This is a genomic window from Nocardioides psychrotolerans, from assembly GCF_900113685.1.
GTDB lineage: Bacteria > Actinomycetota > Actinomycetes > Propionibacteriales > Nocardioidaceae > Nocardioides > Nocardioides psychrotolerans.
In genome coordinates, this window is sequence record NZ_FOQG01000021.1 from 1 (window position 1) to 55967 (window position 55967).

Below are 55967 nucleotides of genomic sequence, written 5' to 3' on the forward strand. Positions count from 1 at the left end.
AGACCCGGGTGGTGCCCAGGTCGAGCCCACGCCAGCGCCGCCGGTCCTCGCCCCGGTCGTACCAGCTCGCCCGGACCCCACAGACCCCGCAACGACCCTGCCGGGCCCGCCGCGGGCGGACATGAACGACGAGGACACCCGCTCCTTGATCAGCGTCCTGATCGAACTCGACACCCTCGATGACCACACTCGTATCGACGCCCACCAAAGCGCGCCATAGGCTGGCGTTCCGCACGCCGTTCTCCTGCTCTGCAGTTCCTGACTCTTGACAAGCCAGAAACCTAGACAGGGAACGGCGTTCGGCCTTTCAGCCGCGCTCACCGACCCACGGATAAGTCACAAGAGCCGCAATGTCGCACGGGCTGTGACGTGGAACGGGCGCCTGCAGGTATCCCCGGCCGGTCGGGGAAGTTGGCGCTTGTCCGCCATTTCTGCCGGGCAGTTCGGCGCGTACGTCGGTCCCGTCACGCTCAGCGGTGGGCCGGGCGCGGCGAGCTGCCGACGTTGCGGGAGTGACCGAGACGGGCAGACGAGCCGTGCCGGCCCCGCGCGGGCTGCGACATTGCGCCGACTCGGCGTCCGTCATTCAGCCGCGGAGAACGCCCGCTCCAGCCACGCGATCAGCGGCTTGAGCGCCCGCCAGTCGGCGCGCACGTGGTCGAGCAGCCCGGCTGAGTGGATGAAGGACTCGAAGCCGTAGGGCTTGCCCACGACGAGCTGCTTGTGGCGCAGCAACCCGATCCGCGGATGGTCGGCGGGGTAGCCGCGCGGTGAGGTCTTGAGCTGCTCGCCGCCGATCTCGAAGCCGGCCTTCTCGAGCGAGGCGAGCAGCCGCTTCAAGGCCGGGCCGGTCACGTCGTCGGCGATCGCGTCGCGCACGGCCGCCAGTCGGGTCCCGGACGCCTCGTAGAAGCCGCCTCCCACCCGCATGCCGCGCGGTGCGATCTCGACGTACCAGCCCATCGACTGGCCGGCGGCCACGAACGCACCCTGGTGGGTCTTGTAGGGAGTCTTGTCCTTGGCGAAGCGCACGTCGCGGTGGGGGCGGAAGATCTTCGGTGTCCCGAACTCCTGCTCGAGCGCCGCGGCCAGCGCCGTCATCGGCTGCTTGACCGCTTCGTCGTAGAGGCCCTTGTGGGCCTCCCAGAACGACTTGGTGTTGTCGACCTCGAGGTCGTCGTAGAAGTCGAAGGCGGCGACGGGGAAACCGGTGAACTCCACCCGGTCAGCCTAGGCCGCGACGGGGCGATGGCGGTGGTTCTGCCGCTGCCCGCCATCACCCCGTCCTGTGAGCCGGGCGGAGAGGAGACCGCCCGACCCAGGTCCAACGCTGGACCAGACCAGAGGTCACGGGCCCGAAAGGGTGAAGTGGGGGTGGCGCCCGGGGGCGAGGGTGGAGCGGACGACGAGACTCGAACTCGCGACATCGACCTTGGGAAGGTCGCGCTCTACCAACTGAGCTACGTCCGCACGGCCCGGTCACCCGGGTCGGCGCCCAGACTATATCGACGGCCCTTCGGCCGGGGCGGCACCCGGCCCGGAGCCGGGCGCTGTCAGGCGCGTGAAGGCGGGGTGGCGCGGCGAGATCGCGTCGCCCGAGGAGCGACCAGTGATCCGCCGGTGGACCCAGGGCGCGGCCGACGTGCGCACCCAGTCGGCGTGCTCGCGCATCGCCTCGCGGCGCCCCAGGACCGGCAGGTCGCGCAACGGCAGCGCGGCGAGGTCGTGGTCGACCCCGAGGACGTCGAGCACCTCGATCGCCATCCGCTGGTGACCGGCCGGCCCCATGTGCATGCGGTCATCGTCCCAGAGCCGCCAGTCGCGATATTCACGCAGCCGCCAGAAGTCGACGATGTCGGCCCCGTGCCGGTCGGCACTCTCCCGCACCAGCTCGTTGTAGAGCGCGAAGCGGCCGCGCAGCATCTTGTACGTCGCAGAGCCGCCCGGGTCGAACGCCGTCCACACCAGCAGTCGTGCGCCGGTGGCGGCCAGTCGCCCCAGCGCCTCGTCGTACCTCGCGATGAGCGCGTCGAGGTCGACCTTGGGGCGCAGGATGTCGTTGGCGCCGGCGTAGATCGTCACGAGGTCGGGCTCGAGCGCGAGCGCAGGCTCCAGCTGCTCGGCGATGATCCCGTCGAGCTTGCGCCCACGGATCGCGAGGTTGGCGTAGCCGACCGTGTCGCCGTGCGACGCCAGCACCTCCGCCACCCGGTCGGCCCACCCGCGCAGCCCGTTGGGACGGTGGGGGTCGGGGTCTCCGTAGCCCTCCGAGAAGGAGTCCCCGAGGGCGACGTAGCGGTGGAACGGCATGACCCCATCTTGCCTGGGGCGCCCTCACCGGCTGATCGCACCCGTCTCAGGAAGAGCTGCGGAAGGCGTTTCCGGCGCGGTCGACCTCGTGGCGCAGCTGGGAGGCTGCGAGCACGAGGTCGAGCTCGGCCCCGGACCGCAGGGTGTCCTCGATCGTGGTGCACAGCGTGGAGACCGCGAGCGCTCCCAGGCTCGCGCTGGCCGATCGTAGGCTGTGGGCCACCTGCTCGACGACGTCGCGGTCGCCGTCAGCGGCGCCGGCATCTACCTGCTCCAGCTGACGGCGCGACTCGCGCAGCCAGGCCGAGACCAGGGAGACGCGCAGGTCGGCGCCTGCCTCGCCCATGTGGGCGACCAGGGTGTCCAGGGTGCCGGGGTCCACAGCGGGCAGTCCGGCAGCTGCGGCCGGCGGGTGCGGCGACGGCGGCCTCGTGCTGGTGAGGGTGTCCACCCGGCGCAACGCCCTGCTCAGGTCCTCGGACCGCACGGGCTTGGCCAGGTGGTCGTCCATCCCGGCCGCCAGGCAGGCCTCGCGATCCTCGACCAGAGCGTTGGCCGTCATGGCCACGATGCGCGGCTGGTGCTGGGCATCAAGCTCCGATCGGATCATGCGGGTCGCCTCCAGGCCGTCCATCACGGGCATCTGCACGTCCATCAGGACCAGGTCGAAGGCGTGTGCGCGCACGGCGTCGAAGGCCTCACGTCCGTTGGCGACGACGACAGGTCTCTGCCCGAGCTGCTGGAGCATCAGGGTCGCGACCTTCTGGTTCACCGAGTTGTCCTCCGCCAGCAGGATCCGCAGGGGACGGATGCTGCCCTCGTCAGCTGGGAAGGTCGGTAGGAGGTCACGTGCGCCGAGCGCCCGAGCCACGGTGGCGCGGAGGGCGGCTGCCTTGACGGGCTTGGTGAGGCGCACCAGCCCGACCACGCTCGTCTCAACGGGCTCCCCCAGCGAGGTCAGGAGCACGAGCGGGACGTTGTGCCAGTCGGGCAGGGCGCGCAAGCGGGCCGCCAGCTCGGTGCCCTCCAGGCCCGGCATGTGCATGTCGAGGATCGCGACGTCGTACGTCGTGCCCTCCGCGGCCACGTCGGCGAGCGCGGCGAGCGGGTCCTCCTCGTCGCGCACGCTCATGCCCCATGCCTCCAGCTGGCCGCGCAGGATCCGTCGGTTGGTGGCGTTGTCGTCGACCACGAGGGCCGACCGACCGGGGAGCTCGGGCGGCGCGACCCGGATCTGGTCCTCGGCACCCTGCCCCTCCTCGAAGTGGGCGCGGAGGCTGAAGGTCGAGCCCCGACCGACCTCGCTGGTGACGCCGAGCTCGCCTCCCATGGCCTCAGCCAGTCGCCTGCTGATGGCCAGGCCCAGACCCGTGCCGCCGTGGGTGCGGGTGGTGCTGCTGTCGACCTGGCTGAAGCTGCGGAAGAGCCGGTCCTGTCGGTCCTGCGGGATGCCGATGCCGGTGTCGCGGACCGAGAGGCTCAAGGGTCGGCGGCCGCGCTCGTCGGGCTCGCCCTCGCAGGCGACCCGGAGCAGCACCTCGCCGACCTCGGTGAACTTCACCGCGTTGCTCAGCAGGTTGACCAGCACCTGACGCAGGCGGGTCACGTCGCCGACCAGCACCGGCGGCACGTCGGGCTCGATCTGGCCCACGAGGTCGAGACCCCGGGCGGTGGCCTGCGCGGCGACGAGGTCCAGCGCGGTCTCCACGCAGTCCCGCACGACGAAGGGCAGGTGCTCCAGCGCCAGCTCCCCGGCCTCGATCTTCGAGAAGTCCAAGACGTCGTTGATGATCGTCAGGAGCGCGTCACCGCTGTGGCGCACCGTCTCGGTGAACTCGCGCTGGTCGGTGGTCATGGAGGTGTCCAGGAGCAGTCCGGTCATGCCGATCACGGCGTTGAGCGGCGTGCGGATCTCGTGGGACATGGTGGCCAGGAAGGCCGACTTGGCGGCGTTGGCGGCGTCGGCCTCCCGGCGCGCCTGAAGCAGCTCCTGGCTGCGGTGCTCGGTCTCGCGTCGTTGCTCCTCCAGGGTCGCCGCCATCGTGCGCAGGCCCTCACCGATCGAGCGCAGCTCCCGGGGCCCACCCGACGTGGTGCGCGCAGTCAGGTCGCCCTCACCCAGGCGTCCGATCGTCGCGAGCAGGTCGTCGACGGGCTCGACCACGGCCCTGCGCAGGGCCTGTGACTGGCGCCGGAGAAGCAGGATCCCGATGAGGAAGAGCAGCACCTCGAGCGCGACGGCCACGAGCACGCCGCGGGTCTGCAGGGCCTCGGCCTGCTCGCGCCGGTCGTCGGCTGCGCCCTGGATCGAGGAGTAGGTCGCGCGATAGACGTCGAAGAGTGTCGTGCCCCGCGCGACGAAGGCCCGCTGCTCGGCGCCCCCGGCAGTCGCTGCGAAGCCCGCGCCCTGGGCGAGGGCGGCGTCCGCCCAGCCCGTCTCCCAGTCGTCCAGGGCGTCTGCGTAGGCGCTGAACATCTCTTGCGTGTCGGGGTCCTCCGCGAGCGTCCTCCCGGCCTCTGCCAACCGGTCGACGGCCTCGGAGCGACCCCGGTAGTAGGGCGCGAGCGAGTACTCCTCGCCGGTGATCAGGAACGCGCGCAGGCCGGTCTCCTGGTCGAGCATGGCCAGGTGCGTCAGTCGCACCTCTCGCGCGGTGTCCGCGGCACGCGTGGTCGAGGCATCCACGACGACGGCGAGGTAGGCGAGCAGGGCGACGTTGAGCAGGGCGGCCAGGGCAACCACGACCAGGCCGGTCAGGGTGACGCGCCCGACCTGTCGGGAGAGGGAGACCACGATCCCGGAGTCTACGGGGCCGACATCCTCACCCCCGGACGGCCGATCCGGGCCGTGACGCGTCCGCCCGGTAGGTTATCGCCCGTGCTGCTGTCAGACCGCGACATCCTGGCCGAGATCGATCACGGCCGCATCGGCCTGGACCCCTGGGACCCGACGATGGTCCAGCCGTCGTCCGTCGACGTGCGCCTCGACCGGTTCTTCCGGGTCTTCGAGAACCACCGCTACCCCCACATCGACCCCGCGGCAGACCAGTCGGACCTGACGCGCGAGGTCGAGCCGGAGGGCGACGAGCCGTTCATCCTGCACCCGGGCGAATTCGTCCTGGGCTCGACGTACGAGGTCGTGAGCCTGCCCGCCGACATCGCCGCCCGTGTGGAGGGCAAGTCGTCGTTGGGGCGGCTCGGGCTGCTGACCCACGCCACCGCCGGGTTCGTCGACCCCGGCTTCTCCGGGCACGTGACCCTCGAGCTGGCCAACGTGGCGACGCTGCCGATCAAGCTCTATCCGGGCATGAAGATCGGACAGTTCTGCTTCTTCCGGCTGACGTCGCCCTCCGAGCACCCTTACGGCTCGGAGAAATACGGCTCGCGCTACCAGGGCCAGCGCGGCCCCACCCCGTCGCGCTCGTTCCAGAACTTCCACCGCACGGAGATCTGAGCGTCGGTCGGTCGCCGTCGTCGGTCGCTCCGGCCGTGAAGTAAGGTTAACCTAACTAAGGCTGCCCTCACTTCGAGAGACGATCATGACCACCACTGCTTCCCCCGCGCTGCCCTTCCTGCTCGCCGACGTCGAGGTCGCGAGCGTCGACCGGCTCTCGCCGAGCTTCGTGCGCCTCGAGCTCGCCTCGCCCGCGCTGGCCGACCTCGGCCTCGACGGGCCGATCCTGGACCAGCGGATCAAGCTCGTCTTCCCCCACGCTGACGGCCTGCTGCCGAGCATCGAGGGTGCCGACGAATCCTGGACCGCCACCTGGATGGAGCGACCGGTCGAGGAGCGCGGCCACATGCGCACCTACACCGTGCGCGACGTACGCGGCACCGGTGTCGAGACGCGCCTGGTCCTCGACGTCGTGCTGCACGAGGGTGACGGCCTACAGGGGCCGGGCGCCGCGTGGGCCGCCAACGCGAAGGTCGGCGACCGGGTGATCGTCCTCGCGCCCCGGCGTGGGCACGGGTTCGGCGGCGTCGAGTTCGTCCCCGGCACGGCACGCGAATTGCTGCTGGTCGGCGACGAGACCGCGGTCCCGGCCGTCGCCGGCATCCTGCGCGACCTGCCGGCCACGGCCCGCGGTGCGGCCTTCCTCGAGGTGCCCCGCAGCGGGGACGTCCAGACGATCCAGCACCCCGAGGGGGTCTCGGTCACGTGGCTGCCGCGTGACGGGGCGGAGCGCGGGACCGCGCTGCACCAGGCCGTGCTCGACCACCTGGGTGCGTCGGCCGTGCCGAACGAGGACCACGAGGTCGACGACGACCTGTGGGAGACCCCGACGTACTCCTCCTCCGGCGAGCCGGTCCAGGAGACGGTCAGCGTCGTCGGGCACGACCTGGCCGGCCTCTACGCCTGGATCGCCGGCGAGGCCAAGGTCGTGACCGGCCTGCGGCGCGCCCTCGTGCGCGACCTGGGCGTCGACCGACACCAGGTGGCGTTCATGGGCTACTGGCGCTCCGGCGTCGCGATGCGGTCCTGAGGGAGGTCCTGAGGCGGCACCAGGGGTGGGTCGCCCGGGATGGCCCGCCCGAGGCCCGCGACGGCGAGCAGGATCAATGCAGTGCCGGCGATGCCGGGGGCGCCGAGCCGCTCGTCGAGGAGGAGCGCAGCCATCACCGCCGCCGTCACCGGCTCGAGCAGGGTCGCGATGACCGCGGCGCTGCCCGTGGTCGTGCGCAGCCCGGCGTAGAGCAGCCCGTAGGCCAGCGCCATCGTCATCACGCCGAGGTAGAGCAGGAGCGCGAGCACCCCGGGATCGCTGCTGACCAGGGGTGAGCCACCCAGCCCGTCGAGCCCGCTGAGCAGCCCCAGCGGCACCAGGGCCACCGCCCCCACCGCGGTCGTCGTGGTCGTGAGGGCCAGCGGGCTGGTGGTCTGCGCGAGGGGTCGTCCCATGGTCGTGGTCAGTGCGTAGGCGGTGCCCGAGCCGATCGCGGCCAGCACGCCGAGCACCGGGTGGGGTCCGGTGCTGCCGAGGCCGGCGGTCGAGCTGACCAGCAGCAGCCCGCTCAGGGCGGCGACCAGGACCAGGAGCCGCGCGGTGTCCGGGCGGCGTCGTGCGTGCACCGCCTCGCCGACGGTCAGCAGGACGGGCGCCAGCCCGAGGCTCACGACCGTCGCGACCGTGACCCCGACCGCGACGACGGAGGCGAAGTAGAGCGCCTGGTAGGTCGCGGTGGCCAGCCCCACGGCGACCGCGAGGCCGGGGCGCTCCCGCAGCAGCCGTCGTACGTCGGGCAGCCGGCGCAGTGCCACGGCCGCGGCGAGCAGCACCACGGCCGCGATCAGCATCCGGTAGGCGCTGATCGTGAGGACCGACATCGGGGTGGTCTCGCGGACCAGCTGGACCACCAGGCCGCCGGTGCCCCACAGGACGCCCGCAACCGAGATCTGCAGCAGCCCGATCCGGGCCGCCCGGGGCTGCTGGGTCACCCGGCCAGTCTGGCCGAGTCGGCGCGATGTGACACCGGGTTTGTCCGCGGGTCAGGACTCCAGGCGGTCCGCGAGCGTGCGCAGGCGCCGGGCCATGCGGGTGGCGCCGCGGGACGGCAGTCGTGGGGCGGACGCCTTCGCGAGGCGCTCGGCGATGCGGTGGCGGGCCTCGGTCTCGATCAAGGGGTGCAGGTCGTTCATGGCGGTGCTCCTCTGGCGGGGTGGGGTGCGGGAGATCAGGCGGGCACGAGGGTGACGTCGCCGCTGACCGTGGTGGCACGGACCTCGAGGTGGTCGGCACCGTCCTCGGGCTGGCCGGCGCCGGTGATGCCCGAGTGCAGGCGGCCGGTGAGCGAGGTGATGTCGGTCCAGACGGGCAGCCCCGCGGGCACGCCGATGTGGACGTCGCTGGACGCCCCCTTGACGGTGACCCGGCCGCGCCGCGCCACGCCGATCCTGAGGTCGCCGCTCCCGGTCGAGAGCGACACGTCGTCGCTGGACTCGATGACGCTGACGTCCCCGCTGCCGGTCTTGACGACCGTGGGGCCATGGCTGGAGCCGATCTCGATGTCGCCCGAGCCGGTGGAGACGGAGAGAGCCGCCATGGCTCGAGTGATCACCACGTCGCCGGAGCCGCTCTTGACGCGCACCGCCTGCTCGGCGTGGGCGACCCGGACGTCGCCGGACCCGGTCTCGAGGGTGGCTGCGCCGATGGCGTCGATCGCGACGTCGCCGGATCCGCACCGGACCTGGCAGGTGTCGTAGCGGCCGTGGCCGCGCACGTCGGCGCTGCCGCTCTTGACCGCGAGGTTGCTGCCGGTGGGCACGGTGATGACGAAGTCCAGGGAGGAGTCGCCGCCGCTCAGGAAGCCGGTGCGCTGCCGCGGGGCGACGACGACGAGGTCGTCGCCGTCCTGCTCGACGCGGACGCCGTCGGCGTCACGGCCCGTGACCTCCACGCGGGACTCGGTGGTGTCGGCGGCGTGGATGGTCACGGAGCCCTTGCCGATCTCGGCGTAGAGGCTCACGGGGTGGAGCGTCGCGAAGTGGTGCTCGGTCATGGCGGGTGTCCCTGTCCTGACGATGGTGTGAGTGGTGTGAGGGTGTGCTCGGCCGCGGGACCAGCGAGTGCGCTGGACCCGGGTGCTCGTGCGGGTGCTCGTGCGGGTGCTCGTGCGGGTGGTGGGAGGGGCTGGAGGCTAGAGCCAGCCGGTCATGCGGCGGTTGCCCTTGCCACGCAGGGGATCGGAGCCACCGAGGAACGGGATGCTGGACAGGTCGATGTCGACGTTGACGACGCCGTGGTGCGTGGCGTTGCGGACGACGGTGACCAGCCAGGTGTTGAGCGACTGCCCGGCCTGCGCGGCGGCGTCCTCGGCGCGGGTCTTGACCGACTCCGGCAGTCGGAGCGTGATGCGGGCGACGCCGCCGTCCTCGTCGGTCTCGCCGGGAGGTGACGGTGGTGCGGGTGGGGCCGGGGGAGCCGGCGGCGTCAGGTCGGCCTGCGAAGGGGAGTGGACGACGAAGTCGAGCTCGCGGCCCTGAAGCCGTACGTCGACCCCGCCCGCGGGCATCTCGGCCGTGATCTCCGCGGCCGCCTGCGAAATGGCCTCCATCAGGGCGAGCCGGGCCGCCGGGTCGAGGGCGAACCCGAGCCGCTCCGCGACCTGGCGGGCCTCGGGGCCAGCGCCCTCCGCGGCGGCCAGGAGGTCGCGTCGCAGGCTCTCGACGTAGGGGGTGATGTCCATAGACATCATATTGACACCATCGTGACGTCATGTCAAGCGCCTTTTGACGTCATGATGGTGTCGCACTGCCATCATCTGTGTCGAGGTCGTTTGTCCCCGCGAGCTCTGGGCGCAGGAACCGAGGTTTCTGCGGGTGCCTCGTCGCCGACCCCGAGACCGACAAGACCGGCGGCGTCAACTCCAACCTCTGGGCCGGCCTGGCCCTGCTGGTCGTCGGCGTCGGCGTCGGCTTCCTGCTCTGGGCGCGGTTGCGGCCGGTGGTCGTGCCGGAGACGACGGACTAGTCGACGGGCGGGAGCCCGCCGCAGACGGGTTCCCGGTTGTGGTTGACCTCGATCGACACGCTCTCCCCTGCCGGCTGCTGCGTGCCGGGAAGGGGACGCTGCGCGAGGACCATGCCGTCGGGCTGGCAACCCTCGCGGTCGTTGTCGTAGGCGGCCGGCTCGAAGCCCGCCGCGACGAGGGCGAGTCGGGCCTCGTGCTCGGCGAGGCCACGGACGTCGGGGACCTCGGCGGCAGGTGTCCCCGGCTCGATCGGGTGCGGCTCGACGGAGTAGGCCGCCACCGCGCTGATGAGACCGTCGATCTCGTAGAGGTCCACGCCGGCCGGGCAGTCGTCGGTCGTGTAGACCACGACGTCGAGCGACCAGGTGCTGCGACCGGCGAGCTCGCCTGGCAGGCGGCCCCGCCGACACAGGTCGAGCGGGTCGCCGACGCGCGTGGAGAGGACCGGAGACCGGTAGTCGCCGCTCTCGTAGGAAGAGGATCCCAGCCACGGCACCACGGTCTGGCGTGCGGTCTCGAGGATCTCCAGGGGCGAGCCCGAACCCCAGGCCGCCGGGTCCGACGCCTCCGCCGCGGTGAGGGTGCCCGTCGGCTCGCCGTCCACGAAGACCCGGACCTCGTCGGCGAAGGCCGGCGCCGGTCCCCGTGACCCGGCGAAGTCGAGGAACGCGTAGGACTCCGGGCGTCGAGGCGGCGCGATGCAGTAGGCGTCGCCCATGGAGAGGCCGCTCGGGACGACGACGACGGGGTCGCCCGGGGAGAACGTCCTGCCCAGCGGGGGCTCGGTGCTCCAGGCACGACCCGGAGGCTCGTCGCACTCCGCCGCGACGTCGTCGGGGTAGGGGCTGCTCGTCACGTCCAACCCGAGCCCGGCGAGCATCTCCTCGGCGTCCTCCACCGTCAGCCCGAAGACCGAGGGGATCTGGTCGGGGCCGAGGACGGAGTCGATGACCGGCGCCTCCGAGGCGGGTGCCCCAGCCGGGGGCTCGGCGTCCGGGCGTTGGCCGACCACGAGTGCGGTGGTGGCGAGGACGAGGACGACCGCGGCCGCAGCGGCGAGAACGTGCCAGCGACGGCGGGCCTCAGTGACGATCGGGCCGCCCCGGGCGACGTCGATGGTCCCGGCAGCGTCGTGCAGCAGGCCGCGGGCCCAGTCGTCAGTGGGGTCCTGGTGCTGCTCGTGGTCGAGGTCGTGTCCGGTGGGCATCAGCTGCTCCTAACGTTCTGGTCGGCGGCGAGCACGGCCAGTGCTCGGGCCGTGCGGCTCTTGACCGTGCCGGGCGGGACCCGCAGCACGTCGGCGGTCTGGCGCTCGGAGAGGTCGGCGTAGTAGCGGAGCACGAGCACCTCGCGGTGATCGCGGCTCATGGCGCCCAGGGCGCGTCGTACGGCGAGACCTGAGGTCGCGTCCTCGGCAACGGCTGCGTGGTCGGGGAGCGTCTCGGTGGGGAGCTCGCCGTTCCACCGGCGGCTGCGCGCGTCGTGGAGGGTGTTGACGAGCACGCGGTAGACGTAGGCGTCCGGCTCGTCAGCCCGTTGGACCCGGCGCCAGGAGCGGAAGCACCGGAGCAACGCGGTCTGCACGACGTCCTCGGCGTCGGGCTGGGGGCAACCCAGGAGGACCGCGGCGCGGACGAGCGTGGTGCGCCGCGCGGCGACGTAGTCGCTGAAGTCCATGCCCACCCTCCTCCGGTCAACCCTAGGACCGGCGAGGGCTGCCGATCGGTTCCCTCACGTGTGCCGGCAGTCGGCACACCGGGTCGGCTGCCCGGCCCAGCCGCGCCGCTGAAGCACAGCGCCAACGGCGGCAGCGGTGGCGCACGCGTCGCGGAACACCTGTCCGTAGCCGATGCGCAGCGTCTCGACACCGTCCACCGCGGCACCCAGGTCGCGGCCCAGGTCGAGGTCGCGGGCGTGCGTCGAGTCGTGGAAGAGCAGGCCGTCGAGCTCGACGACCAGCCCGTCGTGCTCGACGTCGCTGTAGGTCGTCGTGCCACCGTGGGTCCGGCGCACCTGGCGCAGCCCCTCGGGCAGGCCGTGGGGACGCAGGACCCGGTCGAGGTAGCCGTGCTCGAGCACCGAGCAGGTGCCCTCCGCGACGTCCTCGAGCACGCCGATCAGCCACGTGCGGTCGGTGAGTCGGCTGCGTGAGCGGGCGGTGCGGAGGAGTCGCTGTGCCGTCGTACGACGTCCGCCGCAGGCGTCGGCCAGCACCGCGACGGTGTCGAGGCGGGTCGGTGCGTCGAGCGCGACGTCGAGCACCGCGTCGTCGTAGCGGACTCGCGGCGGGCTGAGGTTGGTCAGCGCGCGGTCGGTGACGCCGCGCAGGCGGTGGACGCGCACGCCGTCGGCCGGTGCGACCCGCCGGTCGGCATCGACGGCCACCTCGATGTCGCGGTCGTCGGCGTGCCTGCGTCCGGGGCCCTCGGCGATCCGGATGGCCGAGGTGTGGCTCAGTGCGGCGCCGGGTCCCGCGTGGAGCACCGCCGCCCACGCGCGCTGCTTCCACGTGAGCGGTCCCGTGTGCTCGACGTAGACGCCCGGGTGGACCGTGGCCAGCTCGCGTCGGCGCAGCATGCGCTCGAGGTCGTGCTGCTTGAGGCCGAGCCCGAGCGCCTGCCGGCGGGCCACGACTCCGTCCTGGTCACGCAGAAGTTCCGAGAGCTTGTCCATGTCGAGCAGGCTGCGGCGCCGCGATCGTGATGGGAAGCCGTTGCTCGTCGACCTGTGGACATGAGTGCGGTGGATCGCACGTACCAGGTACGTGCGATCCACCGCAGTGATCGAGCGGGCTCGATCAGAGGTCGAAGAGCGAACCCGAGTCGGAGATCTCGACGTCCGTCTTCGGCTGGTGCGCCTCGCCGGAGCTGACCGGCTGGGGCTTCTCGTCGGCCTTCGGCTCCTTAGCGGGTACGTCGGCCTCGGCCTCCACCGCGGCCTCGGGCTGGGTCTCCGGCTCGGCCGGGGTCTCGTCCGCCTCAGCTGCCGCCTCGGGTTCGGCCGTCGCGGCGGGCTTGGGCTCCTCGGTGCTGGCGACCGCGGTGGCGGCCGCGCTCAGGGCAGCCCCCGGCGAGAGGTCCGTCGCAGGCTCGGCTGCCTCGGTCGGCTCGGGCTCCGGCTCGTCCTTGGCCTCGGGCTCGGCAGCCGGCTCCGGCTCGGACTTCGCTTCCGGCTCAGCCGGCTCAGCCGGCTCAGCCGGCTCAGCCGGCTCAGCCGGCTCAGCCGGCTTCGCGGGCGCCGGCGCGGGCTCGGCGGCGACGATGTCGAAGAGCGAGCCGCCCACGGGGATCTCCGTCGACGGCTGGGCAGCCGGGGCTGCGGGCTCGGCCTTGGCGGCCGGTGCCTCCTCGACAGGCGTGTCTTCGACCGGCGCCTCCGACTCGGTCTCCTCGGCCGGCTCAGCCGCGGCTTCGGGCTCGGGCTCAGGCGTCGGCTCGGCCTTGGCAGCCGGCGCAGGAGCAGCCGACTCGGGCGACGCGATGTCGAAGAGTGACCCGCCCGACCCCAGGTCGGCCACGGGCTTGGCGGCCGGCTTCGGAGCAGCCTTGGCAGCGGGCTTCTCCTCCGCGACGGGCTCCGCGGCCGGCTCGGGCTCGGCAGCCTCGGGCTCGGTGGCCTGGGGCTCCGCCTTGGCGGCGGGAGCAGCAGGAGCGGCCGGCTCGTCGGCGCTGAGGTCGAACAGCGAGCCTCCGAAGCCGAGATCGGCGGTGGGCTTGGCAGCGGGCTCAGGCTCGACCTTGGCGGGGGCGGCCGCCTCGGGCTCGGCCTTCGCCTCGGGCTCCGCCTTCGCCTCGGGCTCCGCCTTCGCGGCGGGCTCCGTCTTCGGCGGAGCAGCCGGGGTCTCGTCGCCACCCAGGTCGAAGAGCGAGCCACCGGAGGCGAGGTCGTCGGCAGGCTCGGCCTTGGCGGGGGCAGCCGCAGCGGGCTCGGACGTCTTCGGCTCCGCGGCCTTCTCCGGTGCCTTCTCGGCTGGCGCAGCCTTGGCAGCCGGCTCGTCGTCGCCGCCCAGGTCGAAGAGCGACCCACCGGAGGCGGCGGCAGGCTTCGGTGCAGCCTCCGCCTCCTCGGCGACCGAGGACTCGGGGTCGGCCGTGGCGGCCGGTGCCTTCGCCTCGGGGGTGTCGAAGAGCGAGGAGCCGCCGCTGGCCTTGGCCAGCGGGCCCGCGTCGGCGGTCTCGGTGACGGTGTCCTCGGTGATGGTCTCGTCGCCGGCCTCGGGCTCGGCCTTGGTGGCGACGTCCTGCTCGGGCGCGGACTCGGCAGGTGCAGCCTCAGGCGGAGCAGCCTTGGCGGCGGGAGCGGCAGCAGCCGCAGCAGAGCCCGGCTTGACCTTCGTGGCGACCTGGCCCTTGACCGACGCCAGCAGCATCTGCGCGATGTCGAGCACCTCGACCTCCTCGCGAGCCTCGCCCTTGGACTGCTGCATCGTGAGTCCGTCGGAGAGCATCACGCGGCAGAAGGGGCAGCCGACCGCGATCTGGTCGGCGCCGGTGCCAACGGCCTCGACGGTGCGGTTGATGTTGATCCGCTCGCCGATGTTCTCCTCCATCCACATACGAGCGCCACCGGCGCCGCAGCAGAAGGACCGCTCGGAGTTGCGCTCCATCTCGACGAACTCCGCGCCCGGGAGCACCTGGAGCAACTCGCGCGGAGGCGTGTAGACGCCGTTGTGGCGACCGATGTAGCAGGGGTCGTGGTAGGTGATCGAGCGCTTGTGGGCGCCCTCGCCGTCCTTGACCGGGGTCAGCTTGCCCTCGCGCACGAGGCGGTTGAGGAGCTGGGTGTGGTGCACGACCTCGAGCTCGATGCCGAAGTCCTTGTACTCGTTCTTGAGGGTGTTGAAGCAGTGGGCGCAGGTCGAGACGACCTTCTTGGCCTTCGCCTCGGTCAGGACCTCGACGTTCTGCTGGGCCAGGCCCTGGAAGACGAACTCGTTGCCGGCCCGGCGGGCCGGGTCGCCGGTGCAGGTCTCGCCGTTGCCGAGCACGCCGAAGGAGACCCCGGCCATGTCGAGCAGCTCGGCGACCGCACGGGTCGTCTTCTTGGCGCGGTCCTCGTAGGCGCCGGCACAGCCGACCCAGAACAGCCACTCGACCTCGTCGAGCGACTCGATGCCACCGAGCTCAGGGTCAGCGCCGACGACCTTGACCTCGAAGTCGAGGCCCTTGGCCCAGTCCAGGCGCGCCGAGGGCGACATGTTCCACGGGTTGCCCTTGTTCTCGAGCCCCTTGAAGAGGCCGTTGAGCTCGGCGGGGAAGTTGGATTCGACCAGCACGGCGTAGCGACGCATGTCGATGATGTGGTCGACGTGCTCGATGTCGACGGGGCACTGCTGCACGCAGGCGCCGCAGGAGGTGCAGTTCCACAGCACGTCGGGGTCGATGACGGCCGCGCCGCTCTCGGGGTTGTAGAACCAGTCGTCGCCGGTGTCGCCGACGAGCGGACGGTCGACTTCCTTCTGCAGGGTGTCGTTGCCCTCGAGCAGGGCTGCGCGGTCACCCTCGGCTGCCTGGAGGTAGGGAGCCTTGGCGTAGGCGTGGTCGCGCAGCGCGGTGATCAGCAGCTTGGGCGAGAGTGGCTTCTCGGTGTTCCACGCGGGGCACTGCGACTGGCAGCGGCCGCACTCGGTGCAGGTCGTGAAGTCGAGGATGCCCTTCCACGAGAAGTCCTCGATGGCGCCGACGCCGAGCTTGGAGTCCTCGTCCAGGTCGTCGACGTCGTCGAGGGTGATGGCCTTGCCGTCGGAGGTGAGTGGCTTGACCGCGCCGAGCGCCGTACGGCCGGAGGACTCACGCTTGAACCAGATGTTGGGCCACGCGGTGAAGCGGTGCCAGGCGACGCCCATGGTCAGGTTGGCCGAGATGACGATCAGCCAGATCATCGCGAGCAGGATCTTGAACATCGCGATCGCGATGATGATGTTCTCGAGCGTGCCGATCGAGTCCTCACCGGTGGGATAGAGGTTGCCGAAGAGCTGGCTGATCGGGAAGTGGAAGCCGCTGTACTTGTCGGTCTCGCCGTGGGCCTGGCCGAGGTTGTGCTCGGCGCCGCGGATGAACAGGATCGCGCCGCCCTCGAGCAGCACCATGGCCTCGACGAAGTAGGCCTGCCACATCGTGGAGCCGAAGAAACGGCTCTTGCGACCGAGCGAGCGCGGGTGGTTCTTCTGGCGGTAGTAGATCAGGAAGAGGATGCCGACCGTGCTCAGCAGGCCGATGACCTCGGAGACCCACTCGAAGAGGAAGAAGTGGCCGATGACCGGCAGAGCGAACTCGGGATCGAAGAGCTGGAAGTAGCCGGTGAAGACGGCCGAGGAGAGGATGAGGAAGGCCAGGTAGACGAACCAGTGCATGATCCCGACGACGGTCCACTGGAGCATCCGCGTGTGGAGGAACGTCTCCTTGAACATCGTCACCGTGCGGGCCACCGGCTGGTCGGTGCGACCCACCGCCGGCTGCCCGATCTTCATGGTGGCGACCATGGACCGCACGGCGCGCGTGGTCAGGACCACGGCGACGGCGGTGAAGGCCAGCGAGATGACGATGGCGACGGTCTGCATGCGCGAGGACTCCTCGTGGATCGGGTGCCGACGAGAGCGACCGGCGGAGTGAGCCTATGGGGCCACGCCTCGCCCGTCAGTCCCTCGCGGGGGTGAGAAGAATCCTACCGACTGGTAACTTGCCGGACCTTCCCGGCCTCGGTGAAGGTCACGCCCATCATCACCTTCGGGTCGGTCGCGCTCCGCGCGCAGAAGGCGTACGACGTGCCCAGACGCTGGTAGGGCTGGCCGACCGCCTGCATCACGGCGCGCGTGGTCATGCCGCGGCGCACGAGCCGCTCGACCGTGGCGACCGGCTTGCGCAGGCCGGGGTTGCGGCACGAGTCGGCGGCGATCCCCTCGGTGCGCTCCCACATCTGCAGGTAGGCCTCGGCGCCCCGCGTCATGTCGTCCACGATCGCCGCACCCTGACCACCGGCGACCTTGCGCAGGTCCTCGATCCAGTCGGGGTAGAGGCCGTACTGCGCGACCCCGTCGCGGTTGATGTCATAGACCCGCTGGCCGGCGCGCTGGCGCTTGATCGTGATCCCGTTGAGGCCCCGGAAGGGGTACGTCACCTTGTTGGCGACGTTCGTCCCGCGGGGGGATCCCTGGGCGCCGAGGCCGTTGATGTCGGCACCGAAGCCCATGCCGTAGTAGAAGCGCTTGTCCGCCCAGCCGAGGTGGCGGCGCCACTTCTCGACGAACCCGGTCGAGTCGCCGGCGTAGGGCGTGATGAAACCGCCGAGCTTGTAGATCCGGGGATAGGTGTCAGGAGTCGACCAGGAGTGGCTGGAGATGATGCCGGGGTAGTTCATCCGGGCGATCTGGTCGACCGCGGCCTTGCGGGCCATCACGCTGAGGTGGTCGGGGTCGAAGATCATCTTGCGCTTCACCAGTCCGGTGATGGTCTTCTCGCCGAGCGTGGTGAGGCCGCGCGCATTGCAGTGCGCGGGCGGGCCGTAGAGCGGGATGGCGGGGAGGACCGGTCCGAACAGCTGACCGACCGCACCGAAGAGCGCGTCCTGCTGCTGAGGGTCGATCTCGGGCACGGCCAGCTGGGGCCGGTCGGTGCTCTCCCCGTCTGCCGGGTCGCAGCTCTTCATGTCCCAGAAGGTGCCGGTCTCCAGGAAGTTGGCGCCGTTGATGACCACGCCGGTCTCACCGGCATCGCCGGCGACCCCGGCGAGCGCGTTGTCGAACTTGTTGACCAGCTCCATCTGCCGCACGCCCATGGCGTAGACCTCGTCGAGCTGGCGGTCGATCTCGGCGGCGTCGCACGCCGGCACCTCGGTCGGCCCGACGCGCTTGAACGTGCAGCCGAAAGGCACGCTGGTCTCGATGCCCATGATGACGGCCATCTTCCCCTGGTTGATGACCTTGCGGGCCTGGAAGGGGTTGGTGACGATCCGGTAGAAGCCCTTGCCGGGGCCACCGAACTGCGCGTCGATGTAGTCCTGGAAGTTGTGCATCTGCCGGGCCTGCAGGCGCACGGAGTCCATGTCGTCGCACGAGTTGCGCTTGAGGGGGTAGACCTCGCACAGCTTGTTGTTCTCCACGAGCAGGTTGACGAAGAGTCGCTGGCCGCCGCGCCAGGCGCGCTCCATCCAGCGGTAGTAGGTGCCCTCGTGGGTCAGTGACTCCGGGGCCGGCCAGTCCTTGAAGGTCGGCCAGCCCACCGGGTCGTGACTGGGCTCCCCGGACAGGAACGTCTCCAGCGCGGCTCCGTTGCCGCCTGTGAGCGTGTGGTCCTCGCAGTCGACCAGGGCGTAGGGCGCGCCGTACCTGTCCCAGGGCTTGCCACAGTGGGCCTCGCCGCCGAGGAACTCGAAGGCCATCCCGTGGGTGTGGGTGTCGACGTAGCCGCGCACCTCCTGGAAGGAGGAGACACCGCCGTGCGGGTTGCCGGCGATGTCGATCTGCGACTCGGGGTAGGCGGTGCAGCCGCGGGTGAGCTCCAGGCGGAACGCGGTGGGGCTGCTCCCGGTGGTCAACGTCGTCCCCGCCGCGCGCAGGTCGCGGCCCCCGCTGAGGGTGAAGGTGAAGCCCCGGCCGCTCTGGCGCACCGTCCAGTCCGAGTCGGGGCTCGGCTCGGTGTCGAGCCCGCCGGCCGCGAGGAAGTCGCGCTTCGTGCCGAACACGAGGTAGCTGCCGAGGTCGGTGGCCTTGAAGTAGAACGGTGCTGCCTGGGCCCGCGAGATGCCGGCGAGCGCGACACCGTCGCCAGAGCCGGCCCGGCGGACGTAGCGGCCACCGGGGGCGCGCAGGGCGTAGCAGCCGCCGGCCATCGCGTAGCGGGTCGCCGGGACCGCGGTGCGCTTCGAGAGCAGCGAGAGGCGCCGCAGCTGCGGGTCGGGGAGCGTGCGCTGGCTCGCGACGTACGCCGCGGCGGCCCGGCGCTGGGCGGCCGAGGTCGGGTCCTGGGCGTCGGCGCCGACCTCGCCGGCTCGCGAGATCGCGTTCTTGGTGGTGGAGTCAGCGTGATCGTGCCCGTCTCCGTGGGCCCCGGGGGCGTCCACGTGGGGGCGCGACTCGAGGGCCGCGGCGCTGCCGCTGCCGGCGTCGTAGGAGTCCCAGAGGCTGGTCGAGCGCTGCCCGAAGGTCGGGACCGCCTGGAGGGCCACGACGAGGATCGTGCCCGCGGCCACGGCCGTCCACGCGAGCTGTCGTCGGGGTCGGTGGTCGGGTGCGCGCATGTGCTCTCCTGGCTCGGGTCACGACAGGATCACCCACGACGAGGACGCTGTCGAGGGTTGCAACGCGCCAGGGTGGTCCCGGTTACGCGCGCCCGCTGATCCGCCGGGTCAGGACGGCCGCCGTCTGCTGGATCTCGTCGACCAGCATCGGTGCCGGATCGCCCTCGAAGGTGACGGCGACGGCAGCCACCGGGTGTCCGTTGTGGTCGAGCACGGCCGCGGCGATGCTCGCGAAACCCGGGGTGACCTCGCTGTCCTCGACGGCGTGGCCCCGCCGTCGTACGTCGGTCAGCAGCGAGCGCAGGGCGCTCAGGCTCCGCGGCCCCCTGCCGGTCCGGTCGACGAACGCGCCGGGGAAGGGGTAGAGCGCGCGGACCTGCGCTGTGGGCAGGCCGGCCAGGAGGGCCCGCCCGCTGGCGGTCAGGTGTGCCGGAAGGCGTACGCCGATGTCGGTGACCAGCGGAGGGCGGCTGGGAGCGCGCTCCTCGACCACGTAGAGGACATCGCGGCCGTGCAGCACCGCGAGGTGTGCGGACTCACCGATGCGGTCCACGAGGGAGGCCAGCTGGTGGCGGGCGATGCGCTGCAGCGGCGCCTGCCGGGAGTAGCCGCTGCCGACCTCGAAGGCCGCGACGCCGAGGCCGTAGCGCCGCTCCTCGACGAGGTGGACGACGTAGCCTTCGGCGATCATCGCCGTGAGCAGGTGGTAGGCGGTGCTGCGCGGCAGGTCGCACTCCCGCCCTATCCGCTCAAGGGGGACCGGGTCGGGCTGGCTGGCGAGGAAGGTGAGGACCTTGAGCGCGCGCGTGGCTGCGGGGACCTGGGTCATGGGGCTTTCAACCTAGCGTTGCCGCGGGTGGTGGCGGGGCCTCGGCCCCACCACCACCTCACGTCCCCAGGGAGGGATCAGCCCTTGCGGACCTGCAGCTCGGCCATGCCGAGGTCGACGACGGCGCCGGAGCCGTCGAGCAGCGTGAGCCGCAGCGCGATGACCGAGATGCCGTTCTTGATCTTGCGCACGATGCGCTGCTGGATCTTCACCAGGCCCGGGATCTCGATGACGCCGCTCTCCGGGAAGAAGCGGGGCTCACCGTTGGAGATGATCGAGCCGATGGTGGCGGTGACGTTGCGGACCAGGCTGTCGCCCTTGCGCGTCACGTTGGCCTGGGCCACGATTGAGTTGATCACCAGGGCGCCGTCACCGAGGTTGACCTTCGCGATGTTGGCCAGCTCGTAGCCCGAGCCCGAGCCCTTGACCTGGCGGGCCTTCTGGTTGGTGTCGATGCCGCGCACGACGATCTGGTCACCGAGGTTGACGCGGGCCGCGGCCCTGGTCAGCTCCTTGCCGTTGGTGCCCTTGCAGGGCATCAGCGACAGGGGGGTCCGCCCGGACTTCACGGTCTCGCCCAGGCCGCGGGCACGGGTGCCGGCCGAGTAGCCGCGGAAGGTCCCGAACGGAGCACCCTTCTGGATCTTGGTCGCGGTGTGGGCGACCTTGGCGAGGGTGTCCGACGGGAAGACCCTGATGTTGATGGCGTCGGCCGCGGCGCGCACGCCGTCGATGATCTTCGCGCTCACCTCGTTGCCGATGGTGATCCGGGCCAGGCCGGGGATCTCCAGCGGCTGTCCCGGTGTCGGGATCTCGAGCTCCTGCGGCTCACCGCCGGCGGGCGTCAGGACGATGCGCGCCACGCTGGTGTCGGTCTCGGTCTTGAAGCCCGTGCCGGTGTGGAAGGCCCGCGACATGGAGCGGACGCCCTCGATCGACAGGGTGCCCGACGAGCCCTCGGCGATGAGGACCTCGGCGATCGAGTGGGTGGCGTAAGCGGAGACGACGGAGCCCTGCTTCTCGGTCCAGGCCCGCGTGCGTACGCCGCTGACGGTGCCGAGGCCGGGGACCTCCACCTGCGCCTCGAAGTTGCTGCGCATCACGCCGGCGCGGACCGTGCAACCGATCGCCGTGTAGGCGGTGTTGTCGGAGCTGGCCGGCACCTGGCCTCCGGTCACGAGAGTCCCGAAACCGGTGGCGTTGAGGGCAAAGTTGGTCTTGACGATCTGACGGGCGAGGTCGGGACTGCCGACGACGGCCGTGGCGGGGGTTGCGGTGGCCAGCGCCGTGAGGGCGAGGGTCGCAGTGGCGACGATGGCGCCGAATCGGATCTGGTGTCGCAAGGGAATCACTCCTGGTGTGTGGATGACGAGCGGCCCCCAGCCCCGAGAGCGTGATGCAGTGCATCCGCCGGGCTTTCTTGCTCAAACCACTAGTACCCCTCTTGGGGGAAATCCATACCTATGCAAACCGCGGTCTCACATCTCGGATTCGAGACTACGTCGGTCCTGCGGGTCTGGCGCCCGGGCGGAGGCAGGCATTGGATGGGGACATGTCTCCTGAAGTCGTCGTGGACGTCGGTCCGCTCTCCGTGTCCGAGGTCGTGTCGGTCGCCCGTGACGGAGCGGTGGTGCGGCTCGGCCCGGACGCCCTCGTCGCCCTTGCGCGGGCCCGCTCGGTCGTCGACGTGCTCGCCGCGGCCCCGACGCCTGTCTACGGCATCTCGACCGGCTTCGGGGCGCTGGCGACCCGGCACATCCCTACCGACATGCGCGCCCAGCTCCAGCGCTCGCTGGTGCGCTCCCACGCGGCCGGCTCCGGCCCCGAGGTCGAGCGCGAGGTCGTGCGCGCGCTGATGCTGCTGCGGCTCTCGACGCTCGCGACGGGGCACACCGGCGTACGCCCGGAGACGGCGCAGCTGCTCGCTTCGCTGCTGACGCACGGCATCACGCCGGTCGTCCACGAGTACGGCTCGCTCGGCTGCTCGGGCGACCTCGCACCGCTGGCCCACTGCGCGTTGGCGCTGATGGGCGAGGGGTCCGTGCGCGACGCGTCCGGGGAGCTGGTGCCGGCGGCGGACGCCCTCGCTGCAGCGGGGCTCACGCCCGTCGAGCTGGTGGCCAAGGAGGGCCTCGCGCTCATCAACGGCACCGACGGGATGCTCGGCATGCTGGCACTCGCGATCCACGACCTGCGCCTGTTGATGCGAACGGCGGACGTCGCGGCCGCGATGTCGGTCGAGGGCCAGCTGGGCACCGACCGCGTCTTCGCCGCCGATCTCCAGGCGATCCGGCCGCACCCCGGGCAGGCTGCCTCGGCGGCCAACCTCGTCGCCCTGCTCGCCGACTCCGGGATCGTCGCCTCGCACCGCGGACCCGACTGCAACCGGGTGCAGGACGCCTACTCGCTGCGCTGCTCGCCCCAGGTGCACGGTGGTGCGCGCGACACCCTCGAGCACGCCGCTGTCGTGGCCGGCCGGGAGCTGGCGAGCGCCGTCGACAACCCGGTCGTGGTCGGCGACCGGGTGGAGAGCAACGGCAACTTCCACGGGGCGCCCGTGGCCTACGTGCTCGACTTCCTCGCGATCGTCACCGCCGACGTGGCCTCGATCAGCGAGCGGCGCACCGACCGCTTCCTCGACAAGGCCCGCAACCACGGGTTGCCGCCCTTCCTGGCCCACGACCCCGGGGTCGATAGCGGGCTGATGATCGCGCAGTACACCCAGGCCGCGATCGTCTCCGAGCTCAAGCGCCTCGCCAACCCGGCCTCGGTCGACTCGATCCCCTCCAGCGCCATGCAGGAGGACCACGTCTCGATGGGGTGGTCGGCCGCGCGCAAGCTCCGGCGTGCCGTGGACGGGCTCACCCGGGTCGTGGCCATCGAGGTGATGACGGCTGCCCGTGCCCTCGACCTGCGCGCACCGCTCGCCGCGTCGCCGGCGACCAGTGCCGTCGTACGACTGCTGCGGGAGGGGGGTGTCCCGGGGCCTGGTCCCGATCGGCACCTGTCGCCCGAGATCGAGGCCTGTGTGGAGCTGGTGCGCTCCGGGGCCGTCGTCCATGTCGTCGAAGAAGTGATCGGAGAGCTGCAGTGAACACCTCGTCCAACCCCCGCTTGCCCATCAGGGCCGCGCGCGGCACCGAGCTGACCGCGAAGTCGTGGCAGACCGAGGCGCCGCTGCGGATGCTGATGAACAACCTCGACCCCGACAACGCCGAGCGCCCCGAGGACCTCGTCGTCTACGGCGGCACCGGCAAGGCGGCGCGGAGCTGGGAGGCCTACGACGCGCTGGTGCGCACCCTGCGCGACCTGGAGCCGGACGAGACGATGCTCGTCCAGTCGGGCAAGCCGGTCGGCGTCATGCGCACCCACGAGTGGGCGCCGCGGGTGCTGATCGCCAACTCCAACCTGGTGGGCGACTGGGCCAACTGGGAGGAGTTCCGGCGGCTGGAGGACCTCGGGCTGACGATGTACGGCCAGATGACGGCCGGCTCGTGGATCTACATCGGCACCCAGGGGATCCTGCAGGGGACCTTCGAGACCTTCGCGGCCGTGGCCGACAAGCTCGCGGCCTCCGGCCGGTATGAGCACAGCGGTGGCACCCTCGCCGGCACGATCACCGTCACCGCCGGGCTCGGCGGCATGGGTGGGGCGCAGCCGCTCGCCGTCACGATGAACGACGGCGTGGTGATCTGCATCGAGTGCGACGAGGGGCGCATCCAGCGGCGGATCGACCACCGCTACCTCGACGTCAAGGCCGCGTCGTTGTCCGAAGCGGTGTCGATGGCCGTGGCTGCGCGGGACGCGAGGACACCGTTGTCGATCGGTGTGCTCGGCAACGCCGCCCTGATGTTGCCCGAGCTGCTGGAGTCGGGTGCTCCGATCGACATCGTCACGGACCAGACGTCGGCGCACGACCCGCTCTACTACCTGCCGGCCGGCACGTCGTACGACGACTGGGCGCGCGAGCGGGAGGCCGACCCGGTCGACTTCACGAGACGTGCGCAGGCGTCGATGGCCACCCACGTCCGCGCGATGGTCGACTTCCAGGACCGTGGGGCCGAGGTGTTCGACTATGGCAACTCGATCCGCGACGAGGCGCGAAAGGGCGGCTACGACCGGGCCTTCGACTTCCCCGGCTTCGTGCCGGCCTACATCCGCCCGTTGTTCTGCGAGGGCAAGGGCCCCTTCCGATGGGCCGCGCTCTCCGGCGACCCGGCCGACATCGCCGCCACCGACCAGGCGATCCTCGAGCTCTTCCCGGACAACGTGCGGCTGCACAAGTGGATCACCATGGCGCAGGAGAAGGTGCAGTTCCAGGGGTTGCCGGCGCGCATCTGCTGGCTGGGCTACGGCGAGCGGCACCTCGCCGGCCTGAAGTTCAACGAGATGGTCGCCTCCGGTGAGCTGAAGGCGCCGATCGTGATCGGCCGCGACCACCTCGACTGCGGCTCGGTCGCCTCGCCCTACCGCGAGACCGAGGCGATGCTCGACGGCTCCGACGCGATCGCCGACTGGGCGCTGCTCAACGCGCTGGTCAACACCGCCTCCGGCGCCACCTGGGTCTCGATCCACCACGGCGGCGGGGTCGGCATGGGTCGCTCCATCCACGCCGGCCAGGTGTGCGTCGCCGACGGCACCGCGCTGGCGGCGGAGAAGATCGAGCGGGTCCTCACCAACGACCCCGGCATGGGCGTCATCCGACACGTCGACGCGGGCTACGACAGTGCCTCCCGCGTCGCTGCCGAGCGGGGTGTGCGGGTGCCGATGACGGAGGGGTGACGCCGGCCCGGAAAGTCCGTGACGTTTTCGACCCTCGCCGGGGCCTGGAGGGGCTAGAACGTCTCGGACTTTCCGGACAGAGGTCCAGCCTCGGCCCAGGTCTCATCCACAGGCTCGGCTGATGCGGGACCTGTCCACAGGTCCAGTGGAGGCTGGGTTGGTGGATGGCTGCGCGAGGCATCGATCTCGCCATGTCGACGACGCGCTGGGACCCGGTGTGCACGAGGCCCGAGGGCCTGGTGGCGCCATCGCGCGTCGACCGCACGGGCAAGGCTGGCCCTACGTGGCGTGCGGCCAGAGGTCCTGGCTGGCGCTCGGTCGCGCCGGGGCTCTATGTCCCGAGCGCCGTCGAACCGTTGGTCGAGCAGCGCATCGTGGAGCAAGCCGGCCGGCTGAGCCCCGGTGGTCGGTCCGGTTGTGTCACAGCGTGGGCGGCACTGCGGTGGCGCGGCGCGGCCTTCTTCGACGGGTTGGCCCCAGGTGGTGAGGTCGAGCTGCCGGTGCCGTTGTCACTCGGAGGAGCTGGGGCCCAGCTACGTCCGGCGCCCGGATGTGCGCTAGAACGGGTGCAGTTGGCTCCTGCCGAGCGCGAGGTGGTGGCGGGGCTCCCGTTGACGACCACGCAACGTGCGCTGTTCGACGAGGTACGCCGGCGAGGCTCCCTGTGGTCGGCCGTCGAGGCGATCGACATGGCGGCGGCAGCCGGGCTCATCTCGGCCTGGGTGTTCGCGATCTACATCGGCACGATGAACTCGCGCAACGGCGTCCCGCTCGCGCGTCACGCCGTGTCACTGGCGGTGGACGAGAGTCGCTCGCCACGCGAGACCTGGTTCCGTCTCGTGTGGACCCTCCAGGCCGGACTCCCTGAGCCGCTCGTCAACGAGCCGGTCTACGACCACGAAGGGAGGCTCATCGGCATCCCGGATCTCCTGGACCCGGTCGCCGGTCTAGTCGGCGAGTACGACGGAGCGCACCACAAGAGCGTCGAGCAGCACCGCCGCGACGTACGCCGTGAGGAGGACTTCCGTGACCACGGACTGGAGTACGTCACCGTGGTGCGCGGAGACTCACGCAACGTGGCAGCGGCGCGGGTGCGCGCAGCCCGCGGGCGGGCGAAGTTCCTCCCGAGAGAGTCGTGCGCGTGGACCCTGGAGCGACCCGCCTGGGACCCGCGGCCCGAGACCCTGGACGAACGCCTCGGACGTCTCGGGCTGGTCTCGGCGCTGACTCGTTCCTGACCTCGGGATAGTCCGTGACGTATTCGACCCTGGCCGGGGCCACGAGGGGCTAAAACGTCACGGACTTTCCGGCCGGGCAGCCTCCTCCACGTCCGGACGCGTTCATCATTGCGTGCGAGAGTAAAGCCGTGACGAACCAGCCGGCTCGGTCCCGGGCCACCCTCACCGACATCAGCTCCCGGGCGTGGGAGCACCCCGCCGACCAGGGGGCACTGGTCGCGCTGCGCAGGCTCAAGGGCTTCGACACGGTGCTGAAGGCGGTGGCGGGGCTCTTCAACGAACGGGCGTTCCGGCTGGTCTTCCTCGGTTCGGCCGTGCGGGTCGACGAGCGCCAGTTCCCCGCGCTGCACCGCATGCTCGGCGACGCCGGGCGGGTGCTCGACGTCGCCGAGCTCCCGGAGCTGTACGTCGCCGCCAACCCGGTCCTCAACGCCATGACGATCGGCATGAACAAGCCGTTCATCGTCCTCAACTCCGGGCTCGTCGACCTCCTCGACGACGACGAGCTCCGCTTCGTGATCGGCCACGAGCTCGGTCACGCGGTGAGCGGGCACGCGGTCTACCAGACGTTGCTCCAGCGGCTGCTCGTGCTCAGCGGCGTCCTCGCCAGCCTGCCCCTCGGCGGGCTCGGGCTCCGGGCGATCGTGGCGGCGCTCTACGAGTGGTCGCGCAAGGCCGAGCTGTCGGCCGACCGGGCCGGGCTGTTGGCGATCCAGGACACGGCGACCGCCTTCCGCGTGCACATGCAGCTCGCCAGCGGTGGTCACCTCGACCAGCTCGACACCACGTCGTTTTTCGCGCAGGGCCAGGAGTACCTCGACGCCAGCGACCTGCGCGACTCGGTCCTCAAGCTCCTGCTCATCGAGAACCGCACCCACCCCTTCGCGGTCGTCCGCGCCGCGGAGCTGCGTCGCTGGGTCGACTCCGGGGAGTACACCCGTTTCGTCGCGGGCGGCTACCCGCGCCGCTCGGACGACGACACCGCCAACGTCACCGACGCTGCCAAGGCAGCTGCGGCCAGCTATGCCGAGACGTTCCAGCAGTCGCAGGATGCGCTCGGCAAGCTCGTCCACGACGTCGCCGGGGTCGCCGGGAGCGTCAAGCTGTGGCTCGACGAGAAGCTGCGCCGCGACGACACGCCCTGACCGAGGTGCCCTGGCCGGCGCCGGGGTCACGCCGACCCGGCTCGTCGAGGCACGAGCCACGAACCTGCGGTCGTTGCGGAGGCGAGAAGACGTTGAAGAGCTCGGTGTCCGGAGACACGACAGGACCCCCGACCGATGGCCGGGGGTCCTGGGTTCGTGCGGGTCGTGCGGGTGCGTCAATAGACGCGTCGACGGGTGCCGCCGACCGGGACGAGGTTGAGGATCAGTCCGACGACGAGCAGGATCGCGCCGATCGTCGTGAGGATCGGGATGTTTGCGATCAGGCCGATGATCAGCAGGATCAGTCCGAGTACCACCATGGGGATAACCATCCTTTCAAGATGTTCGTCGACAACCCTGACGCGTGCAGCGCGCCCTGGAACCACCCCACGGGGTGGTTTGACGCCCGGACTCCGGGACAAGGCTCGCGAGACGTCCGCTCATCGGACGTCCGGGCACCTGAGAGACTTCCGCCATGAGCACACGTGGACTCGTCCTGGGCGGCGGCGGCATCACGGGGATCGCCTGGGAGACCGGGCTCCTCACCGGCCTGGCGGAGGCGGGCGTCGACCTCACCACCGCTGACCGGGTCATCGGCACGTCGGCCGGCTCGATCGTCGGCTCGCAGATCACCAGCGACACCCCGCTCGCCGAGCTCTACCGTCGCCAGCTCCTCCCGCCCGGTCACCCCGACGGCCCCACGGAGACGGCGCTGGCCTCGATCGGCCCCCGGGTCCTCGTCACCTTCGGCTTCGCGATCCTGCGCTCCCGCGATGACGTCGAGGCGTTGGGCCGGCGCCTGGGCGGCTGGGCTGTCCGGGCGAGCGCGAGGGGGAGGACGCCGAGCATCGCCGAGCGCTACGACCAGGTCCGTCAGAGGCTCACCACGACCGCGTGGCCCGACCGTGACCTGGTCATCACCGCCGTCGACGTCGAGACCGGCACCCTGGTCGCCTTCAAGCCCGGGCACGACGTGTCGCTGGAGGACGCCGTCAACGCCAGCTGCGCCGTGCCCTGCGTCTACCCGCCGATCCCGATCAACGGCAGGACCTACGTCGACGGCGGCATCCGCTCGGGCTCCAACTCCGACCTGGCTGCCGGCTGCGACCCGGTCGTGGCGCTCACCCCCTCGGACCGCTCGATCGGTCCGCTCCGCACCGCGTCGGTCCAGCTCGCCGAGCTCGGCGTCCGCCACCTGGTGATCACGCCCGACGAGGGCTCGCTGGCCGCCATCGGCAAGAACGTCCTCGACCCCGCGTCCCGCCCCGCCTCCGCCCGCGCCGGCCACGCCCAGGCGGCGTCCTGCGCCGAGCGGGTGCGGGAGATCTGGGGCTGAGGCGTGCCGCACCCCCAGATGTTCCACGACGACGACCCGGCTCTCACCCGGGTCCGCGACCTCGCGCTCGCCCTGCCGGGCGCACAGGAGAAGGTCTCGCACGGGCGCCCCGCGTTCTTCACCACCAAGGTCTTCGCCTACTACGGCGGCTCGCACAAGGTCGACGGCGACTGGCGTCAGCACCCGCAGGCGGTCATGGTCCTGCTCGACGAGGACGAGCGCTCCGCCCTGCTCGAGGAACCGCGGTCCTTCGTGCCGGCCTACCTCGGTCCGAGCGGCTGGCTCGGCATCAACCTGCCCGCTCCCGGCGCCGAGGGATGGGCCGAGGTCGCCGAGTTGCTCGACGCCTCGTTCCGTCGTACGGCGCCCGCGCGACTGGTCAGGGAGCTGGAGTGATCAGCCCAGCGCCTCGATCGCCTCGTGGATCGCCAGCGTGCGCCGGGCCGACTCGACGTGGAGGTTCTCCACCATCTTGTTGTTGTAGGTGACGACCCCGGAGCCCGAGCCTGCCTCCCACGCCTCGAGGATGCCGCGGGCGTCGTCGACGGCCCTCTCGGACGGGGCGAACTGCTCGTTGGCCGGGCCGACCTGGCCGGGGTGGATCAGCGTCTTGCCGTCGAAGCCCAGCTGGCGCCCCTGCTCGCACTCGGCGAGGAAGCCCTCGTCGTTCTTCACGTCGTTGTAGACGCCGTCGAGGATCGCGATTCCGGCGGCCCGCGCGGCCAGCAGCGAGAGCGACAGCGAGGTCAGCAGCGGGGCGCGGCCGGGCACGTGCTCGGCGTACAGCTCCTTGACCAGGTCGTTGGTGCCCATGACGAGCACGGCGAGCCGGTCGGACGCGGCGGCGAGCTCGCGCACGTTGAAGATCGCCTCGGGCGTCTCGACCATCGCCCACAGCCGGGTGTGCTCGGGCGCGCCGGCCTTCTCCATGGCGGCGACCAGTGAGCGGACCTCCTCGGCGGTGTTGACCTTGGGCACGACGATGCCGGCCGGCCCGGCCTGGGAGGCGGCGACGATGTCGTCGTCGTGCCACGCGGTGCCGATGCCGTTGACCCGGATCGTGACCGTACGACGGCCGTAGGCGCCCGACGACGCGGCGGCCGCCGCGGACTCACGGGCGGCCGGCTTGGCGTCGGGGGCGACCGCGTCCTCGAGGTCAAGGATCAGGCCGTCGCAGGCGATCGCCTTGGCCTTCTCGAGCGCCCGCTCGTTGGAGCTGGGCATGTAGAGGACCGAGCGCAGCGGGGTGAAGGCGGTCTGCTCGGGCATCAGGCCACCGTCTCGATCGCGTCGTACTGCTTCTTCAGCTCCGGGTCGATCGCGGCCAGCTCCTCGGCGAGTCGCACCATCACCAGGCACTGCTTGAGCGAGGCGTCGTCCTCCATCTTGCCGTCGAGCATCACCGCGCCGGTGCCGTCACCCATGGCCGCGACGACGCGACGGGCATGCAAGATGTCGTCGACCGACGGGCTGAAGACCCTGTTGGCGATGGCGATCTGCTTGGGGTGCAGGCTCCACGTGCCGACACAGCCGAGAAGGAAGGCGTTGCGGAACTGGTCCTCGCAGGCCACCACGTCGGCGATGTCGCCGAAGGGGCCGTAGTAGGGGTAGATGCCGTGCATCGCGCAGGCGTCGACCATGCGGGCGATCGTGTAGTGCCAGAGGTCCTGCTGAAAGATCGAGCGCGGCCCCTCGATGTCGGCGGCCCCGTCCTTCACCTGCGGGTCCTGCCGCACGAGGTAGCCCGGGTGGCCGCCGCCGACCCGGGTGGTCTTCATCCGACGGTCGGCCGCGAGGTCGGCCGGGCCGAGCGAGAGGCCCTGCATGCGCGGGCTGGCGCCGCAGATCTCCTCGACTGAGGCCACGCCGCGCGCGGTCTCGAGGATCGCGTGGATCAGGATCGGACGGTCCAGACCCGCCTTGGCCTCCAGCTGGGCAAGCAGTCGGTCGACGTAGTGGATGTCCTCGGCGCCCTGCACCTTGGGCACCATGATCACGTCGAGCTTGTCGCCGATCGCCGGCACCAGCGTGGTCAGGTCGTCGAGCACCCAGGGGCTGTCGAGGGAGTTGATCCGCGTCCACAGCTGGGTCGGACCGCTCTGCCCGCCGAGGTTGGCGGTCGACTGGGCGATCTTCACCAGCCCCTCGCGTGCGGCGACCTTGTTGTCGGCCTTCACCGCGTCCTCGAGGTTGCCGAGGAGGACGTCGACCGTGCCCACCATCGCGGGGATCTTGGCCGCCATCTTCTCGTTGCTCGGGTCGAAGAAGTGGATCGCACGGCTGGGGCGAGCCGGGACTTCCGTGAGCGGGGTGGGTGCTCCGACCGCGAGGGGGCGGAAGAAGTACTTGGCACTGCGCGAGGATCCGGTCATGCGCGGAAAGTACCAGCGGCCGACGCCCGCCCGGTATGACGGATCTCTCGACCCTCAGGGCGTGGACCTACCGCACGGAGCGCTGCCACCAGCGGCGCCGGGGCGCGGTTGCCTCCAACTCGTCGCGTCGGGCCCGCGCAGCGGCGGCCCGGTCGTCGCGACGCTCGCGCCAGGCAAGCACGGTCTCCTCGACCTCGCGGGGCATGGTGATCAGCGGCGGCTGGCCGTCCTGGGGTGAGTAGCGGGCGCGGATGATGCGGGCGTTGAACTCCTCGACCTCGCGGCGCACCTCGGCGTCGGTGAAGAGCGCGTCGAGCCGCGCACCGAGCTCGGCGTCGTCCTTGCGCAGCTGCAGGGAGGGCGGCAGCACGGTGATGTTCTCCCGCTCGACCAGCTTCTTGATCCACCAGTCGGGGTCGTGGTCGCGCCCGAGCCCCTCGATCGGCTTGCCGGCACCGGGCAGGTCGTCGAACTCGCCCTTGGCCATCGCGACCCGGACCTGCTGGTCGACCCAGGAGGCCTGGTGGCCGATGCGTGACTGGGCGGCCGTCCGGCCGGTGCGCCGGTCCTTGAGGGGCAGCTGGTCGACGCGCTCGACCTGGGTCGGTTCCTCGTCGTGGGTCATGTCCTCACCTCCGCGCCTCCGAGTCTAGGAGAGGGGTGTGTGGGCCCTGGCTCGGCTGTTGGGCATGGACCTGATCGACATCCCGGTGCCGAGCGGCACTAGGTCGAGCTGGACGGCTTGTTCGCGCGCACGCCCCGAGCGTCGGCCAGGACGTCGGGGCCGGGCTTGTCGGAGAAGGCGTGCCGGGGTGCGGCCAGCAACGACAGCGCCGCGAGCAGGGAGGCCACGGAGCACACGGCCCAGACGGTGAGGTAGCCCGACAGCGGTGCTTCCGCCTCGGTCACGCCCTCGATCCCCTTGCTGGCCAGGGCGATCGCGAAGATCGAGGAGGCGATCGCGCCACCGACGGTCTTGGTCGCATTGGTCATGCCGGTCGCGAAGCCGGTGCGGTCGGGCGGGGCGGCAGCGGCGGCGGCGGCCGGCAGGGCGGCGACAAGGGCACCCGAGCCGAGGCCGGCGATGCCCATGTTGAGCAGCGCCTGGCCGGTGCTGTCGTGGAAGGGGATCCACAACGCATAGCCGAGCGCCACGAGCAGGCAGGACACCATCAGCGCCCGTCGTACGCCGAGCCAACGCGAGGTGAGCGGCAGCGTGAAGGCCCCGATCGCCAACGTGATGACGTAGACGCCGATCAGCGTGGAGACGAACGCCGAGTCGGCGCCGAGGCCGTAGCCGCGCACGTCGGGGTCGGCCTGCGCGAAGGTGGACAGCGGGATCTGGCCGCCGAGGACGGGGATGCCGAAGAGGAACGCGGTGAGCTGGACCGGCCACTGCTGCGGCGTCGCCAGCAGGCGCACGTCCACGATCGGCTCGGCCTGCGCCGTCTCGAACCGCCAGAACGGCACGAGCGCCGCGAGGCCGGCGAGGACCAGGGCCCAGGCAAGAGGGCTGCCGACACCCTGCAGGCGCAGCACCACCAGGCCGGCCATCACCAGCCCGAGGGCCAGCGTGATCAGCCCGAGGCCGGTCCAGTCGATGCCGCCGGTGGCCTCGCCGGGAGAGTTCTCCACGCCGACGAGGATCACGAAGAAGACCGCGGTGACGACCATCGCGGGGATCGCCAGCAGCAGGTTCATGTCGAGGGTGTCGACCAGCAGCCCGCTGCTGAGCGCACCGATGATGACCGCGAGCTCGAGCGCGCCGACCAGCACGGCCGCGCCGCGTCGGGTGAGCAGCTCCTGGCGGCCGGAGTCGCGGGTGCGGTGGTGGATGATCGCGACCTCGAGCGGCAACCACACGACGTAGGCGCCCTGGAGCGCCCAGCCGATCAGGAAGGTCGAGAACGACGGCGCGAAGGCCAGGATCCACGAGCCGAGGGCCGTGACCGCGGTCGAGAGCAGCAGCACCTTCTGGTGCCCGACCAGGTCGGCGAGGCGAGCGAGCAGCGGCACGCAGAGCGCGCTGACGATCAGCTGGGCCGCCTCGAACCAGTTGACGTCGCCCTCGCTGATGCTCAGGTGGTCGGCGATCTGCGGGAAGATCGGGGTGTAGTAGCCCTGGAGCACGCCGCTCGCGACCTCGACGGCGACCAGGAAGCCGACGACTAGCGCGAGGCCCTGGGCAGCGGGCCTGAGGGTGGGACTGGTGGTCATCGGGGGAGCCTCTCGATCAGCAGCTCGTACCAGCGGACGCCGTCGAGGAAGGCATCGACGCCGAGGTGCTCGTCGAAGCTGTGGATGGCCTCGCGCTGCGCCTTGGTCATGCGAAACGGCGCGAAGCGGTAGACGCGCTCGCAGATCTCGGTGAAGAAGCGCGAGTCCGTGGCGGCCATCATCACGTAGGGCGAGGGGACGGCCTCGGGGAAGACCTCGCCGATCGTCGCCTCCAGCAGCTCGAAGGCGTCGTCCATCGGGGAGACCGGGCTCGGCTCGTTCTGCTCCACCACGTCGAGGTGGACCTCGTCGTCGGCGACGACCGACCGAACGTGGTCGAGCACGTCGCTGACGGTGTCGCCGACCATGATCCTGATGTTGACGCCGGCCTTGGCGGTCGCGGCGATCACGTTGAGGGCCGGGGAGCCCGAGAGGGTCGTGACCGCGAACGTCGTGCGCGTCATCGCGGCGGGCTCCGGGCCGGCGGCGAGCAGCGCGCGGGTCAGCAGTGGCTTGAGGCGGGCGGCGTTGGCGAAGACCGGCCTCAGCGGGAGCGGGCCGTGTGGCGCCATCCGGCGGAAGAGCTCGATCGTCGGGGGCGGGGTCCGCGGCGCCATGGGGGAGCGGTCGAGGCGCACGATCGCACGGGCCAGGCGGGCGGTCGGCCCCATCCGGCTCGGGGTGCTGGCATGGCCCCCGCGTCCCTCGACCCGCAGCTCGAGCGACGTCACGCCCTTCTCGGTGAGGCCGATGACACCGATCGGTGCCGTGACGCCGGGGAAGGCCTCGCTGGCGACCGCGCCGCCCTCGTCCAGGACGAACCACGGCCGCACGTCCCTCCTGCGGAGCTCCTCGACGGCGAGCACCGCGGCGCTGCCCGAGACCTCCTCGTTGCAGCCGAAGGAGAGCCACACGTCCTGCGCCGGGACCACGTCGCGCTCCAGCAGCGACTCGACGGCCTCGCAGATCGCGACCAGGGAGCCCTTGTCGTCGAGCGTCCCGCGGCCCCAGATGACGCCGTCGACGATCGCGCCGGAGAAGGCAGGGTGCCGCCACGTGCCCTCGACCGGTACGACGTCGAGGTGGGCCATCAGCACGACCGGGCGGGCGTTGCTCGCGCCGCGCCAGTGAAAGAGCAGGCCGTGGGTGTCGACGCGCGTCAGCTGGAGCCGCTCGTGGAGCACCGGGAACTGGCGGGCCAGCTCCTCGAGGAACTGGTCGAAGGCCGCGGTGTCGACGAGGGCCGGGTCGCGGTCGCTGACGGTCGGTATCCGCACCAGGGCCTGGAGCTTCTCCACCGCCCGGTCATGCGTGCCGGCATGCGTGCAGGCATGCGGCGGCCGCCCCTCCCTCAAGGTCATGCGGTGACGCTACCGCGCGACGAGCCGTCTCGGATGTGAGACGCCGGCGTGCCTGGGGGTCGTTGACCGCGGCGACGCGGACCGGTGGACTAGGTTAGTGACCCGTCTCGCCCTCGTGGCCTCCCCAGTGGCCACCCCAGTGGCCGTGGTGCACCACGTCGCGCCACGGCGTCCGGGCGCGTCGGGTCGGCGACCCGCTGGTCGCGTCGGGCTCCTCGGCGACGCGGTGCCCGATCGTGATGACGCCGACCGGGTCGTGGTCGTCGGGGATGCCGAACTCCTCGCGCAGCCGCGGCTCGTGGGCGGCGTGGACGCCGAAGAAGCAGGCGCCGAGCCCCGCGTCGGTGACGGTCTGCAGGATCAGCAGCGAGGCCATCGCGGCGTCCATGTGCCAGAACGGCTTGGCCCAGCGGGTCTCGTCGCGGTCGCTCCAGCCCTTGTCCGGCTCGGCATAGCGGTCGAGGTACGCCGCCTTGCTCGAGCACGGCACGATCACGACCGGCGCGGTCATGAGCCCCGCGAGCCAGGCGCCGGGCCGCTCGAGGCTGGCGGCATCGGTGGAGGCGGCCCAGAAACGTCGTACGTCGTGGGGCTGGTCGAGGCGCAGGAACGCCCAGCCCTGGCTGAAACCGGCGTTGGGGGCGCGGGTCGCGTTGTCGAGCGCGCGGTCGATGATCGTCGGGTCGACGGGCCCCTCGGCGTAGCGGCGGACCATCAAGCGACGCCTGACGACGTCCTGGAACTCCACGTGCCCCAGTATGGGCCCCATGGCTGACGACTTCGAGCGGATGTGGGCCGACCTGGCCCCGATCGGTCGATCGTCGACGTCCGGTGGCTACTTCCGTCAGCCCTTCCTCGGCGCCGAGACCGAGCTGCGCGCGTGGTTCGTCGAGCAGGCGATCGCGCGGGGGCTCGTGGTGGAGGCCGACGGCGTCGGCAACGTCGTGGCCTGGTGGGACACCGCCTCTCCTGGCGCTGCTGCGTCCGGCGCTGCCTCTTCCGGCGCTGGCGGTGCCGTGCTGACGGGATCGCACCTCGACTCGGTGCTCGACGGCGGGGCCTACGACGGACCGCTGGGCGTCGTCTCCGCCCTCGCGGCGGTCGACCTGCTGAGGTCGCGCGGGGTCGTGCCGCTGCGGCGGATCGGGGTGTCGGTCTTCGCCGAGGAGGAAGGCTCCCGCTTCGGGCTGGCCTGCCTGGGCTCGCGGCTGGCGACGGGCGGGCTGTCGTGGTCCGACGCGCAGGAGCTGCGCGACCGGGACGGGGTGTTCCTGGCGGACGCGCTGGCGTCGGTGGACCTGCCGGGCGGGGCCGGGTGGCCGGGTGGCGGGGTGCTGGACCTCTCGGGCGTCGGGACCTTCGTGGAGCTGCACGTCGAGCAGGGGCGCGACCTGGTCGACCGGGGGGCCGCGGTCGGCGTGGCGAGCGAGATCTGGCCGCACGGGCGCTACCGCTTCGACGTCACCGGCGAGGCCAACCACGCCGGCACCACACGCATGGAGGACCGGGCCGACCCGATGCTGACCTTCGCCATGACCGCGCTCGCAGCCAACAAGCAGGCCCGGCTGTCCGGGTCGCGCGCGACCTTCGGCCGCGTCGAGGTCGAGCCCAACGGCACCAACGCCGTGCCGTCGCGGGTGACCGCGTGGCTCGACGCACGCTGCGCCTCCGACGCCGAGCTCGCCGACCTGGTGGGCGCCGTGACCCGCCAGGGCACGGAGCGGGCCGGGCGTGACGGCACGGCGCTGGTCGTCACCGCGGAGTCCGTGTCGGCGTCCGTGGCCTTCGACGCGTCGCTCGCCACCGCGGTCGCTGCCGACCACGCCGGCGGTGACTGGCCCGTGATCCCCACCCAGGCCGGCCACGACGCAGGCATCCTCTCGGCCGCGGGCATCCCCACCGCGATGCTGTTCGTCCGCAACCCGACCGGCGTCTCGCACTCCCCGGCCGAGTCGGCGACGGTCCCCGACTGCCTGGTGGGCGTCTCCGCCCTCGCGGACACGCTCGAGCGGCTGGCCGGCCGATGAGCGCGGTGAGCGGCTCGTCGTACGTCCTCGAGCGGGCCTGGGTCGACGGCGCGGTCCACGACGACGTGCTGGTCGTGATCGAGGACGGGCGGTTCACCGAGGTGCTTCGTGGGCGAGTCGCGCACTTGTCGGGTGTTGCAACCCCTGACAAGCGACAGAGTCCCCGGACATCCGGGGACTCATGCACCCTCCCCGGCCTCACCCTCCCCGGCCTGGCCAACGGCCACAGCCACGCGTTCCACCGGGCACTGCGCGGGCGGACCCAGCGGCAGCGGGGGACGTTCTGGACGTGGCGGGAGCAGATGTACGCGGTGGCGGAGGCGCTGGACCCCGACACCTACTATGCGCTGGCGCGGGCGGTCTTCCGCGAGATGGTGGCCGCGGGGATCACGACCGTGGGGGAGTTCCACTACCTGCACCACCAGCCCGACGGCACGCCGTACGACGAGCCGAACGCGATGGGCCTCGCGCTCATCGCTGCGGCACACGATGCCGGGATCCGGATCGCGCTGCTCGACACCTGCTACCTCAGCAGCGGGTTCGGCGAGCCGGTCCAGGGCGTGCAGCGGCGCTACTCCGACGGCGACGCCGAGCGATGGGCGCAGCGCATGAGCGCCCTCCGACCTGACGACGCCACGGTGGTCGGAGCCGCGATCCACTCGGTGCGCGCCGTGCCCGACGAGCACCTCGCGACCGTCGTGGAGGCTGCGACCGGTCGTCCGCTGCACGTGCACCTCTCGGAGCAGACAGCCGAGAACGACGCCTGCATCGCCGCCTACGGCGCCACGCCGACCCAGCTCCTCGCCGACCACGGGGTGCTCGGGCCGCTGACGAGCGCGGTGCACGCTACGCACCTGATGGAGGACGACCTGATCCACCTCGGCAGCACCCACACCTACGCATGCTTCTGCCCCACGACCGAGCGCGACCTCGGCGACGGCGTCGGTCCCAGCCGGCACCTGTACGAGGCGGGAAGCCCGCTGACCCTCGGGTCGGACAGCCACGCCGTCATCGACCTCTTCGAGGAGATGCGCGCGGTCGAGATGGACGAGCGGCTGGCCACGCGCAGCCGCGGTCACTGGACCGCCCACGAGCTCCTGGACGCGGCGACCGTCCACGGCCACGCCAGCCTGGGCTTCCACGATGCCGGCGCGATCGCGGTCGGCCAGCGGGCCGACCTGGTCACCCTCGACACCGCCAGCCCGCGCACCGCCGGCACCGGCGCCGACGCGCAGACGGCCGTCTTCGCCGCAACCGCTGCCGACATCACGCATGTCGTGGTCGACGGACGCGTCGTCTTCCAGCAGGGTGATCGCGAGCAGGTCGGTCGCGACCTCGCCGTCGCGATCGAGAGGCTGTGGGTGTGAGGCACGTGAGGCAGGTGAGGGAAGAGTGGTGACGAGCACGCTGCTGACCAACATCGGCGAGCTCACGACCCACGACCCCGCCGGCGCCGAGGTCCTGCGCCAGGCGGCGCTGGTCATCGAGGGCGCCCACGTCGCGTGGGTCGGCCACCTCGCCGACGCCCCCGCCGCCGACGCCCAGGTCGACCTCGCCGGCCGCGCTGTCGTGCCGGGCTTCGTCGACAGCCACAGCCACCTGGTCTTCGCCGGCGACCGTGCCGACGAGTTCGCGGCCCGCATGGCGGGCCAGCCCTACGCCGCCGGCGGCATCCGCACCACCGTCAGCGCCACCCGCGGGGCGAGCGACGAGCAGCTCACCGCTCGCGTCGGGAGCCTCGTGGCCGAGATGCGCCGCCAGGGCACCACGACCGTCGAGATCAAGAGCGGCTACGGGCTCAGCGTCCACGACGAGGCGCGCAGCCTGGCCGTGGCGCGCCAGTTCACCGAGGAGACGACCTTCCTCGGCGCCCACGTCGTGCCCGAGGGCACCACCGTCGAGGACTACGTCGCGCTGGTCACGGGCCCGATGCTTGAGGCCGCCGCACCGCACGCCCGCTGGATCGACGTCTTCTGCGAGGAAGGCGCCTTCGACGGCGACCAGGCCCGCACGGTCCTCGAGGCGGGTCGCTCGGCCGGCCTGCTGCCCCGCCTGCACGCCAACCAGCTCACCGCGGGGCCCGGCGTACGCCTCGCAGCGGAGCTGGGCCTGCACGCCGTCGACCACTGCACCCACCTGAGCGACGCCGACGTGGGCGCCCTGAGCGACTCGGGGACCATCGCGACCTTGCTGCCGGGCGTGGAGTTCTCCACCCGCCAGCCCTACCCCGATGCCCGGGCGCTCCTCGACGCCGGCGTCCGGGTCGCGATCGCGACCGACTGCAACCCGGGCTCCTGCTTCACCTCCTCCATGCCGTTCTGCATCGCCCTGGCCGTCCGCGAGATGGGGATGACCCCCGCCGAGGCGCTGCGCGCGGCCACCGTGACCGGCGCGGCCGCCCTCGCGCGCGACGACGTCGGCGTCCTCGCTCCCGGCAAGCGCGCCGACCTCGTCGTCCTCGACGCCCCCAGCCACGTCCACCTCGCCTACCGCCCCGGCACGCCGATCGTCGCCCAGACCTGGCTCGGAGGCCGCCCATGACCGCCACCCCCGCACCACCGCACACCCCACCACCGCACACCCCACCCCACAGCAGGGCCCAGTGGCTCGCAGCCGCGGCCGTGCACACCTACACCGCGACCGGGTCCGTGCTGGCGCTGCTGATGGTGCACTACTCCTACCGCGGCGACGTCGACACCGTGCTGTGGCTGTTCTTCGCCGCGATGGTCGTCGACGGCACCGACGGGATGCTCGCGCGGCGCTTCCGGGTCAAGGAGCTGGTGCCCGGCTTCGACGGCGCGTTGCTCGACAACATCGTCGACTACATGACCTACGTGCTCGCGCCGATGGCGCTGCTGTGGGCCAACGGCTACCTGCCTGACGGCACCTTCGGCGGGATCGTCGCAGCGGTGCCGCTGATGGCCTCGTGCGTGCAGTTCTGCCGCACGGACGCCAAGCCGGTCGTCGAGGGCGAGCACTTCTTCCTGGGCTTCCCGAGCTATTGGAACGTGCTGGCCTTCTACGTCATCGCCACCGGCATGGGCACCACCGCCACCGCGGTCGCGATCCTGGTCTGCACGGTCCTGGTCTTCGTGCCGATCCGCTACGTCTATCCCTCACGCACCGAGGCGCTGTGGCAGCTCACGTTCGTGCTGACGGCGCTGTGGTTCGTCGCCTACGCGGTGATTGTCGCCCAGCTTCCCGACCCGCAGACGTGGATCGTCGCCGGCTCGGTCGGCTACCTCGTCTACTACGTCGCGCTGAGCCTCTGGCTGACCCTGGCGTCGGGGCGTCGGGCCGTTCAGTAGCCCGCAGGCCGCCCGTCCAGCTCGAGCCAGTCGGCGAAGAGTCCGTCGAGCTGCTCGCCGGAGACCTGCTCGGCGAGGGTCACGAGCTGCAACGTGCTGGCGTTGGCCTGGCGGTGCAGGGTCGCCCAGCGCTTCACGAACCGGAAGAAGTCGGTGTCGCCGATGCGCTCGCGCAGCACCTGGAGGGTCATCGCGCCCCGGTTGTAGACCGGCTCGCCGAACAGGTCGGCGGAGCTGGTGAACTCCGTCGGCGCGGGGTGCCACAGGCCCTCGTCTGCCGGGGTCGCGTAGAGGTCGTCGAAGTGCTCGGCCGGTGACGTCCCGCCGTGCGCGCCGTCCCAGAGCCACTCGGCGTACGTCGCGAAGCCCTCGGCCAGCCAGATGTCGTGCCAGTCGCGCAGGGTGACCGAGTTGCCGTACCACTGGTGGGCGGTCTCGTGCACCAGCGTCGCCGCGTCGACGGAGAACGGGTAGAACGGCCGCGTCTGGGTCTCCAGCGCGTAGCCGACGGCCGCGTTGTCGACGACCATCCCGCCCGACGTCATCGGGTAGGCGCCGAAGAGCTTCTCCTGGAAGGTCATCACCTTCGGCAGCAGGGCACGGGCAGCCGTGCTGGTGTCGTTGGTCGTGTCGACGAAGCTCCACAGCGGGATCGTGCGCCCGCTGATCGACTCGACCGAGGAGCGGTAGACGTTGAAGGAGCCGATCGCCACCATCGCGAGGTACGTCGACATCCGGTCGCGCGCCTGCCAGGTCCAGGTGGTGCGCAGACCGCGCCGCTCCCGCGAGACGAGGTTGCCGTTGGCCGTGGCCTGCACCGTGTTGGGCACGTCGATGCGGAAGGTGTAGCGCGCCTTGTCGGCGGGGGTGTTGTTGGAGGGGATCCAGGTCATCGTGCCGACCGGCTCGCCGAGCGCGACCGCGCCGTCGACCGTGCGGACCCAGCCCTCCTGGGAGCCGTCGGCGTCGGTGTAGTCCGACGGGGTGCCGGAGTAGGCCACGGTCGTGACGAAGCGGCCCTTCGTCAGCGGCGTGCGGGGGGTGATGACCAGGTGCTCGGCGGTGCGCCGCCAACGCGCCGGCTTGCCGTCGACCTTGATCGAGTCGATCGCCATGCCGACGAAGTCGAGCCGGAAGGAGCGCAGCGACGTCTTCGCCACCGCCCGGATCGCGGTCGACGCCTCGAGGCGGTTGCTCACCGGCTCGTAGCGCAGCCCTACGTCGTAGTGGCGCACGTCGTAGCCGGTGTGGCCCTGGCGCGGGAAGAGCGTGTCGGGCTTGGCCCTGGCCTCCACGGCCATGGCCGGGGCCGCGGGGGCAGGGTCACTGACGCGGGCGCCGGCGGTGGGTAGCGCAGGTCCGGAGAGCCCGAGGACCAACGGCAGGACGAGGGTCGCGAGCAGGGGGCGAATCACCAGTCGGGGCACCCGATCGACTCTAGTGCGCCGTCTGGTCGAATAACGGGGTGGACATCAGGTGCGCGGCCCTCAGCCTCGCCGATGCCGAGCCGCTGGCCGGCACGGCTCCGACCGAGGCCGACTGGCTGCTCGTCGAGCACTCCGGCTCCTGGGGTCGCAAGGCGGTCGCCGAGAGCAACCTGCCCGACGAGGTGCGCGAGCACCTGCTCGGGCTCGCCGGCGTGCGTGTGCAGCTGATCCGCCGTCACGGGCGCGAGACCGACCCCACCTCGCAGGTCCGGGTGTTCACCGTCTCGCTGGCCCAGTCGTCGGGCCAGCGGGCAGTGGTGCGCTCCGCCGTGCTCGCCGACGTCGGGGAGCTGCTGACGATGGACCTCGTTGCCGACGCTGGGGACCCCTCCGCCCTCACGCCGTACGACGAACCGCTGTGGCTGGTCTGCACCAACGGTCGCCGCGACGTCTGCTGCGCCGAGCTCGGGCGACCCGTCGCTGCCGCGCTCGCCGCCCGCTGGCCGGACGCCACGTGGGAGACCACCCACCTCGGCGGGCACCGCTTCTCCGGGACCCTGCTCGCACTGCCCTCGGGGTTGGCCCTGGGCCGCCTCGACGCGGCGTCAGCCGTGAAGGCCTGCGAGGAGGTCGAGGCGGGGCTGGTCCCCGCCCTGCTCACCCGCGGCCGGGCCGGTCGCAGCGGCGCCGAGCAGGTCGCCGAGCTGCACCTGCGCGGGGAGCTCGCCTTCGCCGACGTCGAGACCCTGCGCCGCGACGGCGACACGATCCTGCTGAGCGCCGACGGCGAGCAGTGGCAGGTCGTCGTGGCGGAGACCCGCGGCGAGCCGCGACGCCAGTCCTGCGCCGACGACGAGCGCAAGGCTGCCCCGGTCTACGTCGTGAGGTCGGCGGGGCGCGCCTCGGCACCCAGCAGTTGACGTACTCGTAGTATGTGACGATGGCCATCCTGGACGACGTCAGTGAGCTGACCGCGACGCGGTTCCGCAGGACGAGCTTCGTCGGGGGTGACTCGCTCCCGCCGGTCGACCTCGAGGGCCTCCCTCCGGGGCCGCGGTGGCCCGCGCTGCTCCAGACCATCGGCCTGATGCGCTTCCGCCACTGGTTCCACCCCGCGCTGCACCGGCGCCACGGCGACGCGTTCACCGTCCGACTGCTGCCTGGTGGGCGGCCACTGGTGTTCTTCACCCGCCCCGAGCACACCAAGGAGATCTTCGCCGGCGACCCGGAGGTCTTCCACGCGGGGAAGGCCAACGCGATCCTCGGTCCGATCATGGGGCGGCACTCGCTGCTGCTCCAGGACTCGATGGAGCACAAGCGCGCCCGCAAGCTCTTGATGCCGGCCTTCAACGGTGCCGCACTGCGGGAGTACCAGACCCTCGTCACCGACCTGGCCCGCGCCGAGGTCGCCACGTGGCACAGCGGCTCCGAGCTGCGCTCGCTCGACCGGATGAACGCGCTGACCCTCGAGGTCATCCTCCGCGTCGTCTTCGGCGTGACCGACGAGGCCCGCCTCGCGGCGCTCCGGCCCCGCGTCAACGCCACGGTCGACGTCTCGCCGGTCGTGCTGCTCGGCTGGGGCTATCCCCGGCTGCAGAAGCTGGGGCCGTGGAAGCGCACGGTCGACAACCAGTACGAGCTGGACCGGCTGATGTATGCCGAGATCCGCGAGCGGCGCGAGGCCACCGACCTCGAAGAGCGGACCGACGTACTGTCCCGGCTGATCCTGGCGGGAGCCGAGGACGGCGACGGTCTCGACGACACCGAGCTCCGCGACCAGCTCGTCACCCTTCTCCTCGCCGGCCACGAGACCACCGCGACGGCGTTGGCGTGGACGCTCTACGAGATCGGCCGGGACCCCGGGCTCCTGGCCCGGACCCAGCAGGCGGCCGACGACGAGACCCCCGAGGGCGACGCCTGGCTCGATGCGGTCCTCAAGGAGTCGATGCGCCTGCACCCGGTCATCCCGATGGTCGTGCGCACCCTGATCGAGCCGGTCACGATCGGTGGCTATGACCTCCCGGCCGGAACGACGGTCGGGCCCTCGATCATCGTCAGCCACCAGCGCAGCGAGGCCTTCCCGGACCCCGAGGTCTTCCGGCCGGAGCGGTTCCTCGACGGCAACCCGCCCACCAACACCTGGATCCCCTTCGGCGGCGGCGCCCGGCGCTGCATCGGTGCGGGCTTCTCCCTGATGGAGGGCGCGGCCGTCCTGCGCGAGGTCTTCCAGGCGTACGGCGTCGAGGCGGTCGGGGACGATGTCCCCAAGGTCCGCAACATCACCTCCGTGCCCCGCAACGGTGCGACGGTGCGAGTCACGGCGCGCCGACGTGGTGACGCCTGATCTTCCTAGGCCGCGACCTCGCTGAGGTCGACCGTCTCGGCAATCGCCTCGAAGACGTCGCACCAGTCCCAGTAGTCCTCACGGGCGACCGAGCAGGTGAGGGTGAAACCGAGCGTGCCGAGCAGCCAGGCCCACTGCTCGCTGACGATGTCGGCCGCGCCCCGCCGGTGGGCGAAGCGGCGGTAGGCCACGTCGTGGCCCATCAGGTCGAACGCGTCCTCGTCCTCCACGTCGAAGTCGTCGAGCCGCCCGGCCAGCTCGCGCATGGCTGCGTCGCGCCAGCCGGCCAGCTCCTGGTCGACCCGGACGCACGCGAGCACCAGCTCGGGGCGCACGCCGCTGTCGGGGAGGACCGGTGAGCGGGCGCTGACCAGCACCCCGTGGTCGGGGTCGGAGCGGCGACGCCACCGGGGCGGGACGACGATGCCGAGGTCACCGCGGGCCATCGGGCACCTCCCACGGGACCGGGACCGGGAGGGCGTGCGGCGTGGGGGTGGCCGGGGCCCAGTCGTCCTCGCCCGGCGCCTCGAGCGCGAGGTCGAGCGCGAGGTCGAGGTCGTGCGGCGGGCGTGGCTGCCTCGTCAGGACCCCGGCAGCGGCGGCACCGGCGGCACCGGCCGCACCGACCGGCGCACCGACCGGCACGTCGACGGCCGGGCCGGCAGGGAACACAGGTCCGGCCGGAGGAACGGGGGGCCTGACCGGGGCGTCGGCAGCAGGCACGTGAGGGCGCACCGGCCCTGCTGACCCTGCCGGCTCCGTCGGCTCCGTCGGGACCGCCGACCCCGGGAGCTCGGCGGCCGGGACCGCCGCGGTGCCGGCGTGCTCGGCGAGAGCGGCCTGCCAGTCCCGGTGGGCCTGGTGCTCGAACCGGCGGGCCTGGTCGAGCGTCTGCTCGACCAGCTCGTAGGTCCGTCGTTGCCCGTCGTCGGCATAGGGCCCGGGTCGCAGGATCTCCTCGCCCTCGACGACCAGGTGCTGCCGGGCCAGCTCGCGGGTGCGACGCAGCGCGAGCCGGACCGTGTCGAGGCTCGTCCCGAACGCCGTCAGCGCCACCGCCAGCTCGTGGCACGCCGTCTCGCAGCGCTGAGTCTGCCCGTGCAGCCGGCCGGCGCTGAGCCGGAAGGCGTCGGCCGACCAGCCGTCGAAGTCGTCCGGCGAGGAGGTGGCCTGGGCCGCCACGAAACCGCGGGCGTCCTCGAGCGCCCGGGCGAGCCCCGCGAGCCGCTCCGCCGTGCGCCAGCAGGACTCCGGGTCGCCCTCGAACGACGTGCTCAGGCTCATGGTGTCGCTCCTGGGAGCAGCCGGTCGAGGGCGCCGCGGACCCCACCGTCGACGCCGGGGGAGGTGGTGACGAAGCCGTCGAGCGCGTCACCGAGGTGCCGCAGGTCGTCGGCCACCGCCGTGGTCTCGGCGAGCACCCGCTCGAGCCCCTCCTGGGTGGCGCAGCCGGAGCGGCCGGTGTCGGGCAGTGGGACCTGGAGCCGGTCGTCGACGTCCAGGCCGTGGCGGATGAGCTCGCGGCTCGCGCGCAGCAGGGCGCGGGGATTGATGGTGAACATGACCGGAGGCTGCTCGCTCGGCGGGGTCGCCCAAACCAGGCCGGGCCGCCCCTGTGGAGGGCCGCCCGGGCAGCCCTAGGGTGGCCGCATGACCGAGACCCCCGCCCCGTCCTGCCCGGAGTGCTCCAGCGAGCACACCTACGAGCTCGGCGGGCTCACCGTGTGCTCGATGTGCGCCTTCGAGTGGTCCGCCGAGGCCGCGGCCGAGGCCGCGGCAGAAGAGGGCGATGCCGACGCCCCGCGCGTCGTCAAGGACTCGGCCGGCAACGTGCTCGCCGACGGCGACACCGTGGTGGTCGTGAAGGACCTCAAGGTCAAGGGCAGCCCGACCTCGATCAAGATCGGCACCAAGGTCCGCAACATCCGCCTCGTCGACGGTGCCGGCGACCACGACATCGACTGCAAGGTCGACGGCTTCGGCGCGATGCAGCTCAAGTCGAGCGTGGTGAAGAAGGCGTAGGAGCCCGTGCCGTCCGGACGTGCCGCGATCCGCGCCGAGCGGACACCCAGTCAGAAGCCCACGCCGAGCCAGGTCAGCGCGGTCCGCGGTCCCGAAGACCCGTCGTTCGTCGTCCGCCAGGGTCAGCGGATCGTCCCCACCCCCGGCACGAGCGGCAGGTCGAGCGCGGTGACCCAGCCGGCGGGCAGGTCGTTGACGGCCGGCACGGCGTTCAGCGCCCGCAGGCCGGTGGCCAGGCAGCCGGCGACGGCGGGGGAGCGGCCCGAGCCGTCGGTGAAGCGGAACGACGTCTCCTGGCTGATCGAGGGCGAGCCGGTGATGTCGACACGATAGACGTCGTCCTGCGACCCGGCCGGCCACTCGGGCGCGGCGTCCAGCCCGATCCGGTTGACGTGCTCGAGCGAGATCACCTCGCGGCCCTGGTAGATCCCGTTGATGGTGAAGCGGATCGCAGCGACGTTGCCGGCCCCGATGACGCCCTTCGCGGTCCTCCGGTCGGCGGGGGTCACCCACTTCTCCCAGGTGGTGGTGATGTCGTCGAGCTCGATGCCGACCGCGTGCGCGATCATCGGCACGGTCGCTCCCCACGCCATGATCAGCAGGTCGGGGATCTCCAGCAGCGCGGTGAACTCCGGCGGGCGGCCGATGCCCATCTCGTCCTCGTAGTCACCCTCGTAGTCGGTGTAGTCGAGCAGCTCGGAGGCACGCACCGACGTGACCTCCCCGCACAGCCCCATCAGGGTCAGCGGGAACAGGTCGTTGGCGAACCCGGGGTCGATGCCGGTGGTGAAGCACGACGCGTCGCCCTCCTCGCACGCCTGGGTGATCGGGTCGATCCAGGCCGCAGGGTTCTGCTTCATGCCCGGCCACACCCACGGCGTCATGGCGGTCGAGCAGACGTCGATGCCGGCGCGGAGGAACGCGCTCATCACGCGGATGTTGTCGTCGGCGTGCTGCGCCGTCGGGCCGTAGTGCACCAGCGCGTCCGGTCGCAGGGCGACGAGCTCGTCCACCGAGTCCGTCGCGGTCACCCCGGTGGAGTCGATGCCGCAGAGCGAGCCCGCGTCCTGGCCGACCTTGGCGGGGTTGCTCACCCCGACCCCGACGAGCTCGAACGCCGGGCTCCTCATGATCTCGGCGATCACCATGGTGCCGACGACACCGGTGCCCCAGACGACGATGCGTTTCGGGTGCATGGGGGTCCTATCGGTCGAAGGCGGTGTGGACCTGGGCCTCGGTGAGGCCGTAGTCCGCGAGGTCGTAGCGGTGCGAGGGCTTGGCGGACCCCGACTTGGACTCCCGGTCGATGTCGGTGATCGCGGCCTCCGCCTCGGGCGTCCAGTCCATGCCGAACTGCTCGTAGATGCCCCGCATCGTCCCCACCGGCTCCGAGACGAGGTTGCGGAAGGCGATGTCGGCGAACTGCGCCTGGTCATAGGCCGGACGCGCGTCGTGGAAGGCGTGGAAGGACCGCGACCACAGGTCGAGCTGGGTCTGGCCGATGACGTCACCGACGTACGTCGTGGAGTGGCCGGCGGTCGTCTCCGCCGACAGCGAGCAGGACGACGCGATGCAGACCACGGGGTCGCGGTGGGTGTAGACGACCAGGGCGTCGGGATAGACCGTCATCAATGCGTCGAGGGCGGTCATGTGGGAGGGGTTCTTGAGCACCCAGCGCTTCTCGGGATCGTTGAGCCCGATCAGCTGGAGGTTCTGCTTGTGGCGCGCGTAGGCGTCGGTCCAGTCCTGGCGGGCGAGCCAGGCGGTGTAGCGCGGGACGTTGGCCAGCGACTCATACGAGTTGGACTTGCCGGTCTGGCGCAGCAGCCGCCAGCACTCCTCGACCGAGGTGGCATCCATGTAGTGGATCCCCATGAACTCGGGGGACTCCACGTGGTGCGCGGAGAACGCCTGCTGCATGGCGTTGAAGATGGGGTCGCTGTCCCAGGTGTCTCGCGCGGGTCGCGGCTGGGGGAACTGGGTGATCCACATCTCCAGCCCCTGCGCGACCGGGTCGGCGTGCAGCAGCCGGTGCAGCGCGGTGGTGCCCGTGCGCGGCAGCCCCATCACGAAGACCGGTCGCTCGATCCTCACGTCGGCGTGCTCGGGCCGCTCGTTGAACTTCGCCTGGGTCAGCAGCCGACCGACGATCGCGCTCTTGACCTCGGAGCGCTGGAAGTAGTTGCCCAGCGGGGTCAGCCCGGCCTCCGGCGAGGACAGGTCCTCCACCAGCGTGCGCAGGCCGTCCTCGTGGGAGTCGCCGCCGGTGTCGGTCATGCCCGTCGTGCGCGTGGCGGCGGCCACGATGTCGTCGTAGGACCCGACGTCCGGCCGGGTCCGCGCCATCACGTTGTCACTCATGTCAGTCGTGGAACTCGCCGCAGTCGACCGTGAGCATCTGGCCGGTGACCGCGGAGGCCAGGTCGCTGGCGAGGAAGAGCGCCGCGCGGGCGACCTCCTCGGGGGAGGCGAGCCGCTTGAGGTCGGTCGGCTTGGCCTTCTCGGCGTAGACGTCCTCGTGGGTCTTCTCCTCGACGGCCGCCAGGAAGTCGAAGTAGCCGCGGTTGACGTCCTCGTAGATGTAGGACGGTGCAACGCTGTTGACGCGGATCCCGCGCGGACCCAGCTCGGTGGCGAGCGACGAGGCGAGGTGCTCGAGCGCCCCCTTGGACAGCTTGTAGCCGGCGAACTCGGGCTGGGACGAGAACGCGACGCAGGAGTTGAGCATGATGATCGAGCCCTTGCTCTCCGACAGCGCGTCGGCGAACAGGGCCGAGAGCCGCAGCGGGGCGAAGACATTGGTCTCGTTGACCTTCGCGAGCTTGCGCGGGCTGATCTGGGTGATCGGGTCCATCGGCGGGATGGTGAACGCGTTGTTGATCACGCAGTCGACGCGACCGAAGGCCTCGAGGGTCTTGTCGCGCAGGTTGACCCGCGAGTCCTCGTCGGTCACGTCGGTGACCACGCTGACGACCTTGCCGCCGTGGCCCTCGAGCTCGGACTGGAGCGCGAGGAGACGGGACTCGGTGCGGCTCGCGATCACCAGGTCGGCGCCCATCTTGGCCGCCTCCTCGGCGAGCGACCGGCCGAGACCGGGGCCGATGCCCGAGATGACGATCACCTTGCCCTGGAGCAGGGGGACCGGGGTGTAGCGCTCCTCGATCGAGGTGTCGTGCGCGGCCGCGAGTCCGAGTGCGGGGGAGTCCTGGCTCAACTGATCATCCTTCGGGAAACGGAGCGCTGACGCGCGGCGATGCGCGCGGCGTACTCCTCGGTGGTGAGGGGGGTGAGGTGCGGAAGCAGGTCGGGCACGTCGGTGACCTTGACGACCTGGATCGTGGGGCCGTCGGCGGCCGAGAGGTCACGCTCGAGGCGCTGCCAGCGCAGCATCATCGAGCCGGTGCGGTGGCCGGTGGTCTCGAGCCAGTTGGCGATCGGGGCACCGTCGGCCGGGGGACGCTCGGAGACCACGAAGCGCATGACGCCGTCGGGGTCGGTGTCGGCCTGGGCCTTGGTGAGCGAGGTCTGGTGGGTCTCGTAGTCGGTCGAGGCATACCAGTCCGAGCCGATCTGGATCGCCTGGTAGGCGCAGTCGTCGCACCGCGGCACCGAGACGATCATCGCCTCGTCCTCGGCCAGCGCGTAGTGGCCGATCGAGGAGCGCTGCGAGGCGAGCCCGCCCGGCGTCGACTGCGGCACGGTCAGGGTGTTGACCGGCTCCTTGTACTGGAAGAACTGGGGGAAGGCGAACCACGTATGGATGCTTCCGACCAGGCTGCGCGCGGCGACCTCGTACTTCTTGCGGAGCAGGTCCTCGGTGAGGTCGCGGGCCGGCTTGCCGAGGGTGTCGGCGCGCTCGATGGTCAGCAACCCGCGCTCCTCGGTGTCCCAGTCGTTGAAGACCTCGCGCACGATGAGGGTCTTGGCGCCGGGCTCGGCGACGTAGGTGAACTGGAAGGTCCCGTCGTCGGCCACGTCGAGCTCGCGGTCGTCGAAGGCCATCAGCGACGTGGCGGCCGAGGTGGCGCTGTAGGCGCCGCCCATGACCTGGAACGACAGGTCCGCGCTGGACCCGCGACGTCCGCGCACGACGTACTCGACACCTTCGCGGAGGTAGGCGTTGAAGTAGATCGCGTCGGGGTTGTCGAGTCCCTGACGGGAGAACTGGTGGGTGGGGTTGATGAGCAGCGGCCGGTCGAGGTCGTGGTCGAAGGCCATCTGCATCGCCATCCGGATGCGGCCCGAGAGGTAGTCGTAGCCCTCGAGACGGTCGGCCTCGGTGCGGATGAACGGTGCGTTGGCGACCAGCTCCTCCGCCTCGGCGATCGCGTCCTGGAGGACCTGGGTGAGGCCGAGGCTGCCGGAGGAACTCATCGGTTGACCCGGTGGATGATGCTGTGCGCGTACTTGTCGATCGCGTCGATCTTCTTCTCCAGCGGCTCGGTGTCCGGGCCCATGATGTAGGGCACGCGGAAGCCGACGATGCAGTCGGTGACGCCCTTGTCCTCGAGGCGCTTGATCCCGTCGACGTCGTAGGCGTCGTAGGAGATGACGTGCACCTCGAAGGAGTCGTCACCCTCCACTCCCTCCTCACGCCGGATCTCGGCGAGGCGGGTCAGGAGCCGGTCGAGCTCCTCGCCGTCGCCACCGGCGTGCATCCACCCGTCGCCCTTCAGGACCGCCCGGCGCAGCGCGGCGTCGGCGTGGCCGCCCACGAGGAGCGGGATCTTCTCGGTCGCGCCGGGGCACTGCTTGAGCTCGTCGATCTGGTAGAAGTCACCGTCGTAGGCGAAGTACTCACCCATGGTCAGCCCGCGCAGGATGTCCATGCACTCGTCCATGCGCTTGCCGCGCTTTGCCCAGTCGACGCCCAGGTTGGCGAAGTCCTCGGGCCACGGCGAGAGGCCGACGCCGAGACCGAGGCGGTTGCCGGACAAGAAGGCCAGCGAGGAGGCCTGCTTGGCGACCAGGACCGGCGGGCGCACCGGCAGCTTGAGCACGAACGGCGTGAGGCGCAGCGTCGTGGTGTGCGCGAAGAGGTGCGCGCAGAGCACCATCGTCTCGATGAACTCCTTGCCGTCGAGGAAGGCGCGGTCCCCGGTGTCGGTGTAGGGATACTTGGAGTCCGACTCCTTGGGGTAGATCAGGCTGTCGGCCACGGTCATGCTCGTGTAGCCGGCGGCCTCGGCGGCTTGTGCGAGGGGTGCGTAGTAGTGCGCCTGGGTCATCGCCTCGGCGTAGGTGAATCGCATGGCTCCACACTAGAACGTGTTCCAGTTTTGTGCCAGAGTTCACTCGTGGACCTCCAGATGCTGAGCGACCGGGCCGAGATCTCCGACGTGCTGACGCGCTACACGCGCGCCATCGACACCGGCGCGTGGGACGTCCTGGACACCGTCTTCACCCCCGACGCGCAGATCGACTACACGGAGTCGGGCGGCATCGCGGCGTCGTACCCCGAGATCAAGCCGTGGCTGGCCGAGATGCTGCCGGCGTTCTTCCCCAAGCGGATGCACACCCTGGGGCAGCTCGACATCGCGGTGCAGCCGGGGGACGCCGACGGTGCGGACACCGCGACGTGCTCGGCGTACTTCCACAACCCGATGCCCATGGACGACGGGAAGGGCGGGGAGAAGATCGTCGAGCTGGGCGGGATCTACCACCACACACTGGTCCGCACGGTGGACGGATGGCGCAGCCGGCACCTGCACGAGCAGGTCGTGTGGAAGCGTGGCCTCTGAGATGACGATGACACCGGAGCAGCTGGCGAAGCGCAAGAAGGCGCTGGCGAGCCCGGCGACCGTCAAGGTCATCAAGCACATGGCGAGGGCCCAGGTGAAGGTCTTCACGCTCACCGGCGGGCGGATCGGGAGCAAGTGGCGCATCGGTGCGGGCTTCCGCAAGCCGGTCCCGACGCTGCTCCTCGACCACGTGGGGCGCAAGTCCGGGACGCTGTTCCGCACGCCGCTGCTCTACCTGCTCGACGGCCCGAACGTCGTGGTCGTCGCCTCCCAGGGCGGGCTGCCCCAGAACCCGCAGTGGTACCCCAACCTGGTCGCCTCGCCCGACACGACCGTCCAGATCCGCACCGAGAAGCGCTCCGTGCGGGCTCACCCGGCCTCGCCCGAGGAGCGTGCGGCGCTCTGGCCGCGCCTGGTCGAGCTCTACGCCGACTTCGAGGTCTACCAGGAGTGCACCGACCGGGAGATCCCGGTCGTGGTCCTCGAGCCGCGCTGACGCCCCTCTCCACGGGCCTGGCGTTTGGTCTGCTTGGTCCTGTCGCCGACAATAGGGCCGACGTACGACGAGCCAGGGAGTGACCGCACGTGGCCGAGGAAGACACCGACCGTCCCAGCGAGGGGCACCCCGTCCTGACGGGTGTCGTCGCGCTGGTCGCCGTCGCCCTGACCGTGGGGCTGATCCTCGGCGGTGGTGCGCTCGCCGTCAGCCGCGTGCTCGGCATCGGAGGCTCCGACGAGGCGACGTCCGGCTCGACCGTGCAGGAGACGATGTTCCTGCCGCCGGTGGAGCCGACCAACCCCGACTCGGAGCCGCTGCTCACCCTGGCGCCGAACCCGGAGGGGTCCGTGTCCCAGTTCCCCAGCGACGAGCCGTCGGAGGAGGAGCCGGAGTCGTCGATCTCCCTGCAGGCAGGCCAGACCGAGGTCGGCGCGATGGAGCGCATCGACCTGACCGGGGTCTACCCCGGTGGTGAGGGCGCGATCCTCCAGGTCCAGCAGTTCGAGAACGGCACGTGGGGCGACTTCCCGGTGACCGCCACGGTTTCCAACGAGACCTTCACGACCTACATCCAGACCGGCAAGCCCGGCCCCAACCGCTTCCGCGTGGTCGACACCGACGACGACGAGATCTCCAACGAGGTCAAGGTGACGATCGGCTGAGCTCGCGGGGAACGGCGGGTGGGACGGCGGCGCCGCGCCTGGCCGACCGGTGACGTCGTACGGCGGCTGCCAGGGCAGGTTGCCCGGCGAGGACGCCGCCGAGGACCAGGGCCAGGCCGAGGGCCTGGGTCCAGCCGAAGAGCTCCCCGGCGACGGCCACGCCCAGCAGGGTGCCGACCACGGGGTTCAGCAGGCCGATGAGGGAGACCGCGCCGGCGGGCATCCTGGTCAGGCCGTGGAACCAGCAGGTGTAGGCCAGGATCGTGCCGACCGCACCGAGCCACAGGAAGCCGGCGGCCGCAGGCAGGTCGATCGCAGGTGGGGCGCCCTCGACCAGCAGGGCGACCGGCGCCAGCACGAGGCCTCCGGCCACGAGCTGCCAGGACACCAGCGTGACCATGTCGACCGGCGGTTCCCAACGCTTGAGGAGCACGAAGCCCAGCGCCGTGACCGCGACCGACCCGAACGCCGCGAGCAGGCCGAGCTCCGAGACCTGGCCGGGGGAGCGGAGGACGAGCAGTGCGACACCGACGATGCCGACCAGGGCGGCCGCGACTCGCGCGGTGCCCGGCCGCTCGCGGAGCAGGGTCCACGCGACCGCCATGACCGCGAGGGGCATGGTCGCCTGGAGCGTTGCGGCGAGCCCGCCGGGCAGCTCGTAGGCGGCGAGGAAGACGAGCGGGAAGAACAGGCCGATGTTGAGGATGCCGAGCACGGCGGAGCGCCACCACCAATCGCTCTGCGGCAGCCGACGACGGTAGGCCAGCAGCAGGAGACCGGCCGGCAGCGCACGCACGGCAGCGGCGAAGAGCGGGCGGTCGGGCGGCAGCAGCTGCTCCGTGACGATGTATGTCGAGCCCCATGCGAGCGGCGCGACGCTGGTGATCACCGCGGTGCGCCACGAAATAGTTTCCATGGAAACAAGAATAGCTTCCACGTGGGATATATTCCGATGGTGGAGCGCGACCTGGATCACGTGGGCCGGATCATGGCTCAGTGGGCAGAGCAGCGCCCCGACCTCGACGTCTCGCCGCAAGGGATCGTGGGTCGGCTGAGCCGGCTGGCCCAGCACCTCGACGAGGAGCTCACGGTCGTCTACCGCTCGTTCGGGCTGGGCGAGGGGGAGTTCGACGTCCTGGCGACCCTGCGCCGCAGCGGCACGCCGTTCGAGCTGACGCCCGGTGGGCTGGCCGCCTCGACGATGGTGTCGTCAGGAGCCGTGACCAAGCGGGTGGACCGGTGCCTGGAGAAGGGCTGGGTGACCCGCCGGGTGAGCGACCTCGACGGTCGCGGGCGGGTCGTCGCCCTCACGCTGGCGGGCCGGGAGCTCATCGACGAGGCTTTCGAGGCGCACATGGCCAACGAGCAGCGGCTGGTCGGCTCCCTCGGGGACCTGGAGCGAGCGCGACTCGCCCGCCTGCTCGAGACCTGGGGGCGCACCCTCGGGGCGTGAGAGATTCGCAGGCATGAGACTGCGACCTCTGGTCCTCGGGTTCCTGCTCGTCGCCACGCTGGCCGGGTGCGGGGAGGAGTCGCCCGCCGCGGGGCCGGAGGCCGAGCCGTCCGCGACGACAGCATCCGCGGAGCCCGGTGCGTCGCTGGAGGTCCGGGCCGTGATCGCCACCAGCCAGGCGCCGGCGCCCGACTCGCTGGTCAAGCAGCAGTTCGACGCGCTCGACTGCGCCGCCGCGCCGGTGCCGGTGCCCACCGCCGAGCCGGGGGCCGCCTGCGACGCTGCCGGCACGAAGTACAGCCTCGGTCCGGCCGTCGTCGTCGGTGGCATCGAGGACGCCGAGGCCGGTCAGCCCGAGGGGTCGGACCTGTGGGTCGTGGCGGTCGACCTCGAGGCCGGGGCGAGCGAGGCGCTGGATGACCTGACCTCGGAGCTCGCCCCGATCAGTGGCCGCATTGCGCTCGTCGTCGACGGTGCGGTGATCAGCGCCCCCACCGTGCAGACGCCGATCACCGATGGCCGCCTGCAGATCGCGGGCGACTTCGACGAGGAGAGCGCGACGGCCCTCGCCGAGGGGCTCAGCCGGGAATGAAGTCGAACGTGTCGGGGTGCGGGCCGGTGCGGCCCTCCTCGCCTCGGTCGAGCGCGGTGATGGCGGCGACCTCGTCGGCGGTGAGGGTGAAGTCGAAGACGTCGAAGTTCTCCCGCATCCGCTCCTCGCGCACCGACTTGGGGAACACGATGTCGCCGCGCTCGAGGTGCCAGCGCAAGGTCACCTGCGAGGCGGTCTTGCCGTGGCCGGCGGCGATCTTGCCGATCACCTCGTCGTCGAGCACCGCTCCCTGCGCGATCGGGGACCAGGCCTCGACCTCGACGCCATGCCGGATCGACGCGGCGCGGGCGGCCTCGTTGGTCAGGTAGGGGTGGACCTCGATCTGGTTGACCGCCGGCAGCACGCCGGTCTCCGCGACGATGCGGTCGAGGTGGGCCGGCTCGAAGTTGGAGACGCCGACGGAGCGGGCGCGCCCGTCCTGCGTGAGCTCGGCCATCGCCTTCCAGGTGGAGACGTAGTCGCCGTCGTACCTCGTCGGCAGCGGCCAGTGGATCAGGAACAGGTCGACGTGGTCGAGTCCGAGCTTGGCCAGGGACTCCTCGAAGCTGCGCCGGACCTCGTCGGGGGCGTGGAAGCCGTTGTTGAGCTTGGTCGTGACGTAGAGCTCGTCGCGCGAGATGCCCGAGGACGCCAGCGCCTCGCCGACACCCTCCTCGTTCTGGTACATCTGCGCGGTGTCGATGTGGCGGTAGCCGATCTCCAGTGCGGTGCGCACGGCGGCGGCGGTCTCCGCGGGCGGGACCTGGTAGGTGCCGAAGCCCAGCTGCGGGATGGTCGTGTGGTCGTTGAGCGTGATCGTGGAAACGGTCATGGGGGTATAGCGGGTCGCCACGGTGGTCTATTCCATGATGGGGCGATGGAGTACACCGACTACGACACACGTCTGGCCGCCTACGCCGTCATCGTCGACGACCAGGACCACGTCCTGCTCGCGCTGTGGAACGAGGCCGACGAGAAGAAGTGGACGTTGCCCGGGGGCGGAGTGGACTTCGAGGAGTCGGCCGAGGACGGTGCCGTGCGCGAGGTGCGCGAGGAGACGGGGTACGCCGCCAGGCTCGGTCGGCTGCTGGGCGTGCACAGCTACACGATCCCGGTCTCGCGGCGCCTGGCCGACACCGAGCGGCCGATGAAGGCGGTGCGGGTGGTCTTCGAGGCCTCCGTCGTGGGCGGCGAGCTCACCCAGGAGATCGACGGCAGCACCGACGAGGCCCGTTGGTGGCCTCTCGCCGAGGTCGCGCGGCTGCCGCGCGTCGGGCTCGTCGACATCGGGCTCGACCTGTGGCGGTCGGCGCGTTCGTCCTGAGGCGTCTACCTGAGCCAGGCGACGACGATGCGGGCGGCCGCCTCGAGCTGGGACCGTCGTACGACGGAGGGGATGTCGCTCTCGTCGTGGTAGCCGGGATACGGCGTGCTGCCGAGCCGGGCGCCGGGGATGCCTTCGCGCACGAAGGACCAGTGGTCGCTCGAGCGCTGGAAGGTGTCGAGCACGGTCGCCTCGCCCGCTCGACGGGCAGCCGCGACGATCTCGTCGGTGAGCGCGTTGGGCTCGGCCGGCGTGCCGACCGGCATCACGTCAC

General features: G+C 71.4%; 56 protein-coding genes and 1 tRNA gene (1 of these 57 running past the window's edge). 22 read left to right on the forward strand and 35 right to left on the reverse strand.

Going from position 1 to position 55967, the window contains the following annotated elements:
• The 5 genes from BM204_RS23020 to BM204_RS19220 all read right to left on the reverse strand — a co-directional run.
• On the reverse strand, positions 1 to 235 hold a 235-nt coding region (locus tag BM204_RS23020), incomplete at its 3' end, for a transposase family protein (protein WP_256215796.1).
• A gap of 347 nt (positions 236 to 582) precedes the next feature.
• A complete protein-coding gene (locus BM204_RS19205) occupies positions 583 to 1221 on the reverse strand; it encodes a DUF2461 domain-containing protein (RefSeq protein WP_091116795.1) in 639 nt (212 codons plus the stop codon).
• A gap of 173 nt (positions 1222 to 1394) precedes the next feature.
• A tRNA-Gly gene (locus BM204_RS19210) sits at positions 1395 to 1470 on the reverse strand.
• Positions 1471 to 1500: 30 nt separating this feature from the next.
• Entirely contained in the window at positions 1501 to 2310 is an 810-nt protein-coding gene (locus BM204_RS19215) for an SGNH/GDSL hydrolase family protein (protein ID WP_091116798.1), read from the reverse strand.
• A 46-nt stretch (positions 2311 to 2356) separates the two neighbouring features.
• Positions 2357 to 5104 (reverse strand): response regulator, encoded by a 2748-nt coding sequence (locus BM204_RS19220; RefSeq protein WP_091116800.1) that lies wholly within the window; start codon positions 5102 to 5104, stop codon positions 2357 to 2359.
• 84 nt (positions 5105 to 5188) lie between these two features.
• Between BM204_RS19220 and dcd the strand changes: the two genes are divergently transcribed.
• Positions 5189 to 5764, forward strand: a complete 576-nt coding sequence (gene dcd / locus BM204_RS19225) for a dCTP deaminase (protein ID WP_091116803.1) — start codon at positions 5189 to 5191, stop codon at positions 5762 to 5764.
• A gap of 85 nt (positions 5765 to 5849) precedes the next feature.
• Positions 5850 to 6794 carry a siderophore-interacting protein gene (locus BM204_RS19230; RefSeq protein ID WP_091116804.1) on the forward strand — a complete coding sequence of 315 codons (945 nt, stop codon included), beginning with the start codon at positions 5850 to 5852 and terminating at the stop codon, positions 6792 to 6794.
• Here BM204_RS19230 and BM204_RS19235 read toward each other — a convergent pair.
• The 4 genes from BM204_RS19235 to BM204_RS19245 all read right to left on the reverse strand — a co-directional run bounded on the left by BM204_RS19235 (position 6761) and on the right by BM204_RS19245 (position 9495).
• A complete protein-coding gene (locus BM204_RS19235; RefSeq protein ID WP_091116807.1) occupies positions 6761 to 7747 on the reverse strand; it encodes a DMT family transporter in 987 nt (328 codons plus the stop codon). The two genes, BM204_RS19230 and BM204_RS19235, sit on opposite strands and share 34 nt — an antisense overlap.
• 51 nt (positions 7748 to 7798) lie before the next feature.
• Complete coding sequence (locus BM204_RS22815; protein ID WP_170259258.1) at positions 7799 to 7948, reverse strand: hypothetical protein; 150 nt, start codon at positions 7946 to 7948, stop codon at positions 7799 to 7801.
• Positions 7949 to 7983: 35 nt separating this feature from the next.
• Positions 7984 to 8808 (reverse strand): DUF4097 family beta strand repeat-containing protein, encoded by an 825-nt coding sequence (locus BM204_RS19240; protein ID WP_091116810.1) that lies wholly within the window; start codon positions 8806 to 8808, stop codon positions 7984 to 7986.
• A 138-nt stretch (positions 8809 to 8946) separates the two neighbouring features.
• Positions 8947 to 9495, reverse strand: coding sequence for a pilus assembly protein HicB (locus BM204_RS19245; protein WP_091116811.1), 549 nt, complete (start codon positions 9493 to 9495; stop codon positions 8947 to 8949).
• Positions 9496 to 9572: 77 nt separating this feature from the next.
• Here BM204_RS19245 and BM204_RS19250 point away from each other — a divergent pair, with 77 nt between their 5' ends.
• Positions 9573 to 9779, forward strand: coding sequence for a hypothetical protein (locus BM204_RS19250; protein WP_091116814.1), 207 nt, complete (start codon positions 9573 to 9575; stop codon positions 9777 to 9779).
• Here the strand turns inward: BM204_RS19250 and BM204_RS19255 are convergent.
• The 7 genes from BM204_RS19255 to BM204_RS19285 form a co-directional block, all read right to left on the reverse strand.
• A complete protein-coding gene (locus BM204_RS19255) occupies positions 9776 to 10987 on the reverse strand; it encodes a PASTA domain-containing protein (protein ID WP_091116817.1) in 1212 nt (403 codons plus the stop codon). The genes BM204_RS19250 and BM204_RS19255 overlap by 4 nt on opposite strands.
• Complete coding sequence (locus tag BM204_RS19260) at positions 10987 to 11457, reverse strand: SigE family RNA polymerase sigma factor (RefSeq protein WP_091116820.1); 471 nt, start codon at positions 11455 to 11457, stop codon at positions 10987 to 10989. Before BM204_RS19260 ends, BM204_RS19255 begins: the two co-directional genes overlap by 1 nt.
• A 54-nt stretch (positions 11458 to 11511) precedes the next feature.
• Positions 11512 to 12453 (reverse strand): type IV toxin-antitoxin system AbiEi family antitoxin domain-containing protein, encoded by a 942-nt coding sequence (locus BM204_RS19265; RefSeq protein WP_143099843.1) that lies wholly within the window; start codon positions 12451 to 12453, stop codon positions 11512 to 11514.
• A gap of 124 nt (positions 12454 to 12577) precedes the next feature.
• Positions 12578 to 16339 (reverse strand): heterodisulfide reductase-related iron-sulfur binding cluster, encoded by a 3762-nt coding sequence (locus BM204_RS19270; RefSeq protein ID WP_091116822.1) that lies wholly within the window; start codon positions 16337 to 16339, stop codon positions 12578 to 12580.
• Positions 16340 to 16443: 104 nt separating this feature from the next.
• Entirely contained in the window at positions 16444 to 19014 is a 2571-nt protein-coding gene (locus tag BM204_RS19275) for an amidohydrolase family protein (protein WP_091116825.1), read from the reverse strand.
• Positions 19015 to 19096: 82 nt separating this feature from the next.
• Positions 19097 to 19843, reverse strand: a complete 747-nt coding sequence (locus BM204_RS19280) for an IclR family transcriptional regulator (protein WP_091116826.1) — start codon at positions 19841 to 19843, stop codon at positions 19097 to 19099.
• A gap of 77 nt (positions 19844 to 19920) precedes the next feature.
• Positions 19921 to 21186 carry a choice-of-anchor P family protein gene (locus BM204_RS19285; protein WP_091116828.1) on the reverse strand — a complete coding sequence of 422 codons (1266 nt, stop codon included), beginning with the start codon at positions 21184 to 21186 and terminating at the stop codon, positions 19921 to 19923.
• A 209-nt stretch (positions 21187 to 21395) separates the two neighbouring features.
• Between BM204_RS19285 and hutH the strand changes: the two genes are divergently transcribed.
• From hutH to BM204_RS19305, 4 genes are all read left to right on the forward strand, one after another.
• Complete coding sequence (hutH, locus tag BM204_RS19290; RefSeq protein ID WP_091116831.1) at positions 21396 to 22937, forward strand: histidine ammonia-lyase; 1542 nt, start codon at positions 21396 to 21398, stop codon at positions 22935 to 22937.
• Entirely contained in the window at positions 22934 to 24625 is a 1692-nt protein-coding gene (hutU, locus tag BM204_RS19295; protein WP_091116834.1) for a urocanate hydratase, read from the forward strand. Before hutH ends, hutU begins: the two co-directional genes overlap by 4 nt.
• Positions 24626 to 25197: 572 nt before the next feature.
• Entirely contained in the window at positions 25198 to 25863 is a 666-nt protein-coding gene (locus tag BM204_RS19300; protein WP_177223729.1) for a putative endonuclease domain-containing protein, read from the forward strand.
• A gap of 128 nt (positions 25864 to 25991) precedes the next feature.
• The gene (locus tag BM204_RS19305; RefSeq protein WP_246166463.1) at positions 25992 to 27008 is read left to right on the forward strand and encodes a M48 family metallopeptidase; all 1017 of its coding nucleotides are present in this window, start codon (positions 25992 to 25994) and stop codon (positions 27006 to 27008) included.
• A 176-nt stretch (positions 27009 to 27184) separates the two neighbouring features.
• Here BM204_RS19305 and BM204_RS22820 read toward each other — a convergent pair whose 3' ends face one another.
• Positions 27185 to 27328, reverse strand: coding sequence for a hypothetical protein (locus tag BM204_RS22820; protein ID WP_170259259.1), 144 nt, complete (start codon positions 27326 to 27328; stop codon positions 27185 to 27187).
• A gap of 155 nt (positions 27329 to 27483) precedes the next feature.
• Here BM204_RS22820 and BM204_RS19310 point away from each other — a divergent pair, with 155 nt between their 5' ends.
• Complete coding sequence (locus BM204_RS19310; RefSeq protein ID WP_091116841.1) at positions 27484 to 28344, forward strand: patatin-like phospholipase family protein; 861 nt, start codon at positions 27484 to 27486, stop codon at positions 28342 to 28344.
• A gap of 3 nt (positions 28345 to 28347) precedes the next feature.
• Positions 28348 to 28740 (forward strand): MmcQ/YjbR family DNA-binding protein, encoded by a 393-nt coding sequence (locus BM204_RS19315; RefSeq protein ID WP_218031322.1) that lies wholly within the window; start codon positions 28348 to 28350, stop codon positions 28738 to 28740.
• On the opposite strand, the gene BM204_RS19320 is transcribed toward BM204_RS19315, so the two are convergent.
• The 6 genes from BM204_RS19320 to BM204_RS19345 form a co-directional block, all read right to left on the reverse strand.
• Positions 28741 to 29613, reverse strand: a complete 873-nt coding sequence (locus BM204_RS19320; RefSeq protein ID WP_091116845.1) for an HpcH/HpaI aldolase/citrate lyase family protein — start codon at positions 29611 to 29613, stop codon at positions 28741 to 28743.
• Positions 29613 to 30716 carry an HpcH/HpaI aldolase/citrate lyase family protein gene (locus BM204_RS19325; protein WP_091116848.1) on the reverse strand — a complete coding sequence of 368 codons (1104 nt, stop codon included), beginning with the start codon at positions 30714 to 30716 and terminating at the stop codon, positions 29613 to 29615. Before BM204_RS19325 ends, BM204_RS19320 begins: the two co-directional genes overlap by 1 nt.
• Before the next feature lie 67 nt (positions 30717 to 30783).
• Positions 30784 to 31341, reverse strand: a complete 558-nt coding sequence (locus BM204_RS19330; protein WP_091116850.1) for a DnaJ family domain-containing protein — start codon at positions 31339 to 31341, stop codon at positions 30784 to 30786.
• A gap of 98 nt (positions 31342 to 31439) precedes the next feature.
• A complete protein-coding gene (locus tag BM204_RS19335) occupies positions 31440 to 32933 on the reverse strand; it encodes an MFS transporter (protein ID WP_091116852.1) in 1494 nt (497 codons plus the stop codon).
• Complete coding sequence (locus tag BM204_RS19340; protein WP_091116854.1) at positions 32930 to 34294, reverse strand: M20/M25/M40 family metallo-hydrolase; 1365 nt, start codon at positions 34292 to 34294, stop codon at positions 32930 to 32932. Before BM204_RS19340 ends, BM204_RS19335 begins: the two co-directional genes overlap by 4 nt.
• 94 nt (positions 34295 to 34388) lie before the next feature.
• Complete coding sequence (locus BM204_RS19345) at positions 34389 to 35042, reverse strand: nitroreductase family protein (protein WP_091116856.1); 654 nt, start codon at positions 35040 to 35042, stop codon at positions 34389 to 34391.
• A 19-nt stretch (positions 35043 to 35061) separates the two neighbouring features.
• On the opposite strand from BM204_RS19345, the gene BM204_RS19350 reads away from it, so the two are divergent.
• The 4 genes from BM204_RS19350 to BM204_RS19365 are packed head-to-tail and all read left to right on the forward strand — an operon-like array spanning position 35062 to position 39629.
• Complete coding sequence (locus BM204_RS19350; protein ID WP_091116859.1) at positions 35062 to 36321, forward strand: allantoate amidohydrolase; 1260 nt, start codon at positions 35062 to 35064, stop codon at positions 36319 to 36321.
• A complete protein-coding gene (locus BM204_RS19355; RefSeq protein ID WP_091116912.1) occupies positions 36318 to 37688 on the forward strand; it encodes a formimidoylglutamate deiminase in 1371 nt (456 codons plus the stop codon). Before BM204_RS19350 ends, BM204_RS19355 begins: the two co-directional genes overlap by 4 nt.
• A 28-nt stretch (positions 37689 to 37716) precedes the next feature.
• Positions 37717 to 38862 (forward strand): imidazolonepropionase, encoded by a 1146-nt coding sequence (gene hutI / locus BM204_RS19360; RefSeq protein WP_246166465.1) that lies wholly within the window; start codon positions 37717 to 37719, stop codon positions 38860 to 38862.
• Entirely contained in the window at positions 38859 to 39629 is a 771-nt protein-coding gene (locus BM204_RS19365) for a CDP-alcohol phosphatidyltransferase family protein (RefSeq protein WP_091116865.1), read from the forward strand. The genes hutI and BM204_RS19365 overlap by 4 nt, the downstream gene beginning before the upstream one ends.
• Here BM204_RS19365 and BM204_RS19370 read toward each other — a convergent pair.
• Positions 39623 to 41056 carry a M1 family metallopeptidase gene (locus BM204_RS19370; protein WP_091116870.1) on the reverse strand — a complete coding sequence of 478 codons (1434 nt, stop codon included), beginning with the start codon at positions 41054 to 41056 and terminating at the stop codon, positions 39623 to 39625. The two genes, BM204_RS19365 and BM204_RS19370, sit on opposite strands and share 7 nt — an antisense overlap.
• A 38-nt stretch (positions 41057 to 41094) precedes the next feature.
• On the opposite strand from BM204_RS19370, the gene BM204_RS19375 reads away from it, so the two are divergent.
• Complete coding sequence (locus BM204_RS19375; protein WP_091116873.1) at positions 41095 to 41976, forward strand: ferredoxin family protein; 882 nt, start codon at positions 41095 to 41097, stop codon at positions 41974 to 41976.
• 20 nt (positions 41977 to 41996) lie between these two features.
• Positions 41997 to 43400, forward strand: a complete 1404-nt coding sequence (locus BM204_RS19380; protein ID WP_091116914.1) for a cytochrome P450 — start codon at positions 41997 to 41999, stop codon at positions 43398 to 43400.
• Between the two features lie 5 nt (positions 43401 to 43405).
• On the opposite strand, the gene BM204_RS19385 is transcribed toward BM204_RS19380, so the two are convergent.
• The 3 genes from BM204_RS19385 to BM204_RS19395 are packed head-to-tail and all read right to left on the reverse strand — an operon-like array spanning position 43406 to position 44962.
• Positions 43406 to 43846 (reverse strand): hypothetical protein, encoded by a 441-nt coding sequence (locus tag BM204_RS19385; RefSeq protein WP_091116875.1) that lies wholly within the window; start codon positions 43844 to 43846, stop codon positions 43406 to 43408.
• Positions 43833 to 44684, reverse strand: coding sequence for a hypothetical protein (locus BM204_RS19390; protein WP_091116877.1), 852 nt, complete (start codon positions 44682 to 44684; stop codon positions 43833 to 43835). The genes BM204_RS19385 and BM204_RS19390 overlap by 14 nt, the downstream gene beginning before the upstream one ends.
• Positions 44681 to 44962 carry a hypothetical protein gene (locus BM204_RS19395; protein ID WP_091116879.1) on the reverse strand — a complete coding sequence of 94 codons (282 nt, stop codon included), beginning with the start codon at positions 44960 to 44962 and terminating at the stop codon, positions 44681 to 44683. The genes BM204_RS19390 and BM204_RS19395 overlap by 4 nt, the downstream gene beginning before the upstream one ends.
• Positions 44963 to 45050: 88 nt before the next feature.
• On the opposite strand from BM204_RS19395, the gene BM204_RS19400 reads away from it, so the two are divergent.
• Positions 45051 to 45422: a zinc ribbon domain-containing protein YjdM gene (locus BM204_RS19400; protein WP_091116881.1), complete on the forward strand. Its 372-nt coding sequence runs from the start codon at positions 45051 to 45053 to the stop codon at positions 45420 to 45422.
• A 122-nt stretch (positions 45423 to 45544) separates the two neighbouring features.
• On the opposite strand, the gene BM204_RS19405 is transcribed toward BM204_RS19400, so the two are convergent.
• Genes BM204_RS19405 through BM204_RS19425 form a run of 5 tightly spaced genes read right to left on the reverse strand, consistent with a single transcriptional unit; the run spans position 45545 to position 50674 of the window.
• The gene (locus tag BM204_RS19405) at positions 45545 to 46618 is read right to left on the reverse strand and encodes an NAD(P)H-dependent amine dehydrogenase family protein (RefSeq protein ID WP_091116883.1); all 1074 of its coding nucleotides are present in this window, start codon (positions 46616 to 46618) and stop codon (positions 45545 to 45547) included.
• Positions 46619 to 46625: 7 nt separating this feature from the next.
• Positions 46626 to 47783, reverse strand: coding sequence for a sulfotransferase family protein (locus tag BM204_RS19410; protein ID WP_091116885.1), 1158 nt, complete (start codon positions 47781 to 47783; stop codon positions 46626 to 46628).
• A gap of 1 nt (position 47784) precedes the next feature.
• Positions 47785 to 48636: an SDR family oxidoreductase gene (locus BM204_RS19415; RefSeq protein ID WP_246166467.1), complete on the reverse strand. Its 852-nt coding sequence runs from the start codon at positions 48634 to 48636 to the stop codon at positions 47785 to 47787.
• Positions 48633 to 49796, reverse strand: a complete 1164-nt coding sequence (locus BM204_RS19420; RefSeq protein ID WP_091116887.1) for a hypothetical protein — start codon at positions 49794 to 49796, stop codon at positions 48633 to 48635. Before BM204_RS19420 ends, BM204_RS19415 begins: the two co-directional genes overlap by 4 nt.
• Complete coding sequence (locus BM204_RS19425) at positions 49793 to 50674, reverse strand: TIGR03619 family F420-dependent LLM class oxidoreductase (protein WP_091116890.1); 882 nt, start codon at positions 50672 to 50674, stop codon at positions 49793 to 49795. Before BM204_RS19425 ends, BM204_RS19420 begins: the two co-directional genes overlap by 4 nt.
• Positions 50675 to 50719: 45 nt before the next feature.
• On the opposite strand from BM204_RS19425, the gene BM204_RS19430 reads away from it, so the two are divergent.
• From BM204_RS19430 to BM204_RS19440, 3 genes are all read left to right on the forward strand, one after another.
• Positions 50720 to 51163, forward strand: a complete 444-nt coding sequence (locus tag BM204_RS19430) for a nuclear transport factor 2 family protein (RefSeq protein ID WP_091116892.1) — start codon at positions 50720 to 50722, stop codon at positions 51161 to 51163.
• Positions 51153 to 51659, forward strand: coding sequence for a nitroreductase family deazaflavin-dependent oxidoreductase (locus tag BM204_RS19435; protein WP_246166469.1), 507 nt, complete (start codon positions 51153 to 51155; stop codon positions 51657 to 51659). Before BM204_RS19430 ends, BM204_RS19435 begins: the two co-directional genes overlap by 11 nt.
• 89 nt (positions 51660 to 51748) lie before the next feature.
• Positions 51749 to 52324, forward strand: a complete 576-nt coding sequence (locus BM204_RS19440) for a hypothetical protein (RefSeq protein ID WP_091116894.1) — start codon at positions 51749 to 51751, stop codon at positions 52322 to 52324.
• Here the strand turns inward: BM204_RS19440 and BM204_RS19445 are convergent.
• Positions 52305 to 53240 carry an EamA family transporter gene (locus BM204_RS19445; protein WP_091116896.1) on the reverse strand — a complete coding sequence of 312 codons (936 nt, stop codon included), beginning with the start codon at positions 53238 to 53240 and terminating at the stop codon, positions 52305 to 52307. The genes BM204_RS19440 and BM204_RS19445 overlap by 20 nt on opposite strands.
• 36 nt (positions 53241 to 53276) lie before the next feature.
• Here BM204_RS19445 and BM204_RS19450 point away from each other — a divergent pair, with 36 nt between their 5' ends.
• Both BM204_RS19450 and BM204_RS19455 read left to right on the forward strand, forming a co-directional pair.
• The gene (locus BM204_RS19450) at positions 53277 to 53777 is read left to right on the forward strand and encodes a MarR family winged helix-turn-helix transcriptional regulator (protein ID WP_170259263.1); all 501 of its coding nucleotides are present in this window, start codon (positions 53277 to 53279) and stop codon (positions 53775 to 53777) included.
• A gap of 13 nt (positions 53778 to 53790) precedes the next feature.
• A complete protein-coding gene (locus BM204_RS19455; RefSeq protein ID WP_091116897.1) occupies positions 53791 to 54369 on the forward strand; it encodes a SecDF P1 head subdomain-containing protein in 579 nt (192 codons plus the stop codon).
• On the opposite strand, the gene BM204_RS19460 is transcribed toward BM204_RS19455, so the two are convergent.
• On the reverse strand, positions 54356 to 55201 hold the full coding sequence (locus BM204_RS19460; RefSeq protein ID WP_091116900.1) for an aldo/keto reductase: 846 nt from the start codon (positions 55199 to 55201) through the stop codon (positions 54356 to 54358). The genes BM204_RS19455 and BM204_RS19460 overlap by 14 nt on opposite strands.
• Positions 55202 to 55246: 45 nt before the next feature.
• Here BM204_RS19460 and BM204_RS19465 point away from each other — a divergent pair, with 45 nt between their 5' ends.
• Entirely contained in the window at positions 55247 to 55693 is a 447-nt protein-coding gene (locus BM204_RS19465) for an NUDIX hydrolase (RefSeq protein WP_091116902.1), read from the forward strand.
• A gap of 5 nt (positions 55694 to 55698) precedes the next feature.
• On the opposite strand, the gene BM204_RS19470 is transcribed toward BM204_RS19465, so the two are convergent.
• Positions 55699 to 55967, reverse strand: partial view of a M28 family peptidase gene (locus BM204_RS19470; RefSeq protein WP_143099845.1) — the final stretch only. It continues 709 nt past the right edge of the window; 269 of the gene's 978 nt are visible here — the last part of the coding sequence; its start codon lies off the right edge, out of view; it ends in the stop codon at positions 55699 to 55701.

Coding starts and splice junctions, on each gene's coding strand:
- BM204_RS19425 (WP_091116890.1), bottom strand. CDS start 50,674: ATGCGATTCACCTACGCCGAGGCGATGACCCAGGCGCACTACTACGCA.
- BM204_RS19280 (WP_091116826.1), bottom strand. CDS start 19,843: ATGACCCAGGTCCCCGCAGCCACGCGCGCGCTCAAGGTCCTCACCTTC.
- BM204_RS19395 (WP_091116879.1), bottom strand. CDS start 44,962: ATGTTCACCATCAATCCCCGCGCCCTGCTGCGCGCGAGCCGCGAGCTC.
- BM204_RS19245 (WP_091116811.1), bottom strand. CDS start 9,495: ATGGACATCACCCCCTACGTCGAGAGCCTGCGACGCGACCTCCTGGCC.
- BM204_RS19455 (WP_091116897.1), top strand. CDS start 53,791: ATGAGACTGCGACCTCTGGTCCTCGGGTTCCTGCTCGTCGCCACGCTG.
- BM204_RS19215 (WP_091116798.1), bottom strand. CDS start 2,310: ATGCCGTTCCACCGCTACGTCGCCCTCGGGGACTCCTTCTCGGAGGGC.
- BM204_RS19390 (WP_091116877.1), bottom strand. CDS start 44,684: ATGAGCCTGAGCACGTCGTTCGAGGGCGACCCGGAGTCCTGCTGGCGC.
- BM204_RS19275 (WP_091116825.1), bottom strand. CDS start 19,014: ATGCGCGCACCCGACCACCGACCCCGACGACAGCTCGCGTGGACGGCC.
- BM204_RS19255 (WP_091116817.1), bottom strand. CDS start 10,987: ATGCCCACCGGACACGACCTCGACCACGAGCAGCACCAGGACCCCACT.
- BM204_RS19460 (WP_091116900.1), bottom strand. CDS start 55,201: ATGACCGTTTCCACGATCACGCTCAACGACCACACGACCATCCCGCAG.
- BM204_RS22820 (WP_170259259.1), bottom strand. CDS start 27,328: ATGGTGGTACTCGGACTGATCCTGCTGATCATCGGCCTGATCGCAAAC.
- BM204_RS19405 (WP_091116883.1), bottom strand. CDS start 46,618: ATGCACCCGAAACGCATCGTCGTCTGGGGCACCGGTGTCGTCGGCACC.
- BM204_RS19265 (WP_143099843.1), bottom strand. CDS start 12,453: ATGGACAAGCTCTCGGAACTTCTGCGTGACCAGGACGGAGTCGTGGCC.
- BM204_RS19420 (WP_091116887.1), bottom strand. CDS start 49,796: ATGAGTTCCTCCGGCAGCCTCGGCCTCACCCAGGTCCTCCAGGACGCG.
- BM204_RS19335 (WP_091116852.1), bottom strand. CDS start 32,933: ATGACCACCAGTCCCACCCTCAGGCCCGCTGCCCAGGGCCTCGCGCTA.
- BM204_RS19380 (WP_091116914.1), top strand. CDS start 41,997: ATGGCCATCCTGGACGACGTCAGTGAGCTGACCGCGACGCGGTTCCGC.
- BM204_RS19450 (WP_170259263.1), top strand. CDS start 53,277: ATGGTGGAGCGCGACCTGGATCACGTGGGCCGGATCATGGCTCAGTGG.
- BM204_RS19230 (WP_091116804.1), top strand. CDS start 5,850: ATGACCACCACTGCTTCCCCCGCGCTGCCCTTCCTGCTCGCCGACGTC.
- BM204_RS19240 (WP_091116810.1), bottom strand. CDS start 8,808: ATGACCGAGCACCACTTCGCGACGCTCCACCCCGTGAGCCTCTACGCC.
- BM204_RS19385 (WP_091116875.1), bottom strand. CDS start 43,846: ATGGCCCGCGGTGACCTCGGCATCGTCGTCCCGCCCCGGTGGCGTCGC.
- BM204_RS19330 (WP_091116850.1), bottom strand. CDS start 31,341: ATGACCCACGACGAGGAACCGACCCAGGTCGAGCGCGTCGACCAGCTG.
- BM204_RS19445 (WP_091116896.1), bottom strand. CDS start 53,240: ATGGAAACTATTTCGTGGCGCACCGCGGTGATCACCAGCGTCGCGCCG.
- BM204_RS19260 (WP_091116820.1), bottom strand. CDS start 11,457: ATGGACTTCAGCGACTACGTCGCCGCGCGGCGCACCACGCTCGTCCGC.
- BM204_RS19270 (WP_091116822.1), bottom strand. CDS start 16,339: ATGCAGACCGTCGCCATCGTCATCTCGCTGGCCTTCACCGCCGTCGCC.
- BM204_RS22815 (WP_170259258.1), bottom strand. CDS start 7,948: ATGAACGACCTGCACCCCTTGATCGAGACCGAGGCCCGCCACCGCATC.
- BM204_RS19310 (WP_091116841.1), top strand. CDS start 27,484: ATGAGCACACGTGGACTCGTCCTGGGCGGCGGCGGCATCACGGGGATC.
- BM204_RS19355 (WP_091116912.1), top strand. CDS start 36,318: ATGAGCGCGGTGAGCGGCTCGTCGTACGTCCTCGAGCGGGCCTGGGTC.
- BM204_RS19320 (WP_091116845.1), bottom strand. CDS start 29,613: ATGCCCGAGCAGACCGCCTTCACCCCGCTGCGCTCGGTCCTCTACATG.
- BM204_RS19400 (WP_091116881.1), top strand. CDS start 45,051: ATGACCGAGACCCCCGCCCCGTCCTGCCCGGAGTGCTCCAGCGAGCAC.
- BM204_RS19465 (WP_091116902.1), top strand. CDS start 55,247: ATGGAGTACACCGACTACGACACACGTCTGGCCGCCTACGCCGTCATC.
- BM204_RS19410 (WP_091116885.1), bottom strand. CDS start 47,783: ATGAGTGACAACGTGATGGCGCGGACCCGGCCGGACGTCGGGTCCTAC.
- BM204_RS19350 (WP_091116859.1), top strand. CDS start 35,062: ATGGCTGACGACTTCGAGCGGATGTGGGCCGACCTGGCCCCGATCGGT.
- BM204_RS19325 (WP_091116848.1), bottom strand. CDS start 30,716: ATGACCGGATCCTCGCGCAGTGCCAAGTACTTCTTCCGCCCCCTCGCG.
- BM204_RS19365 (WP_091116865.1), top strand. CDS start 38,859: ATGACCGCCACCCCCGCACCACCGCACACCCCACCACCGCACACCCCA.
- BM204_RS19340 (WP_091116854.1), bottom strand. CDS start 34,294: ATGACCTTGAGGGAGGGGCGGCCGCCGCATGCCTGCACGCATGCCGGC.
- hutH (WP_091116831.1), top strand. CDS start 21,396: ATGTCTCCTGAAGTCGTCGTGGACGTCGGTCCGCTCTCCGTGTCCGAG.